Annotated in this window: 58 protein-coding genes and 1 pseudogene (2 of these 59 running past the window's edge); 32 read left to right on the top strand and 27 right to left on the bottom strand. The window is 72.4% G+C overall.

Going from position 1 to position 54,858, the window contains the following annotated elements; translation table 11 throughout:
• Both FFT21_RS00550 and FFT21_RS00545 read right to left on the bottom strand, forming a co-directional pair.
• On the bottom strand, positions 1–95 hold the 5' portion of the coding sequence (locus FFT21_RS00550; RefSeq protein WP_137811703.1) for a histidine phosphatase family protein. 664 nt of this gene lie to the left of the window's left edge; the window shows 95 of its 759 coding nt (coding positions 1–95); it begins with the start codon at positions 93–95; its stop codon lies off the left edge, out of view.
• Positions 96–156: 61 nt separating this feature from the next.
• Positions 157–1,206, bottom strand: coding sequence for an LLM class F420-dependent oxidoreductase (locus FFT21_RS00545; RefSeq protein ID WP_137811702.1), 1,050 nt, complete (start codon positions 1,204–1,206; stop codon positions 157–159).
• 123 nt (positions 1,207–1,329) lie between these two features.
• Between FFT21_RS00545 and FFT21_RS00540 the strand changes: the two genes are divergently transcribed.
• The 3 genes from FFT21_RS00540 (at position 1,330) to FFT21_RS00530 (ending at position 3,652) form a co-directional block, all read left to right on the top strand.
• Positions 1,330–2,307 (top strand): aldo/keto reductase, encoded by a 978-nt coding sequence (locus FFT21_RS00540; RefSeq protein WP_137811701.1) that lies wholly within the window; start codon positions 1,330–1,332, stop codon positions 2,305–2,307.
• Positions 2,308–2,441: 134 nt separating this feature from the next.
• Positions 2,442–3,443 (top strand): YncE family protein, encoded by a 1,002-nt coding sequence (locus FFT21_RS00535; protein WP_137811700.1) that lies wholly within the window; start codon positions 2,442–2,444, stop codon positions 3,441–3,443.
• The gene (locus tag FFT21_RS00530) at positions 3,440–3,652 is read left to right on the top strand and encodes a DUF5703 family protein (RefSeq protein WP_137811699.1); all 213 of its coding nucleotides are present in this window, start codon (positions 3,440–3,442) and stop codon (positions 3,650–3,652) included. Before FFT21_RS00535 ends, FFT21_RS00530 begins: the two co-directional genes overlap by 4 nt.
• Here the strand turns inward: FFT21_RS00530 and FFT21_RS00525 are convergent.
• The 4 genes from FFT21_RS00525 to FFT21_RS00510 all read right to left on the bottom strand — a co-directional run bounded on the left by FFT21_RS00525 (position 3,645) and on the right by FFT21_RS00510 (position 5,431).
• Positions 3,645–3,872 carry a hypothetical protein gene (locus FFT21_RS00525; RefSeq protein WP_137811698.1) on the bottom strand — a complete coding sequence of 76 codons (228 nt, stop codon included), beginning with the start codon at positions 3,870–3,872 and terminating at the stop codon, positions 3,645–3,647. The two genes, FFT21_RS00530 and FFT21_RS00525, sit on opposite strands and share 8 nt — an antisense overlap.
• A 114-nt stretch (positions 3,873–3,986) precedes the next feature.
• On the bottom strand, positions 3,987–4,727 hold the full coding sequence (locus tag FFT21_RS00520; RefSeq protein ID WP_307722886.1) for a TetR/AcrR family transcriptional regulator: 741 nt from the start codon (positions 4,725–4,727) through the stop codon (positions 3,987–3,989).
• Positions 4,728–4,749: 22 nt separating this feature from the next.
• Complete coding sequence (locus FFT21_RS00515) at positions 4,750–5,133, bottom strand: hypothetical protein (protein ID WP_137811697.1); 384 nt, start codon at positions 5,131–5,133, stop codon at positions 4,750–4,752.
• Positions 5,134–5,167: 34 nt separating this feature from the next.
• Positions 5,168–5,431, bottom strand: coding sequence for an EamA family transporter (locus tag FFT21_RS00510; RefSeq protein ID WP_192909318.1), 264 nt, complete (start codon positions 5,429–5,431; stop codon positions 5,168–5,170).
• A 53-nt stretch (positions 5,432–5,484) separates the two neighbouring features.
• Between FFT21_RS00510 and FFT21_RS00505 the strand changes: the two are divergent.
• The 3 genes and pseudogenes from FFT21_RS00505 to FFT21_RS00495 form a co-directional block, all read left to right on the top strand.
• Positions 5,485–6,171: pseudogene (locus tag FFT21_RS00505) on the top strand (AraC family ligand binding domain-containing protein); the annotation flags it as partial.
• 151 nt (positions 6,172–6,322) lie between these two features.
• A complete protein-coding gene (locus FFT21_RS00500) occupies positions 6,323–7,036 on the top strand; it encodes an RNA polymerase sigma factor (protein ID WP_225977998.1) in 714 nt (237 codons plus the stop codon).
• A complete protein-coding gene (locus FFT21_RS00495) occupies positions 7,033–7,689 on the top strand; it encodes a hypothetical protein (protein WP_137811693.1) in 657 nt (218 codons plus the stop codon). The genes FFT21_RS00500 and FFT21_RS00495 overlap by 4 nt, the downstream gene beginning before the upstream one ends.
• A gap of 223 nt (positions 7,690–7,912) precedes the next feature.
• Here the strand turns inward: FFT21_RS00495 and FFT21_RS00490 are convergent, their stop codons facing one another.
• Positions 7,913–8,623, bottom strand: a complete 711-nt coding sequence (locus tag FFT21_RS00490) for a rhomboid-like protein (protein ID WP_225977997.1) — start codon at positions 8,621–8,623, stop codon at positions 7,913–7,915.
• Between the two features lie 118 nt (positions 8,624–8,741).
• On the bottom strand, positions 8,742–9,371 hold the full coding sequence (locus tag FFT21_RS00485) for a DUF4360 domain-containing protein (protein WP_137811692.1): 630 nt from the start codon (positions 9,369–9,371) through the stop codon (positions 8,742–8,744).
• An 884-nt stretch (positions 9,372–10,255) separates the two neighbouring features.
• Between FFT21_RS00485 and glnA the strand changes: the two genes are divergently transcribed.
• Positions 10,256–11,680: a type I glutamate--ammonia ligase gene (gene glnA, locus FFT21_RS00480; RefSeq protein ID WP_137811691.1), complete on the top strand. Its 1,425-nt coding sequence runs from the start codon at positions 10,256–10,258 to the stop codon at positions 11,678–11,680.
• A 152-nt stretch (positions 11,681–11,832) separates the two neighbouring features.
• Positions 11,833–14,010, top strand: a complete 2,178-nt coding sequence (locus FFT21_RS00475) for a bifunctional diguanylate cyclase/phosphohydrolase (protein ID WP_137811690.1) — start codon at positions 11,833–11,835, stop codon at positions 14,008–14,010.
• A gap of 38 nt (positions 14,011–14,048) precedes the next feature.
• Here the strand turns inward: FFT21_RS00475 and FFT21_RS00470 are convergent, their stop codons facing one another.
• Both FFT21_RS00470 and FFT21_RS00465 read right to left on the bottom strand, forming a co-directional pair.
• Entirely contained in the window at positions 14,049–14,699 is a 651-nt protein-coding gene (locus FFT21_RS00470) for a thiaminase II/PqqC family protein (protein ID WP_137811689.1), read from the bottom strand.
• Positions 14,696–16,237, bottom strand: coding sequence for a purine-cytosine permease family protein (locus FFT21_RS00465; RefSeq protein ID WP_137811688.1), 1,542 nt, complete (start codon positions 16,235–16,237; stop codon positions 14,696–14,698). Before FFT21_RS00465 ends, FFT21_RS00470 begins: the two co-directional genes overlap by 4 nt.
• Positions 16,238–16,467: 230 nt before the next feature.
• Between FFT21_RS00465 and FFT21_RS29445 the strand changes: the two genes are divergently transcribed.
• Positions 16,468–17,259: a hypothetical protein gene (locus FFT21_RS29445; RefSeq protein WP_225978033.1), complete on the top strand. Its 792-nt coding sequence runs from the start codon at positions 16,468–16,470 to the stop codon at positions 17,257–17,259.
• 189 nt (positions 17,260–17,448) lie between these two features.
• The gene (locus FFT21_RS00455; protein WP_137811687.1) at positions 17,449–18,069 is read left to right on the top strand and encodes an L-threonylcarbamoyladenylate synthase; all 621 of its coding nucleotides are present in this window, start codon (positions 17,449–17,451) and stop codon (positions 18,067–18,069) included.
• 7 nt (positions 18,070–18,076) lie between these two features.
• Here the strand turns inward: FFT21_RS00455 and FFT21_RS00450 are convergent, their stop codons facing one another.
• Positions 18,077–19,276 carry an FAD-dependent monooxygenase gene (locus FFT21_RS00450; RefSeq protein WP_137811686.1) on the bottom strand — a complete coding sequence of 400 codons (1,200 nt, stop codon included), beginning with the start codon at positions 19,274–19,276 and terminating at the stop codon, positions 18,077–18,079.
• A 479-nt stretch (positions 19,277–19,755) separates the two neighbouring features.
• On the opposite strand from FFT21_RS00450, the gene FFT21_RS28695 reads away from it, so the two are divergent.
• Positions 19,756–19,929, top strand: a complete 174-nt coding sequence (locus tag FFT21_RS28695; protein WP_153816522.1) for a hypothetical protein — start codon at positions 19,756–19,758, stop codon at positions 19,927–19,929.
• Between the two features lie 91 nt (positions 19,930–20,020).
• On the opposite strand, the gene FFT21_RS00445 is transcribed toward FFT21_RS28695, so the two are convergent.
• The 4 genes from FFT21_RS00445 to FFT21_RS00430 form a co-directional block, all read right to left on the bottom strand.
• The gene (locus FFT21_RS00445; RefSeq protein WP_137811685.1) at positions 20,021–20,479 is read right to left on the bottom strand and encodes a hypothetical protein; all 459 of its coding nucleotides are present in this window, start codon (positions 20,477–20,479) and stop codon (positions 20,021–20,023) included.
• A 150-nt stretch (positions 20,480–20,629) separates the two neighbouring features.
• Entirely contained in the window at positions 20,630–21,490 is an 861-nt protein-coding gene (locus FFT21_RS00440; RefSeq protein ID WP_137811684.1) for an aldo/keto reductase, read from the bottom strand.
• A 143-nt stretch (positions 21,491–21,633) separates the two neighbouring features.
• Positions 21,634–22,998: a pyridoxal phosphate-dependent decarboxylase family protein gene (locus FFT21_RS00435; protein ID WP_137811683.1), complete on the bottom strand. Its 1,365-nt coding sequence runs from the start codon at positions 22,996–22,998 to the stop codon at positions 21,634–21,636.
• A gap of 231 nt (positions 22,999–23,229) precedes the next feature.
• Positions 23,230–23,799 (bottom strand): MarR family winged helix-turn-helix transcriptional regulator, encoded by a 570-nt coding sequence (locus FFT21_RS00430; RefSeq protein ID WP_192909317.1) that lies wholly within the window; start codon positions 23,797–23,799, stop codon positions 23,230–23,232.
• Positions 23,800–23,989: 190 nt separating this feature from the next.
• On the opposite strand from FFT21_RS00430, the gene FFT21_RS00425 reads away from it, so the two are divergent.
• From FFT21_RS00425 to FFT21_RS00415, 3 genes are all read left to right on the top strand, one after another.
• Positions 23,990–24,493, top strand: a complete 504-nt coding sequence (locus tag FFT21_RS00425; RefSeq protein ID WP_137811681.1) for a DUF2231 domain-containing protein — start codon at positions 23,990–23,992, stop codon at positions 24,491–24,493.
• A gap of 263 nt (positions 24,494–24,756) precedes the next feature.
• Positions 24,757–25,203: a hypothetical protein gene (locus tag FFT21_RS00420; RefSeq protein ID WP_137811680.1), complete on the top strand. Its 447-nt coding sequence runs from the start codon at positions 24,757–24,759 to the stop codon at positions 25,201–25,203.
• Positions 25,204–25,315: 112 nt separating this feature from the next.
• Complete coding sequence (locus FFT21_RS00415) at positions 25,316–26,389, top strand: DNA polymerase IV (RefSeq protein ID WP_137811679.1); 1,074 nt, start codon at positions 25,316–25,318, stop codon at positions 26,387–26,389.
• Positions 26,390–26,420: 31 nt separating this feature from the next.
• On the opposite strand, the gene FFT21_RS00410 is transcribed toward FFT21_RS00415, so the two are convergent.
• The gene (locus tag FFT21_RS00410; RefSeq protein ID WP_192909316.1) at positions 26,421–27,797 is read right to left on the bottom strand and encodes a serine/threonine-protein kinase; all 1,377 of its coding nucleotides are present in this window, start codon (positions 27,795–27,797) and stop codon (positions 26,421–26,423) included.
• A gap of 111 nt (positions 27,798–27,908) precedes the next feature.
• Complete coding sequence (locus FFT21_RS00405) at positions 27,909–29,303, bottom strand: acyl-CoA synthetase (protein WP_371856691.1); 1,395 nt, start codon at positions 29,301–29,303, stop codon at positions 27,909–27,911.
• A 180-nt stretch (positions 29,304–29,483) separates the two neighbouring features.
• Here FFT21_RS00405 and FFT21_RS00400 point away from each other — a divergent pair, with 180 nt between their 5' ends.
• Positions 29,484–31,310, top strand: a complete 1,827-nt coding sequence (locus FFT21_RS00400) for a CocE/NonD family hydrolase (RefSeq protein ID WP_137811677.1) — start codon at positions 29,484–29,486, stop codon at positions 31,308–31,310.
• A 190-nt stretch (positions 31,311–31,500) separates the two neighbouring features.
• Here the strand turns inward: FFT21_RS00400 and FFT21_RS00395 are convergent, their stop codons facing one another.
• Positions 31,501–32,484 carry a sigma-70 family RNA polymerase sigma factor gene (locus tag FFT21_RS00395; RefSeq protein WP_137811952.1) on the bottom strand — a complete coding sequence of 328 codons (984 nt, stop codon included), beginning with the start codon at positions 32,482–32,484 and terminating at the stop codon, positions 31,501–31,503.
• A gap of 159 nt (positions 32,485–32,643) precedes the next feature.
• A complete protein-coding gene (locus FFT21_RS00390) occupies positions 32,644–33,342 on the bottom strand; it encodes a DUF2267 domain-containing protein (protein WP_137811676.1) in 699 nt (232 codons plus the stop codon).
• A 508-nt stretch (positions 33,343–33,850) separates the two neighbouring features.
• On the opposite strand from FFT21_RS00390, the gene FFT21_RS00385 reads away from it, so the two are divergent.
• The 5 genes from FFT21_RS00385 (at position 33,851) to FFT21_RS00365 (ending at position 36,945) form a co-directional block, all read left to right on the top strand.
• Entirely contained in the window at positions 33,851–34,648 is a 798-nt protein-coding gene (locus FFT21_RS00385) for a helix-turn-helix domain-containing protein (protein ID WP_137811675.1), read from the top strand.
• A gap of 4 nt (positions 34,649–34,652) precedes the next feature.
• Complete coding sequence (locus tag FFT21_RS00380; RefSeq protein WP_137811674.1) at positions 34,653–35,039, top strand: VOC family protein; 387 nt, start codon at positions 34,653–34,655, stop codon at positions 35,037–35,039.
• 73 nt (positions 35,040–35,112) lie between these two features.
• The gene (locus FFT21_RS00375) at positions 35,113–36,228 is read left to right on the top strand and encodes a WD40/YVTN/BNR-like repeat-containing protein (protein WP_137811673.1); all 1,116 of its coding nucleotides are present in this window, start codon (positions 35,113–35,115) and stop codon (positions 36,226–36,228) included.
• On the top strand, positions 36,225–36,521 hold the full coding sequence (locus FFT21_RS00370; protein ID WP_137811672.1) for a MoaD/ThiS family protein: 297 nt from the start codon (positions 36,225–36,227) through the stop codon (positions 36,519–36,521). Before FFT21_RS00375 ends, FFT21_RS00370 begins: the two co-directional genes overlap by 4 nt.
• Before the next feature lie 136 nt (positions 36,522–36,657).
• Positions 36,658–36,945 (top strand): LysR substrate-binding domain-containing protein, encoded by a 288-nt coding sequence (locus FFT21_RS00365; RefSeq protein WP_225977995.1) that lies wholly within the window; start codon positions 36,658–36,660, stop codon positions 36,943–36,945.
• Positions 36,946–36,970: 25 nt separating this feature from the next.
• On the opposite strand, the gene FFT21_RS00360 is transcribed toward FFT21_RS00365, so the two are convergent.
• Positions 36,971–38,053 (bottom strand): NAD-dependent epimerase/dehydratase family protein, encoded by a 1,083-nt coding sequence (locus FFT21_RS00360; RefSeq protein WP_137811670.1) that lies wholly within the window; start codon positions 38,051–38,053, stop codon positions 36,971–36,973.
• A gap of 109 nt (positions 38,054–38,162) precedes the next feature.
• Between FFT21_RS00360 and FFT21_RS00355 the strand changes: the two genes are divergently transcribed.
• Positions 38,163–38,861 (top strand): DUF998 domain-containing protein, encoded by a 699-nt coding sequence (locus FFT21_RS00355; RefSeq protein ID WP_192909315.1) that lies wholly within the window; start codon positions 38,163–38,165, stop codon positions 38,859–38,861.
• Positions 38,862–39,016: 155 nt separating this feature from the next.
• Here the strand turns inward: FFT21_RS00355 and FFT21_RS00350 are convergent, their stop codons facing one another.
• A complete protein-coding gene (locus FFT21_RS00350) occupies positions 39,017–39,661 on the bottom strand; it encodes a LysE family translocator (RefSeq protein WP_137811668.1) in 645 nt (214 codons plus the stop codon).
• An 874-nt stretch (positions 39,662–40,535) separates the two neighbouring features.
• Here FFT21_RS00350 and FFT21_RS00345 point away from each other — a divergent pair.
• Positions 40,536–41,165, top strand: a complete 630-nt coding sequence (locus FFT21_RS00345; protein ID WP_137811667.1) for an alpha-ketoglutarate-dependent dioxygenase AlkB — start codon at positions 40,536–40,538, stop codon at positions 41,163–41,165.
• 238 nt (positions 41,166–41,403) lie between these two features.
• Here the strand turns inward: FFT21_RS00345 and FFT21_RS00340 are convergent, their stop codons facing one another.
• Positions 41,404–42,003, bottom strand: a complete 600-nt coding sequence (locus tag FFT21_RS00340) for an Rv1733c family protein (RefSeq protein WP_225977994.1) — start codon at positions 42,001–42,003, stop codon at positions 41,404–41,406.
• A 585-nt stretch (positions 42,004–42,588) separates the two neighbouring features.
• On the opposite strand from FFT21_RS00340, the gene FFT21_RS00335 reads away from it, so the two are divergent.
• Positions 42,589–43,461 carry a hypothetical protein gene (locus FFT21_RS00335; protein ID WP_137811666.1) on the top strand — a complete coding sequence of 291 codons (873 nt, stop codon included), beginning with the start codon at positions 42,589–42,591 and terminating at the stop codon, positions 43,459–43,461.
• 11 nt (positions 43,462–43,472) lie between these two features.
• Here the strand turns inward: FFT21_RS00335 and FFT21_RS00330 are convergent, their stop codons facing one another.
• Positions 43,473–43,955 (bottom strand): bifunctional nuclease family protein, encoded by a 483-nt coding sequence (locus tag FFT21_RS00330; RefSeq protein WP_137811665.1) that lies wholly within the window; start codon positions 43,953–43,955, stop codon positions 43,473–43,475.
• Positions 43,956–44,226: 271 nt separating this feature from the next.
• On the opposite strand from FFT21_RS00330, the gene FFT21_RS00325 reads away from it, so the two are divergent.
• Positions 44,227–44,637, top strand: a complete 411-nt coding sequence (locus FFT21_RS00325; RefSeq protein ID WP_137811664.1) for a VOC family protein — start codon at positions 44,227–44,229, stop codon at positions 44,635–44,637.
• 55 nt (positions 44,638–44,692) lie between these two features.
• Here FFT21_RS00325 and cynS read toward each other — a convergent pair whose 3' ends face one another.
• Together cynS and FFT21_RS00315 are read right to left on the bottom strand one after the other, a co-directional pair.
• Positions 44,693–45,136: a cyanase gene (cynS, locus tag FFT21_RS00320; protein ID WP_137811663.1), complete on the bottom strand. Its 444-nt coding sequence runs from the start codon at positions 45,134–45,136 to the stop codon at positions 44,693–44,695.
• 128 nt (positions 45,137–45,264) lie between these two features.
• Positions 45,265–46,839, bottom strand: coding sequence for a hypothetical protein (locus tag FFT21_RS00315; RefSeq protein ID WP_137811662.1), 1,575 nt, complete (start codon positions 46,837–46,839; stop codon positions 45,265–45,267).
• A gap of 504 nt (positions 46,840–47,343) precedes the next feature.
• Here FFT21_RS00315 and FFT21_RS00310 point away from each other — a divergent pair.
• From FFT21_RS00310 to FFT21_RS28690, 8 genes are all read left to right on the top strand, one after another.
• Positions 47,344–48,228 (top strand): DMT family transporter, encoded by an 885-nt coding sequence (locus FFT21_RS00310; protein WP_225977993.1) that lies wholly within the window; start codon positions 47,344–47,346, stop codon positions 48,226–48,228.
• A gap of 252 nt (positions 48,229–48,480) precedes the next feature.
• Entirely contained in the window at positions 48,481–49,527 is a 1,047-nt protein-coding gene (locus FFT21_RS00305; RefSeq protein WP_137811661.1) for an NADH-quinone oxidoreductase subunit B family protein, read from the top strand.
• A gap of 15 nt (positions 49,528–49,542) precedes the next feature.
• Positions 49,543–51,345, top strand: a complete 1,803-nt coding sequence (locus FFT21_RS00300; protein ID WP_137811660.1) for a nickel-dependent hydrogenase large subunit — start codon at positions 49,543–49,545, stop codon at positions 51,343–51,345.
• Positions 51,346–51,359: 14 nt separating this feature from the next.
• Positions 51,360–51,929 carry a NifU-related iron-sulfur-binding protein gene (locus FFT21_RS00295; RefSeq protein ID WP_137811659.1) on the top strand — a complete coding sequence of 190 codons (570 nt, stop codon included), beginning with the start codon at positions 51,360–51,362 and terminating at the stop codon, positions 51,927–51,929.
• A gap of 5 nt (positions 51,930–51,934) precedes the next feature.
• Positions 51,935–52,591, top strand: a complete 657-nt coding sequence (locus FFT21_RS00290) for a DUF5947 family protein (protein ID WP_137811658.1) — start codon at positions 51,935–51,937, stop codon at positions 52,589–52,591.
• 41 nt (positions 52,592–52,632) lie between these two features.
• On the top strand, positions 52,633–52,842 hold the full coding sequence (locus tag FFT21_RS00285) for a hypothetical protein (protein ID WP_137811657.1): 210 nt from the start codon (positions 52,633–52,635) through the stop codon (positions 52,840–52,842).
• Positions 52,839–53,513: a DUF6084 family protein gene (locus tag FFT21_RS00280; protein WP_137811656.1), complete on the top strand. Its 675-nt coding sequence runs from the start codon at positions 52,839–52,841 to the stop codon at positions 53,511–53,513. Before FFT21_RS00285 ends, FFT21_RS00280 begins: the two co-directional genes overlap by 4 nt.
• The gene (locus FFT21_RS28690) at positions 53,510–53,671 is read left to right on the top strand and encodes a DUF6893 family small protein (protein ID WP_153816521.1); all 162 of its coding nucleotides are present in this window, start codon (positions 53,510–53,512) and stop codon (positions 53,669–53,671) included. The genes FFT21_RS00280 and FFT21_RS28690 overlap by 4 nt, the downstream gene beginning before the upstream one ends.
• A 235-nt stretch (positions 53,672–53,906) precedes the next feature.
• On the opposite strand, the gene FFT21_RS00275 is transcribed toward FFT21_RS28690, so the two are convergent.
• Positions 53,907–54,263 carry an STAS domain-containing protein gene (locus tag FFT21_RS00275; protein WP_192909314.1) on the bottom strand — a complete coding sequence of 119 codons (357 nt, stop codon included), beginning with the start codon at positions 54,261–54,263 and terminating at the stop codon, positions 53,907–53,909.
• 100 nt (positions 54,264–54,363) lie between these two features.
• Positions 54,364–54,858 carry the 3' end of a glycoside hydrolase family 27 protein gene (locus FFT21_RS00270; protein ID WP_225977992.1) on the bottom strand. 786 nt of this gene lie beyond the right edge of the window, so 495 of the gene's 1,281 nt are visible here — the last part of the coding sequence; its start codon lies beyond the right edge, outside the window; its stop codon occupies positions 54,364–54,366.

Below are 54,858 nucleotides of genomic sequence, written 5' to 3'. Positions count from 1 at the left end.
GCGTCGTCCAGCCCGACGCCGGGACTGCGCCCGGCGAGCACGCCGGAGCCGTTCGCCGTCGAGCGCGCGTGCCTGACGAGGATCACCGTGGCCACGGGGCGAGCCTACGGACTCGGCCCGTGGGCCGTCGGCTCCCCCCGACCCGCTCCCGGTGGCTCAGTCGCCGACGCCGGCGGCGTCCAGTGCCTCGGCGGCGGTACGCAACGCGGCCACCCGCTCCGGCAGCCCGGTCATCATCGGGCTGACCGTGAGCGTGGTCACGCCCGCCTCGGCCAGCGCCCGCATCCGCTCCGCGATCCGCTCCTTCGGGCCGAGCAGCGAGGTGGCGTCCAGGAACTCCACCGGCAGGGCGGCCATCGCCTCGGCGTACTCCTTGGCCAGGTAGCGATCCTGCACCTCGGCCGCCTCCCGGGCGAAGCCCATCCGCACGGCGAGGTCGTTGTAGAAGTTCTTCTGCCGGCTGCCCATGCCGCCCACGTACAGCGCCGCGTACGGGCGGACCAGGTCGGCGCAGGACCGCCAGTCGTCGCCGACCACGAGCGGGAGGGTGGGCACCACGTCGAAGCCGTCCATCGACCTGCCCGCCCTGGCGCGGCCGGCGGCCACCTGCTTCAGGGACTCGGCGGAGTGCTCGGGCGAGAAGAACACCGCCAGCCAGCCGTCCGCGATCTCGCCGGCCAGTTCCAGGTTCTTCGGTCCCACCGCGGCCAGGTAGATCGGGATGTGCTCGCGGGCGGGGTGCACGGTGAGGGTGAGCGCCTTGCCGGGGCCGTCGGGCAGCGGCAGCGTGTAGTGCCTGCCCTGGTAGGTCAGCCGCTCCCGACGCAGCGCCTTGCGCACGATCTCGACGTACTCGCGGGTGCGGGCCAGTGGGTGGTCGAAACGCACGCCGTGCCAGCCCTCGGACACCTGCGGCCCGGACACGCCCAGGCCCATCCGGAACCGGCCGCCGGAGAGGGTGTCCAGGGTGGCCGCGGTCATCGCGGCCATCGCCGGGGTCCGGGCCGGAATCTGGAAGATCGCGCTACCGACGTCGATCCGCTCGGTCTGCGCGGCCACCCAGGACAGCACGGTCGGCGCGTCCGACCCGTACGCCTCGGCGGCCCAGACCACCGCGTAGCCCAGCCGGTCCGCTTCCCTGGCCAGTTCGAGGTTCTCGGCGTCGTTGCCGGCGCCCCAGTACCCGAGGTTCAACCCAAGTCGCACGGCGCGGAACCCTACCGGCCGGTAACATATTGGGGAAGTTATGTGGCTGGGGACACACTCCTGGGTGTCCTGGTCTTCCCGTTGGAGGGCCGTCCTCCGGGCGCAGCCCTTAGGCTCGTGACCGTGCAACATCGACAGCTCGGCCGCAGCGGTCTCCGGGTGTCCCGGATCGCGCTGGGCACCATGACCTGGGGCCGGGACACCTCCGCCGAGGTCGCGGCCGAGCAGTTGGCGGCGTTCGTGGAGGCCGGCGGCACGCTGCTGGACACCGCCGACGTGTACTGCGACGGCGAGAGCGAGCGCATCCTCGGGGAACTGATCGGCAAGGTGGTTCCCCGGGACGAGATCGTGGTGGCCACCAAGGCGGTGGCGCGCCGGCACGAGGGCCCGTTCGGCGGCGGCGCGTCCCGTGGTGCGCTGCTCACCGCCCTGGACGGTTCGCTGTCCCGGCTGGCCGTGGATCACATCGACCTGTGGCAGTTGCACGCCTGGGACCCGGCCGTGCCGATCGAGGAGACCCTCGCCGCGGTGGACGCGGCCCTGGCCAGCGGCAAGGCCCGCTACGTCGGGGTGTCCAACTACAGCGGCTGGCAGCTCGGCACCGCGGCCACCTGGCAGCGCGCGGCACCCGGCCGCGCCCCGATCGTGGCCAACCAGGCCGAGTACTCGTTGCTGGAACGCGGTGCGGAGCGGGAGGTGATTCCGGCCGCGCTGCACCACGGCATCGGCGTGCTGGCCTGGGCGCCGCTCGGCCGGGGCGTGCTCACCGGCAAGTACCGCAACGGCACCCCACCCGACTCCCGCGGCGCGTCCCCGCACCTCGCACCGTATGTCGAGCACCACCGCAACGAGCGGGCCGCGCGCATCGTGCAGGCCGTGGTCACCGCGGCCGAAGGCCTGGGCACCTCGCCGCTGGCCGTGGCCCTGGCCTGGGTGCGGGACCGGCCCGGCGTGGTCGCCCCGGTGGTCGGCGCGCGGGACACCGCGCAGCTCGCCGGGTCGCTGGCCACCGAGAACCTGGAACTCCCACCGGCGATCCGCGCCGCCCTGGACGACGTCAGCGCGATACCGTTCGGCTACCCGGAGCAACCCATCGGTTAGCGAGCCCGTCGCCGTGCCGACACGCGTGTGACGCCGGCGCGTGACCGTGGCCAACCGATCGGGGATGCTGGTAGGACGTCTTCAGGTGGTCGCGCCGGGGCGGCACACGCCGTCCCGGCACCGGGAGGTCCGTCTTGCGCCGTTGGGTCGTCGTCGTCATCGCCGGATCGGCGTTGCTCACCGGCTGCTCGTCGGGCCAGCAACCCAAGGACGACCTCCAGGTCGCGACCACCCTGGTCGCGGCGACCCCGGCCCCGTCACCAGCGGTGACCGCCCGCCCGGCCGGCAGCGTGGTGCCGCTGGGCGCCGGAGCCACCGCCATGGTCGCCGACCCGACCACGCACACCCTGGCGGTCGCCATGTCGCGGCCGGCCGCCGTGCTGCTCTACTCGCTGGACGACCCGGCGCAGCCGCCGCGCGCGGTGCCGCTGCCTGGCCCGGCCAACCAACTCTCGCTCGCCGGTGCCGGCGGGCCGCTGCTGGTCCCGGTGGGCATCGCCGGCCAGCTCGTGCGGATCACGCTGCCGGCCGGCACGGTCACGCCGGTGCGCCTGGACGGCGCCCCGCTCTCTGCCGCCCAGGCCGGCACCACCACCCTGGTCGGCCTGCGGGATCGGGGCGTGGCGGTGCTCGACGGTGACCGCGTGGTGCGCACCATCACCGGCACCGCCGGCGCGGACGAGCTGGTCGGTGTCGGCGGTAAGGCCGTGCTGCTGGACAAGCTGCGCACCGCCGTGTTCGACGTCGACCCGGCGGCGACCAGGATGGGCGCCGGCCTGCGCGCCGGCGACGGCGCCACCAACGAGGTCACCGACCGCTACGGGCGGGTCCTCGTCATCGACACCCGGGGCGGCGAGCTGCTCGCGTTCAGCGCGGACCCGGTGTTCATGCGCCAGCGCTACCCGGTGCCCGGCGGCGCCTACGGGATCGCGTACGACAGCACCCGCGACCTTGCGTGGGTCACGTTGACGGAGCGTAATGAGGTGGTGGGGTTCGATGTCGCCGGCGGCGAGCCCGTCGAGCGGTACCGGTTCCCCACCGTGCACCAGCCGAACGCGGTGGCGGTGGACCCCGGCACGGGCCGGGTGCTCGTCGCCTCCGCCGACGGCGGAGGGATACAGGTGATGACACCATGAACGAAGGGGTGATCGACGGGGACTGGGAGTACCGGCCGCTGCGGTTGCCGGCGGGCGTGTCCCGACGGACTGCGGCGACCCAACTCGCCATCCACGCTGAGTTCGCCGGTTGGGAGCTGTCCCGCGTGCTGCTGTACGCGGACGGCTCACGCAAGGTCTGGCTGCGGCGCCGCCGCACCGCCGCCGTGGTGCCCGGCGTGATCACCTGACATAGAGCGGAGGATTCCGCGCCGCCAGCCCCGGAGGCAGCCACAGCCCGCTGGGGGCGCCGCGGGCGGGGTGGTGTGTGCCCGGCCGCAGCAGCTCCAGCGGCGCCCGCGCGGGGTCCGCGGCCGAACCCTGGTAGCTCCACACCACCGCCTCTCGCTCCGCCCAGACGTGGCGGCGGTCGCAGTGCGTGCCCCAGCCGTACGAGCCGACGATCACCATCAGTTCGCCGTCGGTGTCCCGGAGATGCTGGAACGCGTACCCGCGGGCGACCGACGTCCGCAGCAGGTCGAAGAACTCGCCTTCCTGGACGTCGCATGGTCCGGTGGGTACCGCCTACGGTCGTGACTCGGAACTGGGCGGGATCATCTCGCTGAGGACGCGGACGGCGTCGCGGGTCAGCGACCGCATCGGGCGCAGGCGCGACAGCTCGACCAGTCGCTCGATCAGTGGCACGGTGTGTTCCACCAGCCGATGGGTCCGGGAGCAGTCCGGCGAGCGGTCGTGCACCCAGAACAGCACGATGCCCATCTGGTACAGCCACAGCAGTTCCGGAAGATCGGCGCGCAGTTCTCGGTCGATCTTGATGCGCGAGCCGTCCACCACTTCGGCGAGGATGCCGATCGCCGCCCGGCGCGGCGCCTCCGCCTCCGGTGAGAACGGGCTGAGCGGGCTGGCCGGGTCGGCCGCGTTCTTGAACAGTTGAGGGCCGAACTCGTGGTACGGCTGCGCGATGCGCAGCCAGCTCAGCAGGACGCCACGCAGTCGTGGGCCGAACTCCCGCTCGGCGGCCAGCACTTCCTTGCTGTCTTCGGCGTGTAGCTCGCTGATGCGGTGGTAGAAGCCCTGGATCAGTTCCTGCTTGGACGTGAAGTAGTAGTAGGCGTTGCCCACCGAGATGCCGGCCTCGGTGGCGATCGCGCGCATCGTGGTGCGGTCGTAGCCCCGCTCGGTGAACAGCCGCAGCGCGGTGTCCATGACGAGTGCCCGGGTGGCGGAGCCCCTGCGCCCACCCGCCCGCGAAGCGCTGCCCGCGCCGGGTGCCTCGGCCCGTTTCTCGGTGACGCCGTCTCCCACGGCGGTCACGGTAACCGGCTGGTCAGCCCGTTTGCCGCGGGGACCCGGTGAGCTGCGTGCGCAGCAGGGCGTTGTGCCGGATCCGGGCGAAGATCCACAGGTTCACCATGTGAAGTGCCCCGATGACGAGCAGCACGATGCCGAGCTTCAGCGACAACGTCTCGAACACCCCCCGGACGTCCACGACGCGCTGGTCGATGTGCAGCCACAAGGCGATGAACCCGAGGTTGACCAGGTAGAAGCCGATCACCAGCAGCTGGTTGAGGGCCGCGGCCAGCCGCTCGTCACCGCGGAAGACCTCGGCGAGGTACACCCGCCCGTGCCGGGTGAGCATGCGGCCGACCCATGCCGTGAGCAGCACGCTGAGTAAGAGGTACAGGACATAGCTGAAGACCACCGTCGTCATGGCGGATCAGCCTCCCTCCGTTGTTTGAACACGTTCAGGATGAGACGCTACTCCCCGGTTTGAACGCGTTCAAGGACTGAACGGCTGGTTCCGCAGTCCGCTCGCTGGCCGCGGCAATCCCGCGCGGTTCCTCGTGCCCGGAGCGCAGCCCGAGCACGGCGACGAGCACCACCGCACCGCCGCCGAACCGCAGGAACGCGGCAACCTCATGCGGCACATCGGCGACCGCGGCCTTGGAAGCGGCGAACGTACTGCCCCACAGGCACATCACCACCACGAGCGGCAGGTAACAGCGCATGGGCGAATGCTCACCGGTCACCGGCCACCTGGTCTTGAACGCACAGCCACGACACCTACTCGTTCGGTGCCACCGAGCTGGGCGCGCAGCGCTTCGCCTGCCGCGGCGCCGCGCACACCAGCGCGGCCGGCATGGTGATGGCATTCAACCCGGACGAACCGCACGACGGTCACGCCGCCACCGAACTGGGGTTCACCTACCGCATCGTGCACATCGGACCAGAACTGGTCACCGAGGTGCTCGGCGACGCGGCCGGCCGTTCCGCCGGCGCACCGCTGTTCGTCCATCCCGTGGTGCACGATCCGGTGCTGGCCGAAGCGTTGCGGGCGCTGCACGCGACGCTGGTCGGCCGCGGTGGCCGGCTGGCGCGGGACGAGCGGTTGGCTGCCGCGGTGGGCGCCCTGGTGCGGCGTGCCGCGCTGCGCCGGGCGGGCGCGTGGCAGCCGCGACCGGTCGACGACCCGGTGATCGCCCGCCGGGTATGTGAGCTGCTGCACGACCGCTTCGCCGAAGACGTCACCTCGGACGACCTGGCCGCGGCCGCCGGATGCAGCCGGTACGCGGTGTACCGGGCCCGGTTCCGGGGCAGCGCGGTGACCACCGCGCCACCGTCCACGGCCGTACCGTCCACAAGCGACGCCGCCACGCCCACCACCGCCTCCCCCGAGCCGAGCAGCGAATCCACGCCACCCCCGCCGAGTTCGACCATCACCGGTCGGTCCGCCGGCACGTCGCGCTGACCGACGCGGCGGCCGGGCGGTGACGGCGGAGCGTCGACCGGGCGAGGTATTGCCCTTTTTTGTCGCTGATGAGCGGTTTCGTTGCGGTGCGGCCGCCCTTTTCCGCGGCGGTCGCTTCTGGTGCGCGCGGGCGTGACCGATGATGTCCCGCGTGCGAGATGCGGCGCAGCATGGCGGGCGCCGGCGGCCCACCGATGTGGTGGCGTCGCCGGCGGAGGGCCCGGAGAGAGCACTCGACCGGCTGGCCCGGTCACGTCCGGGCGACGCCGACCTCACCGCCGCGGTGCACCGCGCCCGGGGCGGCGACGAGGACGCCTTCCGGGTGCTCTACCGCGCTGTCCAACCCGGCATGCTGCGCTACCTGCGGGTGCTCGTCGGCGACGACGCCGAGGACGTGGCGTCCGAGACGTGGTTGCAGGTCGCGAGGGACGTCGTGTCGTTCCGTGGCGACGCGGACGGGTTCCGTGGGTGGGTGGCCACCATCGCCAGGCACCGGGCCATGGACCACCTGCGCCGGGAACGCCGGCGACCGGCGGCGGAGGCGCAGGACGATCGGCTGCGTGAGATGCCGGGGCGGGAGGACACCGCGGGGGCCGCGCTGGAGGCGGTGACCACCGAGGCGGCGCTGGCGCTGATCGCCCGGCTGCCCACCGACCAGGCCGAGGCGGTGCTGCTGCGCGCGGTGGTCGGCCTGGACGCGAAGGGCGCGGCACGGGTACTGGGCAAGAGTCCCGGGGCGGTCCGCACCGCCGCCTACCGCGGGCTGCACCGGCTGGCGGAGTACCTGCGCGAGGGCGCGGCCACCCCGCCATCGCCGGCCACTGTGACACAACCGAGCGCTTCGACGCTGAAGGGCATGAGATGAGCGCGCAGCACCCCGGTTCCGACCGACTCGCCGACCTGCTCGCCGCCGCGGCCGCCCCGGCCCGCGACGGCGAACTCGCCGGCGAGCAGGCCGCCCTGGCGGCGTTCCGGAACGCGCGCTCCCCAGCCCACCAGCCCCGGAGGCGTTCCATGATCGAAACCATGCGCGGTCGGTTGCTCACCGCGAAGGCCGCCGCGATCGCCGCGGTGGCGGCCACCACCGTCGGCGGCGTCGCGCTCGCCGCCAGCGGCAGCCTGTCCGCGGAGCACAGTGCGCCGCCCACCGGCCACCCCGCCCCCGAATCCGCGGCCGATGCACCGCCGACCACCACCGGGTCCGCCGACGCGCGCACCAACGGCCCGAGCGACCGGCCATCCCCCAACCCCTCGCTGGTCGGGCTCTGCCACGCCTACACCGCGGGCGCCGGCTCCGACCACGGCAAGGCGCTGCAGAGTCCCGCGTTCCGCGTACTGATCGACACCGCGGGTGGCCCGGACCGGGTGCCCGGCTACTGCGCCGGGCTGCTCGCCGGGGCGCCGGGCGCCGACCATTCCGGCGGCAACGGCCGGCCGAGCGAAGAGCCGAACGGCCACCACGGAAGCGCGCCGAGCACCCACCCCACCGGCCGACCTACCGACCACCCCAGCCACTAGACCCCGTCCCGAGTCGCCCACGGCTCCCCGAACCGGCGACGTCGCCCCCCAACTCGCCGGTTCGGGGCGCGGCGGTCTCCCCCCGGACCGTCGCCTTTCCCGGGTGGGCGGCGGCCCCGCCCCCAGGCCGTCGCCCACCCGGGCCGACCGCGGTGACCGCCTCCCCGCGACCGCTCCCGGCGCCCGATCCGCCGGGTGCGGGCGCCCGCGCGGCGCTGCCCGGTCAGGGTTGGCGTGCCGCGACCACCACGCCCGGGCCGGATGGCGGCCAACCGCGGCGGCGCAGCCACGGACGCCAGCAGAGCATGCCGACGTGGGTGGCCACCAGGTGCCCGGCGAAGGTGACCGCCGAGGACAGTTCCGCCGGCCCGCTGACCAGGTACAGGGCCGTGATGACGGCGTAGAGCCCGGCGATCGTCCAGGAGTGCGCCTGCCGGGACAGCCCGTTGGTCAGTGCCCCGGCGGTGCAGAAGAAGCCGTAGCTCACCCCGACGTCGACCCAGCGGCCGGCGGCGCCCGGCAGCACGTGCGCGGTGATCGCCCACAGCACCGGCAACTCGGTGACCAGGGTGGCGACGACGTGCCCGCTGGCGAACACCACGGCGGTCCACCCGGCGCCGATCCGGCGTTCCAGCGGCGCGATCGCCACCGCGAAGATCAGCACGTAGGGCAGCCAGTGCGTGTCTCCCAGCCAGAGCGCACTGGCGACCAGCGACAGCAGCGGATGGCGCTGAAGGTTGTGCGCGTCGGTGCTGGCGGCGGCGAGCAGCCGGCGGGCCACCGGCGCGGTCACCGACCGCAGCACCACGGTGGTCGCCAGCAGGGTGAGCAGGTACCAGAAGGTGAACGGCGTCGTGGTCGGCAGCGGCACCCACCGGGTGAGGCCGCCCCGGAACCTCAACCGGGGCCACCACCCCCGGACCTGTCGCAGCACGGGACCAGTGTCGCCAACCAACCTGGGAGAAAGCTGTACGCCGGCCGACGGATCGCTGATGCCGCGGCGGCCGATGCTCCGGGTCCGTGACCGACGTCACGGACCCGGAGCGCCTCGATCAGGCGGGGCAGGACTTCCAGGCGAAGTGATAGGTGGTGCTGATGCTGCCGTCCGTCGAGTCCATCGTGATGAAGCTGGTCGTCGTCTTGGGATCGGACGTGCCGGCACTGACCCGCAACTCGGCGTTGATGTTGAAGTTGCGCTCCTCGCCGCAGGGCTGGTAGACGAGTTGGGCGACGTCGGTCCGGTCGGTGGTCTGCCAGTCGTTGTCGGCCGGGCCGGAGAAGGAATGGTTGACGTAGGCGGTCGGCGAGTTGCCCTGGAAGTAGTAGTTGGCTCGCTCGAGCGCGCTCGCGCCCTTTTCCAGGTGCGCGAAACCGCGGTAGTCGGCCTGCGCGATCGCGTAGGTGAAGCCCTGCGGGACGTGTACGCGGAGGCTGAGCTGGCAGTTCTTCCGGAAGTCCGTCGGCGCGGCGCCGACGCCGACCTGGGCGAGGAACTTGCTGTAGGTCACGGTGAAGGCGGTGTTGTCGGCGGAGACGGCGACGGCGGCGGTGCCTGCCGGGCAGCCGGAGCCGTTCACGGTGACCACGTCGATCACGATCTTGTCCGGCGGCGGCGGCGTGGAAAAGGCCGGTGACACAATGAGTGACAGCGCCAAACCGGCGGCGGAGAGCGCACCGAGCATCGCGGGCCTCCCAAAGAATTCGGGGGAAAGTGGCGGCCTACGGTAGCGCCGTACCCGCTTTCGTCATGCCCGCTGAACGGAGCAACAGCGGCGGCCGGCATTGACTTAACAACGCGGGATCCCGGAAACCATGCGGCCGTGATACGAACGGCGCTTTTTTGTGCCACCCGATGGTGGTCGCGGACGACTCCACCCGGACTCATCGACGCATTCACCGGCGCGGAAACCCTGGTCGCGGCGGACAGTATTCGGTAATGCGTTGGACAGCAGCGCCGGCCGGTGGGTTCGTGGTCACTCCCGGCCCGCGCCGGAGCTGTCAGTTCAGCGCGACGTGCAGGATCTGGTCGTCGCTGTTGTTGCGGGGTGCTGTGCTTGTCGCCGCTGCCGGTGGTGAGCCACAGGCCGGCGTCCGGCTCGCCTCCACGGTCCGTAGCTGGCCGGCGGCGGCCGGTGCTTGCACGCGTCCGCAGTGGTCTGCACCAGCATCACCTCGGCATCCAGGCGAGCTCGGATGCCTCGCCCGTGGTTGCCTGGGCGGCTGGACGTGACGTGCCGTCGTCCGGGGCGGTAGCGCATGCCTGGAGTCACTCGTTGGGGTGGTTTTCCCGGTCACCCGCCCGCCGGATGGTTGTCCCTTCGAGGAATCGGGCCCGCGGCGTGCGCATGACCGGCCGTGGCCCGGCGCGGTGACCCGGCCCGGCGTATGGTTCGGATGTCGGCGACGAAACCCGCTGCGGCCTCGCCTGGAAAAGAATCATCCGCCCAAAATCGTTTCCCATCCGATCGGGGCGGTGCCGACCCTTTCCACCGAACACGGCACCGCACCCGGCATCAGCACGGGGGACCAACCATCCCGCCACGTCCGACCGAAGGAGTCGACAGGGATGTTCACCAGCACCGACGACCTGCTGAGCTTCATCGCCGACGAGGGCGTGGAGTTCATCGACGTCCGGTTCTGCGACGTACCGGGAATCATGCAGCACTTCACCGTCCCCGCGACGTCCTTCGGCCGAGCCCAGATCGACGGCGGGCTGGCGTTCGACGGTTCCTCGGTGCGCGGATTCCAGTCCATCCACGAGTCGGACATGCTTCTGCTGCCTGATCCGCCGACGGCGTACCTCGACCCCTTCCGCGCGGCGCGGACGTTGAACATGAACTTCTTCGTGCACGATGCGGTCACCGTCGAGCCGTACAGCCGGGACCCGCGCAACGTCGCCCTGAAGGCGGAGGAGTACCTGACCGCGTCCGGCATCGCCGACGAGGCGTTCTTCGGCCCGGAGGCGGAGTTCTACATCTTCGACTCGATCACCTTCGACACCGCCGAGAACCACTCGTTCCACGCCATCGACTCGATCGAGGGCTGGTGGAACACCGGCGAGCCGGAGAACGGCGGAAACCTCGGCTACAAGGTGCCCTACAAGCGCGGCTACTTCCCGGTGGAACCCACCGACCACTACTCGGACCTGCGCGCGGCCATGGTCACCAACATGATCAACGCCGGGTTCCAGGTGGAGAAGCTGCACCACGAGGTCGGCACGGCGGGCCAGGCGGAGATCAACTACCGGTACAACAGCCTGCTGCACGCCGCCGACGACCACCAGCTCTACAAGTACCTGGTGAAGAACACCGCCTGGGCGGCAGGCAAGACGGTGACCTTCATGCCCAAGCCGCTGTTCGGCGACAACGGCAACGGCATGCACTGCCACCAGTCGCTGTGGAAGAACGGCCAGCCGCTGTTCTACGACGACGCCGGCTACGCCGGGCTGTCCGATCTGGCCCGCTACTACATCGGGGGCCTGCTGCACCACGCGCCGAGCCTGCTGGCGTTCACCAACCCGACGGTGAACTCCTACCGCCGGATGGTGCCCGGCTTCGAGGCACCGGTGAACCTGGTCTACTCGCAGCGCAACCGCTCCGCGTGCGTGCGCATCCCGGTCACCGGGAGCAATCCGCGGGCCAAGCGGATCGAGTTCCGCTGCCCGGACTCCTCCGGCAACCCGTACCTGTCCTTCGCCGCGATGATGATGGCTGGCCTGGACGGCATCCGGAACAAGATGGAGCCGTCGCCGCCGATCGACAAGGACCTCTACGAACTGCCGCCGGAGGAGGCGGACCGCGTCCCCCAGGTCCCCGGCAACCTCGACGCGGTGATCGACCGGCTTGAGGAGGACCACGACTACCTGCTGGAAGGCGGCGTGTTCACCGAGGACCTGATCGAGACGTGGATCGAGCTGAAGCGCACCGAGGAGATCGCTCCGATGCGGCTGCGCCCCCACCCCTACGAGTTCGCCCTGTACTACGACGTCTAGCTGGGCCGACCGGGGGAAGTCACCGGCGTCCGCGGGAACCATGGCTCCGTGACGGGTTGCCACCTGGTGATCATCCGTTAGTCTCGTCGGCGCAACATGGCCACCGAACGGCTGGCTTCCGGTGCCAGCGCGCCGACTGCGGAGAGGACGCCATGGCCGCGACCGGCACCCGCGCCACCTCCAGGCGGGACTGGCTCGGCTGCGTTTCCTGCTACCTGATGGTCGGTACGGCGCTGGTGGTGGGCTACTACCAGGTGCCGCCATCGGGCTCCGGGCGGGTGGTCCGGGTGGTGGTGTACTGCGCGGCCAGCGCCTCCGCGGCGGCCGCGGTGCTGTACGGGATGATCAAGAACCGCCCGGAGCCGCGGTTACCGTGGCTGCTGCTGGCGGCCAGCCAGGTGGTGTACGCGGCCGCGGACACCACCTTCTACGTCTCCCACTACCTGCTCGGCAGCACCGCGTACCCGTCCTTCGCCGATCCGCTCTACATCGCGCACTACCCGCTGGTGGTGGCGGCGCTGACGCTGCTGATCCGGCGCCGCACGCCCGGCCGGGACCTGCCCAGCCTGCTGGACGCGGCGGTGCTCGGTGTGGTCGGCGCGATGCTGTCCTGGCTGTACCTGATCGGTCCGCAGGCCCGCGCCGACTCGCCGCTGCTGGTCAAGCTGACGTCGCTGACCTATCCGGTGATGGACCTGGCCATGCTGGCGGTGGCGTTGCGGCTGATCCTCGGCGGCGGCCGCCGGCCCGCCGCCTTCTTCCTGCTGAGCACCAACCTGCTGGCCATCCTCACCGCGGACACCGTCTACGTCTGGCAGCAGCTTGTCGGCAGCTACCAGGCCGGCAACTTCCTCGACGCGATCTGGCTCGGCGGCAACATGGCGCTCGGCGCGGCCGCGCTGCACCCGACCGTGGCGCAACTCGGCGACCGCTGCCCACCCCGCGACGCCAGCCTCGGCCCGGCCCGGATCGCCGCGCTCACCGCGGCCGCGCTGATCGCGCCGGCCACGCTGATCGTCCAGCACCTGCGCGGAGCGGCGGCGGACGTACCGGCCATCGCGGTCGCCTGCGCGGTGCTGTTCGTGCTGACCATCACCCGGCTGGCCGTCCTGGTGGCGGACCAGCGGCAGGTGGCCATCACCGACGCGCTGACCGGGCTGCGCACCCGCAGGTTCTTCCAGGCCCAGTTACCCGTGGAGGTGGCCAGGGCGCGGCGCAACGGCCGGCCGATGGCGGTATTCATCATCGACGTCGACCACTTCAAGTCGATCAACGACCGGCACGGCCATCCGGCGGGCGACCAGGCACTGATCGAGATCGCCAGCCGGCTCAGGGCTGCCGCGCGCGCCGGTGACCTGCTGGCCCGCTACGGCGGCGAGGAGTTTGCGCTGCTGGTCCGCGACGCCGGCCCGGGCGAGTTGCCCGGCATCGCGGAACGGCTGCGGCAGCGGGTGGCCAGGGGGCCGATCACGGTGTGCGCCGGCACCCGGGTGGCCGTCACGGTGTCGGTCGGCACCGCGAGCTTCCCGGTGCACGCCGAGGATCCGAACGAGCTGATCGCCGCGGCCGACCGGGCGCTGTACGCCGCCAAGGCCAGGGGCCGGGACAGCGTGGTGGTCGGCGAGGGGCCTGGCCTGGCCCTCGACGGGGTCGGCGAGCAGATCCCGGCCGCGGTCGACTATCTGTGCCACCTGGCGGACATCGTGGACGCCAGGATGTCCCCGCACGAGCACAGCCGCGCGGTCGGCCGGTGGGCGATGCTGGTGGCCGCCGAGATCGGCGTGGACGCGCACGTCGCCCGCTCGGTCGGGCTGGCCGGTCGGTTGCACGACATCGGCAAGATCCTCGTCCCCGAGGCGGTGCTGGCCAAGCCGGGCCGGCCGGACGAGGAGGAGTGGCGGCTGCTGCGGCAGCATCCCGACCACGGGCACCGGCTGGTGGCCGCGGTGCCCGGCATGGCGGCGGTGGCGGAGATCATCCGGCAGCACCACGAACGCTTCGACGGCTCCGGCTACCCGCGCGGGCTGCGCGGCACCGACATTCGGCTCGAGGCGCGGATCCTCGCGGTGTGCGACTCGTGGGCCGCGATGCTCGCCGACCGCGCGTACCAGCCGGCCATGAGCGTCGCCGAGGCACGCGGCCAGTTGATCGCCGCCCGAGCCGGCCAGTTCGACCCGTGCGTGGTGGACGCCTTCCTCGGCATGGTCGACGGGGGTCGCATCGACCGGCCGCACCGCGCCGCCGGCCCGACCCGCGAGGGCTGGGTGGACGGGGCCGCGGTCGACCTCGGTTCGGTGGTTCCGCTGCCGCACTCCGGCGAGGGTCGCTGAGCCACGCCACGACCCGACCGGGGTGGCAGCCGGGCCCGCTACCCGGCCAGCGTGTTCCAGAACATCAACTCGTAGTCCTGGACCAGCCGCCCGTAGCCGAGCGCCGTCGCACTGTCCCAGCCGGCGTCCAGCGCGGTCTGCACCGCCGCCAGCGCCTGCTGCTCCACTTCGGGCGCGGGCGAGGCGAAGAAGTCGAAGAAGGCGCACCCGTTGTCGTCGAAGCCGTAGTGCTCGCGCAGACCGCGGGCCACCGCACCGCAGTACTCGCCCCACGCCGCGAAGTTCGCCACCAGCGCGAGCACCGCGTCCCGGGGATCGGCGTTGAGCGCGAGCCAGGCCACGTAGGCCGGGTACGCCTGGCAGCCGGCCCGCGGTCGGTACTCGCGCAGCGCGGCCTCGTCCATGCCGCAGGCGGCGGCGAAGGTCACCAGCTTCGGCAGCACCAGACCCTCGCCGTGGGCGAGCCCGGCGAAGAACTCGCGGGTCGGGCCGTCACCGCCCCGGGCGGCGAGGGTGAGGAAGCTGCGCCAGTCGCTGTTGATGATCCGGTACTGCTCGCCGGCGAGTGCCCCGAGCACCTCGCGGCCCGCCTTGCCCGCCGCGACCAGCGGGACCAGCCGGTTGTCGTCCGGGCCGGGTGCCAGTTCCCGCCGCGCCGTCTCCAGCAGGTCACGTGCCGGGATGGTCATCGCCTCTCCTTCTCTCCCCGAGTGCGCGCATGGCGCCCTCGGCGCACGCCATGGTGTCTCCGCCCGGCCCGGACGCGATCACTCGGAACCTCTTCGGGATCGCCCGCACCGCGCAGGTGCGCGCCGAAGCCGAGCAGGCCGGTGCTGCCCGGCGCCCGGGCCACGACGGCGGCCAGGCCAGCGTAGATCACTCCGGTGAGCAGCCACGCCTCGACCGGGATCACGCCCCACGACGGTGCGCCCGCCTGCCCGGGAACCAGCCCCAGGCCCCACGCCCCGAACAGCACACCGGCCAGCACGGCGACGATGCCCGGCACGTTGCCGAGGCCGGCGCTCCGCCAGGACGGAATGCGGGCCACCGGCCGGGTGAGCCGCAGCAGCCGGGGCAGCACGAACTGGTCGACGCACATCACGACCGTGGTGCACGGCAGCGCGATCGCCGACCACCCGGCCACGGCGAAGAACCCGTCCTGCACGGCGGGGAACCGCCAGGCGAACACCGCGGCGACGGCGGCCATCACCAGGCAGGTGTACCAGCGGCGCCAGCCGGGTGCGTGGCCGGCGAGGTTCTGCCCGGCGTTGACCATCTCGTAGTAGTTGCCGTCGTTGACGGCGATCTGCAGCAGGGTGGCGACGGCCGCGCCCAGCCACAGCGAGCCGAACAGCGAGTAGCCGACCGTGTAGCGGAACGCCGGGCCGAACTCGCCCGCCCCGGACCGGGACAGTTCGGCCATCATCCAGCCGCCGGCGACGAACAGCACCAGGCCCACCGCCACGGCGACCACCAGGGCCGGTGCCGGCCAGAGGAACCGTGGTCGGCCGTAGCGCCAGGTGTCCGGCTCGTTGCCCCACATCACCGAGCCGATCGCCACGCCGATGCCGGCGGTGAACGGCAGTGTGGCCGAGGGCGCCGTGCCGGCGGCGAGCGTCGCCGCCGGCACGCCCACCAGCCCCTTGACCACCAGGTACAGCACCCACGCGATGATCAGCGGGGCGACCAGGTAGCGGGCGAACGCGCTGATCCCGGTGAAGCCGAACAGGTTGTTCGTGATGCCGACCACGGCCAGCAGCACGCTGACCAGGACCACGTGGCCCCAGCCGAACAACCCGTCGTAGAGGGTGGCGAGCAGGTTGAACGCGAACGCCGTCCACCCCGCGGCCACGCCGATCAGCAGCAGCGACACCACGGCCGAGCCGACTCGGCCGAGGATCGACCGGGTGAGCAGGGCGTGTGTCTGGCCGGTCGCCGACCCCAGGTAGGCCGCGGGTAACGCGTAGCCGAGGTAGGCGACACCGCCCAACGCGCCGGCGGCGACCGCTCTGGCCAGCGAGTAGCCGGCGTCGTGGTACTGGAAGCCGAGGAACAGGTAGGTGAACCCGGCGGCGAAGGTCACCCACAGCGCGAGGAAGTGATAGCGGGACCGCCGCTCGCCGAGCGGGACCGCCCCGCTCGCGCTGGTCGAGTAGTCGTGCCGGATGTCGGTGGCCGGCGTTGGCCGGGCCGGTGCGCCGGCGGCACCGGAGGGCAGCGCGCTCATGGTTCTCCCCACTCTCGTCCGGCAGGGAGTCTGGCGTGCGGGCCGGCCGGTTGAGTATCCGCCGCCGGCGTTACCCGGTGCGCCCCGGCGGTTGACGCCGCTGATCAGTCCACTGTGGAGCACGGTGGGCGGGTGTCCGCGCTACCGACGGTGGTTGTGGTGCCGGTCATGGGTGGGTGGCGGCGAGGGGGGCTGTCGTTCCGTGAAGCGGATCGTCAGAATGCCGGGGCATGAGTTACCGCCCCCAGCAAGGTCCCGCACCCGGCGGTCCCCCGCCCCCCGGCGGTCTGCCGGGTGCCCGGCCGCCTGCCGGCCACCCGCAGTCACCGGCGGGGCCACCGCCGGCCGGGCCGCCGCCGGCGCCGCCCCACCCGCCGGCCCGGCCACCGAACCAGGCCCCGAACCAGCCGCCATTCGGCTACCCACCGGGCCCGCACGCCCCCGGCCCGTACCAGCAGCCGGGCCCACCACCCGCGCCCAACCCGCAGAGCCCCGCGACTCCCCCGTCCCCGGCCGACCAGCCGCAGCCGTCGCGGCACCAGCCCACCCGGCAGTACGAGCCGGCGCCCGCCCCGGACGCGTATCCGGACGACCCGTTCCGGCACGAGCGCCAGCAGCCGCCCTACCGGGAGCCGGCGGCCGACCCGTACGAGTACGGAGCGAGCCCGCGGGACGAGCAGCGTGCCCCGTACCGGCCGCCCGAGGAGTCCCCGCTGGCCTACCAGCGCGAGCGTGACCGCAGGGCGGACAGGGCGAACGCCATCGCGAACACCATCCACATCGTCACCGCGCTCATCGCGCTGGTCTTCGTGCTGCACATCGTGTTCACGCTGTTCGGCGCGAACCAGAGCAGCGGGTTCGTCTCCTTCGTCTACGGCACGGCGAAGGTCTTCGTGCTGGGCTTCGGGGACGTCTTCACCCCGTCCGACGGGAAACTCGGCGTGGTGCTCAACTACGGCCTTGCCGCGATCATCTACGTGGTCGTCGGCCGGCTGCTCGCCCGCACGCTGCGGCACCGCTGAGCGGCCGCCCTTCCCCTCTCCGGCCGCACGTTGGCGGTGTGGCGGGCCGCCGAGCCGAGCCGTACCGAGGTTCGGTTGGGACGCACGGCCGCGTGCCCCGTCCCAACCGGACGCCCGGTCCGGGACACGGCCAGCCGGTGGCCGGGCGCCGCACGGCGTGCGGTGGCGGCGCCACCGTAGGCTCGGTGCATGGCGAGGTACTTCGACGTGCATCCGGACAACCCGCAGCGGCGCGCCATCGGCCAGATCGTCGACATCGTGCGGGCCGGCGGCCTGATCGCCTACCCCACCGACTCGTGCTTCGCGCTGGGCTGCCAGCCGGGTAACGCGGACGGGGTCGCCCGGATCCGGTCGATTCGCCACCTCGACGACCGGCACCACTTCACCCTGGTGTGCCGAGACTTCGCCCAGTTAGGACAGTTCGTCCACATCGACAACAGGGTGTTCCGGGCGATCAAGGCGGCCACGCCCGGCCGCTACACGTTCATCCTGCCGGCCACCAAGGAGGTGCCCCGCCGGCTGCTGCATCCGAAGAAGAAGACCGTCGGCGTGCGCATCCCCGACCACGTGGTCACGCAGGCTCTGCTGGCCGAACTCGGCGATCCGCTGCTGTCCAGCACGCTGCTGCTACCCGACCAGGAGGAGCCGCTGACGCAGGGCTGGGAGATCAAGGAGCGGCTCGATCACGTGGTCGACGCCGTGATCGACTCCGGCGACTGCGGCACCGAGCCCACCACGGTGGTCGACTTCTCCGGCGGCGAGCCGGAGATCGTGCGTACGGGCGCGGGCGACGTGTCGCGGTTCGAGTAGCGAACGATCAGAGCCGAGGGATTACCGGTTCGCCGCGGCGGCGGGCGAGGAACCACCGCCGCCCGGTGGCGAGCCCGCGCTGCAGGCGTCGCACCGCCGGCACCTGGGTGGCCCGGTACACCTGGTAGCTCCACGGCGCGTGCTGCCCGCACCGGCTGGACATGGCGAAGGCGAACGCGACGGCGTCCCGGTCCAGGTAGTGGTCGGCACGCTCGAACCACGCCATGCTGGTCCGGGACGCGGCCTGGATCCGGCGCAGGTCACCGCGGCCGCGGCGGTCGTAGTCGCCGAGCGCCTCGGCCAGGTCGGCGTGATCGAAGAGGCTCTGCGCCAGCATGGTGGAGTCGATCATTGCCAGCCTGGTGCCCGAGCCAAGGGTGAAGTGGGTGGTGTGCGCGGCGTCGCCGACCAGCACCACGTTGCCGTGGCACCATTTCTGGTTGCGCACCTCGGCGAACCGCAGCCACTGCGCCGGCCTGCCCCGGGACTGGCTGATCAGCGAGTGGCCGGCGAGTGGCCGGGCGAAGATGTTCTCCAGCAGCCGGAGGCCGTCGACGTTGCTCAGCGTGTCGAACCCGAGTCCTCGCCAGGTCGCCTCGGTGCACTCGACGATGCAGGTGCTGGTGCCGGCGCTGGACGGGTAGGCGTGGAACCAGATCCAGCCGGCGGGGGTTTCCTCGAAGGCGAAGGTGAACCGGTCGAACACCCGGTCCGTGCCCAGCCAGATGTAGGGGTTGCGGCCGAAGTCCACGCGGGTGCCGAAGTGATCGGCATGGGTCTGCCGGACCTGGCTGTTCGCTCCGTCGGCGGCGACCACCAGGTCGGCGGTGAGGTCGGCCTCCCCGGCGAACTCGCGGCGGTGCCGCACGTCCACCCCGAGTTCCCTGGCCCGCTCGGTGAGGATGTCCAGCAGGGCGGCACGGGTGACGCTGAAGCCGTAGCCGCCGAAAAAGGCGGACTGCTCGCCGCGGAGACTGATCTCCTGTTCGTGCCACACCACGGAGGCGGCGCGCACCTTTCGCGCGGTCTCCGCGTCGTTGCGGTAGAGCATGTCCAGCAGGTTGTCCCAGTAGACGACGCCCCAGCCGTAGGTGGCTCCGGGTGGATCGCGCTCGATCACGGTGATGTCATGGCCCGCGTCGCGCAACTTCATCGAGATGGCGAAGTACAGTCCGGCGGGTCCGCCCCCAACACAGGTGATTCGCATGCCCCGGCCCACCTCGCCCGAAATCGACGACGACCCGAAGCTCACGCCCCGAAACGTCCTGCGGCGCCCTTCATACCACCGGACGGTGGCCTGAGTGCCGACGTCCCAGCCGGGTTCGGCTGTTCTACCCGCACGGCTCGGGTCGAAGGAAAGGCCCAGGTCGGGACTGAAGTCCTTGCTTTTCACCGGGTTCGACGGCGCACCGCTGGAGTGCTCTAGGGATCGTCTCGGCCGCGATCGCGAACATGTCGATCACGCTCGTGTTCCGCGTTCTTGTCGTCGCTGCGGGAAATACCAGTTTGGTGCGCTGAATCGGTCAGTAGGTGTGCTCGTCAGCGACCCGACAAGCGGTCTCCGAACCGGCTCGCCGCGGAATTCGGAGGACGGCTCGACGGTTCCTTGACAGGTCTTGGCCATTAGGTAGTTTGAATTTGCGTTGTCGATAAGTGACAACACGCAGATACGTGAGGGGAAGAATCATGATCAAGAACTTCTTCCGGCTCAGCGGCCCGACCCGGCAGGACGACGGCTGGGGCTGGGGTTGGGGCGGCTGGTCGGGCCGCTGGGACGGCTGGTGGGACGGCTGGTGGGACGGCTGGTGGGGGCACCGTCGCCACCACCGGGGTCACTGGGGCCGCTGGGGTGGCTGGTGATTCTCGACAACCCGAGCCCGTAGCGAAGAAACGCGGATCGACGGCGGCCCGTGAGGGCCGCCGTCGATCTGTGCGTGGCTGCCGCGGTGGGCTACCGCTCCGCCGCCTGGTCGGTACCGGCGGCCGCGGGGCCGGCACGGGGCGCGGTGGACACCACACCGTCCAGGATGGACACGAGGCAGGCCACGTCGCGGTGGAACTCGCGCAGCCGGGCGCCGGTCGGTGCGGGATGGCAGGACCAGTTCTGCACGAAGGACCGGCACACGCCGACCAGCCAGCGCGCCACCGCCGGTGCGGTACCCGGATACACCGGTTCCCAGGGCGGAAGCAGCGCGAGGCTCACCTTGTCGGCCAACCGATCGATCTGCCGCACCGTGCGCGGCACGCACACCCGGTCGGTCTCCCGCGGGGCCTCCGCCCCGCCGGACTCGGGCGCCACGGTCATCGCGGGGCTGTCGACGAGCACGGCCCGCAGGCGCAGCCATAAGTCGCGATCACTGGCCGTCGCCGCGCGATTATCGTCCGTCCTCGGGTCGTACCCCGTCGTCATGGCGACTTAGATTAATCCGTGCACCGGTATCCACGGAAGGCATTCCCCGGCGCGTCAAGGTCCCACGCGACGTCCACCCGTTGGGCCAATCGGCCCCCGAGCCGGCGACCTGCTGGTCCACCCGGCGTGCGGCGCGGGAACCACCGGCCACTACGCCGCATCGAGGCGAGCCACCTCCTCGGCGGACAGCTCCAGCTCCACAGCGGCGGCCGAGTCGCGGATCGTCTGCGGCCGCGAGGCACCCGGAATCGGGATGACCACCGGCGCCTTGGCCAGCATCCAGGCCAGGCACACCCGCTGGGGGCTGATCCCGTGCGCGCGGGCGACCTCGGCGAACACCGCGAACCGGGAGCCCATCTCGGCGGCTCGGCTGATACCGCCCAGCGGGCTCCACGGGAGGAAGGCGATGCCCAGCTCCGCGCACAGCCGCAGCTCCGGCTCGCTGGACCGGAACGCGGGCGAGAACTGGTTCTGCACGCTGGCCAGCCGGCCACCGAGAATCTCGTTGGCCTGGCGGATCTGGTCCGGGTTGGCGTTGGAGATGCCCGCGAACCGGATCTTGCCCTCGTCCAGCAGATCGCGCAGCGCGCCGACCGACTCCGCGTAGGGCACCCGCGGGTCCGGCCGGTGGAACTGGTACAGCCCGATGGCGTCCACGCCGAGCCGCTTCAGCGAGCCCTCGCACGCCCGCCTGAGGTGCTCCGGTGAGCCGTCCAGCGTCCACGAACCGTCCCCGTGGCGCAGATGCCCGCCCTTGGTGGCGACCAGCACGTTGGAGGTGTCGCCGCCGTAGCTGGCCAGGGCGCGGGCGATCAGCGCCTCGTTGTGGCCGACCTCCCCCGGGTCACGGTGGTAGGCGTCGGCGGTGTCGATCAGCGTCACGCCGGCGTCCAGCGCGGCGTGGATGGTGGCCAGTGACCGCTGCTGGTCGGGCCGACCCTCGAGCGACATCGGCATGGCGCCGAGGCCGATCGCGCTCACCGGTGCGTCGCCGATGTGGCGAACCTGCATGCGTGTCCCTCCTGACGGTGACGGCTTGCTGCCGAACGTCAGCCTGCTCCCCCGCGAGGAGGCTGTCCAACAGGCGGCCGGATAGCGCGCCGTCAGCGTCCGGCGGTCGGCGGAGCCGGCAGGGAGCGGCCGTGCCGTACCGGTCAGCCTCGGGCCAGCTCGACCAGGCGCTCGTGCAGGTGGTCGACGTAGTCCTCGCACTCCGGCTTCATCAGCACGCTGCGCAGGATGCGGGCGGCGCCGATGTCGGGGGTGATGTCCGGGTGGCGGCGGGCCAGGCTGGCGGCGTCGACGCGGAGGGTGCTGAGGAACACCGGGTCCTTCTCGGCGGTCATGCCCTCGGCCAGCATACGGGCGCTGGCGGTGTCGATGCCGGACATCGTCTCTTCCGCGGTGGTCGGGAAGTAGCTGACGATGTCCAGTTCCGGGGGCTGGTAGAGGCGCAGCTCGTCGGACCGGTCGATCAGCTCCGCCCAGTGCAGCGCGGCCCGGCGGGTGGCGGCGAGCACCCGGCCGAGCCCGTCCCGGGTGGGCGGCAGCAGCCGGAAGGTCAACCACAGCGCGGCGGCGGCCGCACCGGCCCTCGAGCATTCCAGGCTGATCTCACCGAGGTGCATCTCGCCGGAGGTGAAGTAGGTATACGGGGAGTCGTGCAGGTAGAAGCGGCCGACGGCCGGGTCGGCGAACAGCACGGCGCCGCAGCCGTAGGGCTGCAACCCGTGCTTGTGCGGGTCGACCACGACGGAGTCACAGGCCGCGATCGCCCGCCACGGCGCCGCGGGCAGCCCCTCCGGGCCGTCGGCGCCCGCCAGCAGGGTGAAGAACCCGCCGTAGGCGGCGTCCACGTGCAGGCGCACCCCGTACCGCTCGCGCAGCGCCAGTGCCTGGTCGATCGGCTCGACCGCGCCGAGCCCGGTGGTGCCGGCGGTGAGCACCACGGTGCCCACCTGGCCGGTGCGCAGCAGGTCCTCCAGCGCGTCCAGATCCATCCGGCCGCGGTCGTCCACCGGTACCTCGTGCCCGTCCATACCCAGCACCCGGCACATCCGCTCGTGCGTGTAATGCGCCTCGGCGCCGTAGGCGACGCCCCGCCCCGGGTGCGACTCCCTGGCCACGAACAGTGCCTCCAGGTTGGCGATGGTGCCGCTGGTGGTGAGGTGGCCGAGGTGGGTTTCCATGCCGAACATGGCGGCGAGTTGCGCCACCGCCTCGCGTTCCATGGCGGCGGTGGCCGGGCCGCCGTCCAGCGCGTGGTTGTTCGGGTTGACCAGCATCGCGGCCAGGTAGCCGACCGTCGCGGCCGGGTGCGGCGGCTTGAGCATCTGGCCGGCGTAGCGCGGGTGGAAGAAGGGGTAGTTGTCCGCGAGCCGCGCGGTGAACTCCTCGAACGCCGCCGTGAACCGGGTGTCGTCGATCTGCAGCGACGGGTGCGGCCGGACCGGGTCGAACCCGGCCGACCAGGCCTCGTTGGCGGTCACCGCGGCATCCAGCCAGCGTCGCAGGTCCATGGTCGCTCCCGTCGACGCGCCCGGGACAGCGGGAGGTCGGTGCCGCCCTGGCGCGTGGCCGCCCCCGGAGCGCCCCGTCGCCGCCGAGGCGGGTGGACCGCACCTCGTCCGAGGTGGACGGTGCGCACCGGCACCGGTGCTTCGACGATACGGTTCGTCGGCACAGCCGGCAATTAGTTTGACTCCAAATAAATTAGCGTGGACCGGCGGCGTTGGTCAAGCACGGGCGGCTCAGCCCCGGCGCCGCCGGCCGCTGCGGCGCGGTGGGAAGCCGCCGGCGTGCAGTTCGGCGCGGCGCCGCTCGCCCTGCTCCTCGAGGTGGGTGATGATCGTGCGCAGCGAGTCGGCGAGCCGGGTGCACTCCGCCACGCTGAGCTGGTCGGTGACGAACGCCTCCTCCGCGTTGAAGGCGGGGAACAGGGTGTGCATCAGCGTCTCGCCCTGCTCGGTGAGAGCCAGCAGCACCAGCCGCCCGTCCTCGGGATGCCGGCTGCGGGTGAGCAGGCCACGCGATTCGAGGGTCTTCACCACCCCGGTCAGCGTGCCCTTGGTGATGCCGGCCTCCGCCGCGACATGGTGGGTCTCCTTCCGCCCCCAGATCCACACCACCCACAGCACCACGAACGCGGTCCAGGTGAGGTCGGCGGCGCGCAGCACCGAGTTCTCGAAGTGCTGCCGGACCGCCATCGCGGCGCGGTGCAGGTTGGAGATGGCATCCATCCGCTGCCACTGCAGCGGGATGTCGCCGAGCTTGTCGCGGACGGCCTGCTCCGTCTCGGCCAGCGTGTGATACCCGGTCAACCGACCCCCACCGTCAGCGCGTCCACGCCAGGCGGCGACGCGGAACTCGTATGCGGCGCACAGTATTCCACTCGGCCGGCTGCGCATCGGGTGTCGCGCCGTGTCCCGCCGCGGAGCGACACCGGCCGCGGTCAGCGGCGGCCGGAATGCCGCCTCGGCGGTGTCACATGTGCGGTGCTGTGATAGAGGCATGGCTACCGACCCCTCCGGCGGGCGGGCCGCGGGTGGCGCGAACGCGGTGCCGCGGCGCCGCCGCCCGCCGCTGCACCCGCTGCTGGTGACCGTGCCGATCGGCTGCTGGGCGGCGACGCTGGTGTTCGACATCGCCTCCCGGTACGCCGCCGTGCCCGCCACCTTCACCCGGGGCGCCATCTGGCTGCTGGGCATCGGCTTGGCCAGCGCCGTGGTGGCGGCGCTACCCGGGTTCGTCGACGCGATGCCGATCGGCTCGGGCACGCCGGCCCATCGGCTCACCCTCGCCCATATGGGCCTGGCGATCGGCGCCGTGGTGCTCTACGCCGTCGCCTACGTCCTGCAGGTGTCCGCGCCGGCCGGCCGCCCGGTGCCCGTGGCACTGGTCGTGTTCGCCGCCGCGAACCTGGTGGTGCTCGCCGCCGCCGGGTACGCCGGCGGGGTGCTGGCCCACCGGCACGGTGTCGCGATGACCGGATCATCACCCGTTGGGGAGCGCTGACGTGGAAACGTCGGCGGTGTCCGCCACGATGGACACCATGGGCGGCGCCGGCGGGGAGGTCGGGTTATCCCGCGTCGACGGCGGGTAAGTAGGGCTCGGGCGGCCATCGCGCCCCGCAGCGGACCGCACGGGGCGACGAGTCCCGGCGGTCCACCCGTCAGGGCACGGACGGCCGAAGCGTCGGATGGCGTGAGAAGATCGACACCGCGACGCGGACGGACACACGCCAGATCGGTTTCGGCACGACGTGGGAAGGACAGCACATGCGAGTCCGTCGAGCACTGCGAGGGATCGTCCTGCTGGCCGCGGCGGCGCTGGGGGCGGCCGTCCCCTCCGCCTCGGCGGCGAGTCCGGCCACGTCGACTGCTCCGGCAGCGGCGGGAACGGTCCTGGTCAACTGTGAGCACCGGGCCGAGGTCCGGCCGGCCAACTTCCTGCTGGCCTGCGCGGACGGCACCCTGCGGCTGGACGGCATGCGCTGGACCCAGTGGGGTCCGCGCGCCGCCGTGGGTACCGGACAGCAGGTGGTCAACGACTGCGACCCCTACTGCGCGGCGGGGCACTACCACTCCTACCCGGTGCGGGTGACGCTGGACACCCCACGGCCGTGGCCCGGTCACCCAGGGTTGACCCACTACACCCAGTTGAACGTGGTCTACCTCGCCGGCCGACCCGCGATCGACGTGTCGCACACGGACCTGTGGGACTGACTCTCGGAGCGTGACGTGGTCCGCGCCGGAGGATGGCGGGGACCACGTCACGCTCGAGGTGTCTACCGTTCCGGCTCGGTCGCCGCCGCGCGGGCTGCCACATACTGAACGTGTGTCCGGTACGGCCTGGGTACTGCACGTCGACCTGGACGAGTTCATCGCCGCGGTCGAGATGGCCCGCCGGCCGGAGTTGCGGGGCCGGCCGGTGGTGGTCGGCGGCGCCGGCGATCCGACCCAGCGCGGCGTCGTGGCCACCGCCAACTACCGGGCCCGGGAGTTCGGCATCCAGTCCGGTATGCCGCTGCGCACCGCGGCCAAACGTTGCCCGGACGCGGTGTTCCTGCCCTCCGACCCGCCCGCCTACGAGGCCGTCTCCGCCCGCGTGATGGCCACTCTGCGCACCTTGCCGGTGATCGTCGAGGTGCTCGGCTGGGACGAGGCGTTCCTCGGCGCCACCACCGGCGACCCCGAGGGGCTGGCCGCCGACGTGCGGCGCGCGGTGACCGCGGAGACCGGGCTGTCCTGCTCGGTGGGCATCGGCGACAACAAGCTGCGCGCCAAGCTGGCCACCGGCTTCGCCAAACCGGCCGGGATCTACCGGCTCACCCGGGACAACTGGGTGGCGGTGATGGCGGACAAGCCCACCGACGCGCTGTGGGGCATCGGCCGCCGCACCGCGGCGAAGCTGGCCGATCTCGGCATCACCACGGTCGCCGACCTGGCCAGGGCCGACCCGGCCGCGCTGGCCGAGCGGTTCGGCCCGGCGATGGGGCCGTACTACCGGCTGCTCGCCCTCGGTGCCGGCGACACCGAGGTGGTGAGCACCCCGTACGTGCCGCGCTCCCGCAGCCGGGAGGTCACCTTCCAGCGGAACCTGACCGACCGGGCGGAGATCGACGCCCAGGTCGTGGCGCTGGCCCGGCGGGTCACCGAGGATGTGGTCGCGGAGGGCCGCCCGGCGGTGCGGGTGGCGGTGAAGGTGCGGTTCGCGCCGTTCGTCACCGAGACGCACGGCGTCACCCTGGACGGGCCGAGCAGCGACGCGGGCGTGATCGAGCGGGCGGCGCTCGCCGCGCTGGACCGCTTCGAGATCAACCGCCCGGTGCGCCTGCTCGGCGTGCGCGCCGAGTTCCCACCGACCGAGTCCGCCCAGCCCGCCGAAGCGGCGGAAGCCGCTGATCCCTGAGCATCACCGACTGGCTTGGCCACCGTCACGATCAGCCCAGCATCGAGGCGAGCACGAGCAGATCGGTCTGCAGGATGGTGGCGCGCTGGGCGGTGATGGCGCCGGACTCGCGGAGCCGCACGTGGATGCGCCGGATCAGGTCGTTGATCCGGTTTGTCGCATCGGTGCGCCGCCCGTCCGCCAGCTTGCCCTGCAGGTCGTCCACCCCGTTGCCGAGGTCCACGCTCACGTCCGAACGGATCTGGCCGGTCGCCGCACCCTCCTCCAGGGCCCGGCGCAGCGTGGCCAGCGCGGCGGCCGCGTTGCTCGGCACGGTGGCCGGGGGCCGTGGCTGCGGCGCCGCCGAACTGGTCGGCACCTGGGTGCGGGTGGCGATGGTGGGCGGCGGCGCGGCCACCACGGGCGCGGACCCGGGCGAGCCGGCGAGCAGCACCGCGGCGCCCGCGGCCAGCACCGCCACCGCCCCGGCCGTGGCGAGCAGCCACCGCTGGTGACGCACCGGCGGCCGGATCCGGCTCGGCACCGGCTGCCACAGGGTGGGCTCCTCCAGGCGGTCCACGGTGGGCGGGCTGCTCGGATCGGGCTGCCCCGCCATGGCCCGGCGGACCTCGGCGGCGAACGCGGCCGCGGACCGCGGCCGGTGCTCCGGGTTCTTCGCCAGCGCGTGCAGGCAGGCGTCGGCCAGGCCGGCGGGCACCCCGGCAGGCAGCGGGTCCGGCTTCCCGGTGGCGTAGGCGTGCAGCAGCGCGAGCGGGTTGCTGGCCCGGTACGGCGGCCGCCCGGCGAGCATCTCGTAGAGCACCACGCCCAGGGCGTACACGTCGCTGGCCGGGGTGCCGGGCCCGCCGGCGGCCCGCTCCGGGCTGAGGTAGGCCAGCGTGCCGACCAGCACGCCGGTGGTGGTCAGCCGGGCCTCCCAGGCGGTGGCGGCGATACCGAAGTCGAACACCTTCGGCCCGGTGCCGGTGAGCATGATGTTGGCCGGCTTGACGTCCCGGTGCACGATGCCGGCCTTGTGCGCCGCGTGCAGGCCGTCCGCGGCGCAGGCGATGATCTCGGCCGCCTCGGCGGGCGGGATCCGGCTCTCCCGCTGTAACCGGCGGCTGAGGGTCTGCCCGACCAGCAGCTCCATCACGATGAAGACCGAGTCGTCGCTCTCCGCGAAGTCCTGCACCCGCGCGATCCGCGGGTGGGCCAGCCGGGCCAGCGCCTGCGCCTCCCGGCGGAACCGCTGCCGCATGTCCTCCTTGGCCAGCAGCCCGTGGGCGAGCATCTTCACCGCCACGTCGCGGCCGAGGACCTCGTCGGTGGCCCGCCACACCTCACCCATACCGCCCTCGCCGATCCGGTCGCGCAGGCGGTAGCGGCCCGCGAGCAGCGTGCCCGCGTCCGGGTCCGTCATGGTCATGCCCAACCTCCGCTCGGTGGCGCCACGCACATCATCGCGGCGACCAGCGCCGAGCGCCAGCATGCGCAGGACCGCTGATCAGGCCGCTGACCTGCGTGAACCCGCCTGCGGTCAGGCCGTGCCGGAGGCGAGCGCCTTCTTCTGCACCTTGCCCATGGCGTTGCGCGGCAGGGACTCCACGATGCGCACCTCGCGGGGCCGCTTGTGCGCCGACAGTTGGCTGGCGACAAAGTCGATCACCGCGGCCGGGTCCAGGCCGGGGTCGCCGACCAGGTAGGCGACGATGCGCTGGCCGAGGTCGGCGTCCGGCGCGCCGACCACGGCGGCCTCGGCCACACCGGGATAGCTCAGCAGCGCCGCCTCCACCTCCCCGGCGCCGACCTTGTACCCGCCGGTCTTGATGATGTCCACCGACTGGCGGCCCACGATCCGGTGCCAGCCGTCCGCGTCGACCACGGCGGCGTCGCCGGTGCGGAACCACCCGTCGCCGGTGAAGCACTCCGCGGTCGCCTCCGGCCGGCCGAGGTAGCCCTGGAAGAGGGTGGCGCCGCGCACGTGCAGCTCGCCGACGCTCTGTCCGTCGGCGGGCACCGGCTCGCCCCGCTCGCCGCGCAGGCAGGTCTCCACCCCGGCGATCGGGGTGCCGACCCAGCCCACCCGGCGCTCCCCCTCGGCGCGCATCGCCACGGTGATCAGCGTCTCGGTCATGCCGTACCGCTCCACCGGCGCCTGACCGGTCAATGCCCGCAGTCGCTCGGCGTCCGGCACCGGCAACGGCGCGCTGCCGGAAACCAGCAGCCGCGCGCCCCGCAGCGCCTCGGCGCTGGCCGCGTCCTGGCCGATCCGCGACCAGATGGTGGGTACACCGAAGAACAACGTGCCGCCGGCGGCGGCCGCGGCGGCGTAGTTCTCCGGCCTGGGCCGCACGGTGTGGATCAGCGGGCTGCCCACCCGCAACGCGCCGAGCACGCCGAGGATCAGCCCGTGCACGTGGAACAGCGGCAGCCCGTGCACCAGCACGTCCTCCGGCGTCCACCGCCACGCGTCGGCGAGGCCGTCCAGCCCGGCGGCCAGTGCCCGGCGGGAGTGCACCGCGCCCTTGGGCGCGCCGGTGGTGCCGGAGGTGTACATCACCAGCGCCGTGCTGTCCGGGTCCGGCTCGGGGTGGCTCGCCGACGACCGCCCGCCCAGGTCGATCGGCACCACCGGGAGGTCGACGGCGTCGACCGGCTCGCCCAGCCACAGCCGCGCCCCGGAGTCGGTGAGGACGTGGTGTCGCTCGTGGGAGCCGGCGTCCGCCGGGACGGGCACCACCGGCACCCCGGCGATCAGGCAGCCGACCATGCCGACCACGGTGGCCGGGCTCGCCGTGGCGTGCAGGGCCACCATGCCGGCGCCGGCGACCTCGTCGGCGACCGCGGTGGCCGCGCCCCACAACGCCTCCCGGGACAGCCGGACGTCCCCGAACTGAATGGCCGGCCTCGACTGCGCCTGCGGCTCGGGCAGCAACACCGCGCTGTTCCTCCTCGTGACCTCGCCGCCCGCCGCGGGGCGGCCACGATCGGGCGTCTCGCCCCGATCCTCGCACCTCGGGCCACCCCCGGTCGCGGACCGGCGTAACCGCGCCGCGCCCGGCGCGTTGAACGGAACGCCCGCTTCGGGACCGCCTCACCGCAGGGAGGCCGGATGCGACCGCTGACCCGCCGCACCGCGCTGCTCGGGGCGCTCGCGTTACTGGCCACCCCGCCCGGCACGGCCGCGGCGGCGACCACGGCGATCACCCCCGACCCGGGCTACACGGTCCGCACCCTGCACTTCGCCGTGACGGTGGGGCCCGGCGGGGCGCAGCGCTGCGACATCGTCGGCGACCTCTACACCCCCGGCGGCGCCAGCGCCGCGCACCCCGTGCCGGCCGTCCTCACCACCAACGGTTTCGGCGGGTCCAAGGACGACCAGGCCGGCATCGCCGATTACCTCGCCGGCCACGGCTACGCGGTGCTGTCCTACTCCGGGCTGGGCTTCGGCGGCTCCGGCTGCAAGATCACCCTGGACGACCCGGACTGGGACGGCCGGGCCGCCAGCCAACTGGTCAGCTTCCTCGGCGGCGACACCGGCATCGGCTACGCCGACGCCGCGCACACCCAGCCGGTGCCCGCCCTGGACGTCGTGCGGCACGACCCGGTGGACCACGCCGGCCGGCACGACCGCGACGACCCGCGCGTGGGCATGATCGGCGGCTCCTACGGCGGCGAGGTGCAGTTCGCCGCCGCCTCGGTGGACCCCCGCATCGACACCCTCGTCCCCCTGATCACCTGGAACGACCTGTCCTACTCGCTCACCCCGAACAACACCGACCTGGCCGCCGGGGTCACCAGCGCCACGCCCGGCGTCACCAAGCTGACCTGGCCGCTGCTGTTCTTCTTCGAGGGCGCGGTGCTGGACAGCGCCCAGGGCTTCAGCAACGACCCGTCCCGCGTGATCGGCTGCCCCAACTTCACCGACGCGGTGTGCACCTCGCTGGCCGGGTCCGGCACTCTCGGCTACCCCACCCCGGACACGCTCGCCCTGCTGCGACACGCCTCGGTGGCCACCTACGCCGACCGCATCCCCATCCCGGTGCTGCTGGTGCAGGGTGAGAACGACACCCTGTTCAACCTCAACGAGGCGGTGGCCACCTACCGGACGCTCGCCGCGCGCGGCGTCCCGGTGAAGATGATCTGGCAGTCCTGGGGCCATTCCGGCGCCACCCCCGCCCCGGGGGAGGTGGACCTCAACCACCCCGACCCGGCCACCCAGTACGAGACCGCCCGGGTCGCCGCGTGGTTCGGCCACTACCTGGCCGGCGGCCCGGCGGACACCTCCCCGACGTTCGCCTACTTCCGCGACTGGGTGCCCTACACCGGCATCGCCACTCCCGCCTACGGCACCGCGGCCGGCTACCCGGTCGGCGCGGCACGCGGCTTCTACCTATCCGCGGACGGCCAACTGGTCACCGACCCGGCCCGGGTCCGGCCCGGGGCACAGCGTTTCGTCACGCCACCGGCCGGGTTCCCCACCAGTTCCTCGGGGATCGACGCGTTCTCCCCGAACGTGCCGCCGGATGTCAACCTGCCCGGCAGCTACGCGCAGTGGACCAGCGCGCCGCTGGCGCAGCCGATGGACGTGGTCGGCCAACCGGCGCTGAACGTGCTGGTGCAGGCGCCCACCGCGGCGCCGGCCGCACAGCTCGGCCCCGGCGGCGAACTCGTGCTGTTCACCAAGGTCTACGACGTGGCCCCGGACGGCACGGCGGCCCTGGTGCACAACCTGGTGGCGCCGGTGCGGATCGCCGACCCGACCCGGCGGGTGCGGATCACGCTGCCCGCGATCGCCCACGAGTTCGCCGCCGGGCACGCCGTCCGGGTGGTGCTGGCCAGCGGCGACCTCAACTACCGGGCCGGTCTCGCCGCCACCCCGGTCACCGTGGCCACCGGGGACACCGGGCAGGTGCTCACCCTGCCGGTGGTGGGCTGAACCCCGGTCACGCGCCGCTGCATCGGCCCGGCCACGTGTTCCCGCACGGTCCGCCACGCCTGAGCCACCTCGTCGCGGTGCTCCGGTTCCACCGGTGCACGGATCCCCCCGCTTTCGCCGGTCGTCGCGATGGCCACGCACGCCAGCCGGGCGGACGTTTCGGGAGTAGCCGAGACCGAGCCCGCCGTGCTCAGCTCGCCCAGGCCAGCAACCGCTGGCTGCGCCCGGGATCGCGCAACTGCGCCATCGCACGCCTTTCCAGTTGGCGTACCCCTTCCCGGGTCAGGCCAATGCGCCTGGCGACCTCCTGCAGCGTGCACGGCTCGCCGCCGTGCAGGCCGTAGCGCAGGCTCACCACCAGCGCCTCCCGCGGCGGCAACGTGTCGACCAGCGCCCGAACCTGCTCGCCGAGCGCCTGGAACTCCACCTCGTCGGCCGCCTGCAGCGCCTCGACGTCCTCGATGAGGTCGGCCAGCCGGGTCTCGCCGTCCTCGCCGACCTCGGTGTCCAGGCTCAGCGCCTCCCGGGCGATCCGGTGCAACTCGACCACCCGATCGACCGGAACACCCAACTCGGCGGCGGTTTCCTCGGCGGTCGGTTCGCGGTCCAGCCGGCGCTGGATCTGCTGCTCGACCCGGCGCAGCTTCATCACCTCGTCCACCACGTGCACCGGCAGCCGGATCGTGCGCTCCTGCATGGCCAGGCCCCGCTCGATCGACTGGCGAATCCACCACGTGGCGTAGGTGGAGAACTTGTAGCCCTTGGCGTAGTCGAACTTCTCCACCGCGCGGATCAGACCCAGGTTGCCCTCCTGGATCACGTCGAGCAGCGGTAATCCGCGGTGCGAGTACTTCTTCGCCACCGAGACCACCAGCCGCAGATTGGCCCGGACCATGTGGTCCTTGGCCCGCAAGCCCTCCCGGGCCACCTGCTCGAGGTCCCGCCGGTACCGGGGGGACAGGCGCCGCTCACCGGCCTCGGCCTGGCGCAGCAACTCGTCGGCGTACACCCCGGCCTCGATCCGCTTGGCCAGGTCGACCTCTTCCGCCGCCGACAGCAGTGCTGTCCTGCCCACCTCGTCCAGGTAGTGCCGCACCAGGTCGGGTTCGTTGTCGGACTGCCACGCTTCGGTTTGCCGCGCCCGCGGAGCCATCTTCTGGACCACCACCGTCATCGTTCCTGCCTGCCACGCCCGACCGTGCCCCGCGCCCGAGGTGATCCAGCCGGCGAGCAGGTCCGGCACCCTCGGGCACCGGGCCCGCCGCCGGGGCGCTCCGGCGAGGTGTTCAACGCTGCCACGTTGGACAACAACGCCGGAACCGACGACGGCGGTTCAGGCCATGCCCGCGCCGGCTTCCTGAATCGCGTCGTCCACCTGGTGCGCCAGGTCCACGTCGAGCCCGGTGACCCCGCCGACAGCCCGGGTACGAACGGTGAGCACCGCGGTGTCACCGTCCCGCCGGACCTCCGGGCCGCGGCCCCGGGCGCGGCGCAACGCGTCCAGCCGGTTCAGCACCCGGTCCAGGTTCTCCGGCGGCAGGGCCAGCGTCCGGGACAGCCCGCCGCTGTCGCCGGACCAGTCCGGCAGGCGGGACAGCTCCCGCCGCACCTCGTCGTCGGTCAGCCGCGCGGTGTGCCCGGTCGGGCCGGTGATGCCGCCCCCGGCGCCGGCGTCCCGCACGAGGTCACGCAGGTCGTCCGGAACGTGCAGCCGGTCCAGCAGCTCCGGCTCCTGCTCCACCAGCGCGGTGAGCACGGCCTGCGCCCGGTAGCGGGCCTGCTCCGGCGGGCGCCGTTCCAGCAGGGCCACCCGGCGGACGAAGTCGGTCTGCTCGCCCGGGCGGTGCACGCCCTCGATCGGGAAGTCGTCCCGCAGCTCGGTGGGCACCGCGTCCAGCAGGACTTTCCGTGTGTCGTCGTCCAGCGAGTGGGCCAGCGTGGTGATGGTCGCCTCGGCCGCGGCCCGCGCCTCCCCGGTGCCCAGACCGGTCATCCGGGACACTGTCGCGAGCAGTCGCTGATACTCCACCATCGGCACGCACCTCCACCCGCTCGCGTTCCCCTGATCCCCAGGGGACAAACGGCCGGCGAACGCCGGGGCGCGCCGGTTGACCTCGGCGATCGGCCGGGTGGGTGCGCAGCCGAACGCGAGGCGCCGCTCAGCGGTCCGGGACCTGCCCGAGGCCGCCACACCGGCCGCACGGCGATCCGTCCCTGGCCATGCCCGAGCCGTGGCACCGCGGGCATTCCTTCATCTTCACGTGCGGTCCGACCACTGGCCTACCCCTCCCCCGGCCGTCGTGAGACCAGGGTGGCCGGCCGACCGCCGGCGTGGTAGTGCCCGGTGGCGTGGTGTTGCGGTCGGTCGAATGGCCGCCGCCCGGCCGGCGCAGCGCATCATCCCCACCGCGACCGCGACCGCGACCACGTCCCCTGGCCTGGTCCGCCCTGGACACGCCGGGAACGCCGCGTTGTGTGGCGCCCGCCGCGGGGGCACGATGAGCGATGCCGCTTGCGCCGTTCGGGTGGGGGGTGTTGACGTGCGGGACGCCGTGATCGAGGCGGCACGCTTCCTCGCCGACCACACCGACCAGCCCATCACCCTCGGTGACGTCGCCGATCATGTCGGCTACAGCCCCTTCCACCTCGCCCGGTCCTTCGAGCGGCGGCTGGGCGTACCGCCCGGCCAGTTCCTCGCCGCGCACCGCTTCCAGCACGCCAAACGGCTGCTGCTGGCTGGCGACGACCGGGTCATCGACATCTGCCACGCCGTCGGGTTCACCTCGGTGGGCACCTTCACCGCCCGGTTCGCCGCCGCGGTCGGCGCCAGCCCGGTGGCCTTCCGGCGGCTGCCCGACGCGCTCGCGGACGCCCCACCGCGCCCGGTGCTCGTCCCGGGCAGCGCGCCGGGCGGCGGCGCCGTCGGCGGGTCGGTGCGACTCAGCCCGGCCGCGGCCGCGCTGCTCGGCGCGGGCGCCTCCGTGTACGTGGGCCTGTTCCCGCGCCGCGCCGCCCGCGGCTTCCCGGTCAGCGGGTCGCTGCTCGCCGGGGCCGGCGACTTCCTGCTCACCGACGTCCCGCCCGGCACCTACTGGGTGCTGGCCACCGCGCTGCCCGCCCGCGCCGACCTGCCCGCCCAACTGGTGCCGGCGACCAGCGTGGTCGGCGCCGCCCCCCGGCCGGTGCGGGTCACCGCGGCCGGCCAGTGCCACCACCGCGACGTGCACCTGGACGTGGCGCAGACCTGGCAGCCGCCGGTGCTGGTCGCGCTGCCGCCGCTGGCGTCGCCGCATGCGCAAGATTGGAGAAGACGGCGGCCGGAGCGGATTCTAGGGTGATCGCATGATGAGCCACCTGCACTCGACCACGATCATTGTCGGCGACCAGGAGGAAGCCCTCCGCTTCTACGTCGACACGCTCGGTTGGGAAAAGCGGGAGGACAACCAGATGGGACCCGTCATGCGGTTCCTGACCGTGGTCCCACCGGGTGAGAAAACCGGAATCGTGCTCGGCCAGCCCGAGGTGTACGGCCAGCAGCCGCCGTCCCGGGTCGGCGCGGAAGGCAACACCGGCATCTCGCTGATCACCTCGGACATCGCCGCCACCTACGCCGAACTGTCCGCCAGGGGCGTGACGTTCAAGAACCCGCCGGAGACGATGCCCTGGGGCGCGAAGGTCACCTGGTTCAGCGACCCGTTCGGCAACGAGTTCTTCCTCGTCGAGGAATGAACGGGCGGCAGGCACGGCGCGATTCGGCGACATTCGGCACAGCGAGGCGGGAAGAGCAGCGGGAGGAAACGGTATGAGCGGCGTGCGGGTACTGGTCGGCACCCGGAAGGGCGCGTTCGTGCTGAGCGCGGACGGCAGCCGAAGACAGTGGGACGTCAGCGGACCCCATTTCGGCGGATGGGAGATCTACCACCTGAAGGGCTCGTCGGCGGATCCGGACCGGATCTACGCGTCCCAGTCCAACGCCTGGTTCGGCCAGCTCATCCAGCGCTCGGACGACGGCGGCCGGACCTGGCACCCGGTGGGCAACGAGTTCGCCTACGACGGGGTGCCCGGCACCCACCAGTGGTACGACGGCACGCCGCACCCGTGGGAGTTCGCCCGTGTGTGGCACCTGGAACCGTCGCCGACCGACCCGGACACCGTCTACGCCGGGGTGGAGGACGCGGCCCTGTTCCGCTCCGCCGACGGCGGGCAGACCTGGCAGGAGCTACCCGGGCTGCGCGGCCACGACTCCGGATCGGCCTGGCAGCCCGGCGCCGGCGGCATGTGCCTGCACACCATCGTGCTCGACCCGAAGGAACCGGGCCGGATGTTCGTGGCGATCTCCGCCGCCGGGGCGTTCCGCAGCGACGACGCGGGCAAAACGTGGCGGCCGATCAACCGCGGCCTGCACTCCCAGGGCATCCCCGACCCGGACGCCGAGGTCGGTCACTGTGTGCACCGCATAGCCATGCACCGCTCCCGCCCCGAGGTGCTGTTCATGCAGAAGCACTGGGACGTGATGCGCAGCGACGACGCCGGCGAGACGTGGCGGGAGGTCAGCGGCAACCTGCCCACCGACTTCGGCTTCCCGATCGACGTGCACGCGCACGAGCCGGACACCGTCTACGTGGTGCCGATCAAGAGCGACTCCGAGCACTACCCGCCGGAGGGCAGGCTGCGGGTGTACCGCAGCCGCAACGGCGGGGACGAGTGGCAGCCGCTGACCAACGGCCTGCCGCAACGCGACTGCTACGTCAACGTGCTGCGGGACGCCATGGCCGTCGACACGCTGGACGAGTGCGGAGTCTACTTCGGCACCACCGGCGGCCAGGTGTACGCCTCCGCCGACGCCGGAGACAGCTGGGCACCGATCGTCGAGCACCTGCCGCCGGTGCTGTCCGTGGAGGTGCAGACCCTGCCATGATCCGCGTCGTGCTTCCCGCGCACCTGCGCACGCTGGCCCACGTCGACGGCGAGGTGCGGCTGGAGGTTTCCGGACCAGCCACGCAGCGGTTGGTGATCGACACCCTGGAGGCCCGCTACCCGATGCTGCGCGGCACCATGCGCGACCCGGCCACCGGGCGGCGGCGGGCGTTTGTGCGGTTCTTCGCCTGCGAGCAGGACCTGTCCCACGAACCACCGGACGCGCCGCTGCCGGACGCGGTGGCCTCCGGGGCCGAACCATTCCTGGTCGTGGGAGCGATGGCGGGGGGATGACGCCCGCGCTTCGGGGTGCGCGGGCACGTCACCGATGCCGGTGCGAGCGCGGAGGGCCGCTCGTGCCGGCATCGCCTGTCCGCACACGGTCCCTGCCGACCAGACCCGATGGTCTGGGCCACCCACCGGTCGGTGGATGGCCCAGACCATCCGTCACGCCGGGGTCTCCGGCCGGTCCATGATCCGCAGCCAGCCGCCGTCCGGCTGCCGGCGGGCCACCGACCAGCCGATCGTCGTCGCGGCCGCCCCGGACCACGAACTCACCATGCACCGGGTGATCTCCCTGGATACCCTGCGCGGCCGCCCACTGATCAGCCTGCCCCACGGCACCGGCCCGCGCGCCCGGCTCGACGAGGGCTGCGCGGCCGGCTGGCGTTCGCCTGGCGCGCCGAGGGCCCGATCAGCCCGGCCGCACGGGCGCTGATCGAGCGGGCCCGGCTGACCACCCGTCAGGGCCGGCTACCCACCCCGGTGCGCAGCTCCTCCAGGCGACCACCGGGCAGCCGAGGCGCCAGCGGCGGCGTGGCCATGCCCGCGCCCTCCCGCAAACCGGTCAGGAACTCACCGATCGCGTCGGTGGCCCGGTACCGGGGCGTCCAGCCCAACTCCTCCCCCGCCCGGTCGGCGCTCATCAGCGGCAGCCGCAGCACCGCGTCGAACAGGCCCGGGGACGCCGGCACCGCGTGCATCCGCCAGGCCGCGGCCAGCGCGGCGCGGGCCACCCACGCCGGCATGCGCACCGTGCGCGCCCCCAGCAACTCGGCCAGCACCGGCGCGTCCAGCACCGGCTCGGCGGCGAGATTGAACGCGCCGCGCGCGTCGCCGAGCGCGGCCAACCGGTACGCCGCCGCGGCGTCCTCGGTGTGCAGAGCCTGCACCCGCAGCCCGGGCACATCGGGCACCAGCGGGATCAGTTCGCGGCGGGCCAGCCCACCGGGCAGCAACGGCCCCGCGAACAGCCGCCGCTGCTGCGTCGCGGACTCCCGCTTGAACAGGAACCCCGGTCGCATCCGCACCACCCGCACGCCCGGATGCCGCGGTTCGAAACCGTCGAGGTAGCGCTCCAGGTAGGCCTTCTCCCGGGGGTAGGCGGCGCCGGGCCAGCCGTGAGTGGGCCAGTCCTCACCGACCAGCCGGTGCTTCGGCCCCGGCGAGTACGCCCCCACCGAGGACGCGTACACCAGCGCCGGCACCCCCGTCCGCGCCACGGCCTCGAACACCCGGATGCTGCCCAGCACGTTGACCCGCCAGGTGGTGACCGGATCGTGCGTGGGCTGGAACAGCCAGGCCAGGTGGATCACCACATCCGCCCCGGTGACCAGCGGGTCCAGGTCGTCCTCGGCGACGTCCACGCACGCCCAGTCCAGCTTCGGGCAGGACCACTCCGGCCGGCGCCGGGCCGCCCCCACGATCGCCGCCACCCTCGGGTCCTCGCTGAGCGCCCGCACCACGCTGGTGCCCACGTTGCCGCTGGCCCCGGTGACCACCATGCGGACACTCCGCTCGTCAGGCGTGTTGCCGGCCCGGCTCATCGCTTGCCTCCCGCCGTGGTCGATCCGAGTCGCCCGGGGCGTACCCGCCGGGTCGGCGGCTCAACCCCGGACGCGGTTAGCGGCCCGGCGGGCGGGGCACACTGCTGGTGTGCTGCCACGCCAGCGGGAACCGGCACGGCCGGTAGCCACCGACGCCGCGCGCCGGGCCGGTGGCGTGGCACTCATCCTGGCGGGGACACTCGACGCCGGGTGGACCGTACTGGCCGGGTGGCGGAGCGGTCCGGCATGGCCGTGGTTGCTGTTCAGCGAGGTCGAGGTGGCCGGCCGGCCGTGGGCGTGGCTGTTCCGCGGCGGCTTCGTCGCCGCGGACCTCCTGGTCACGGCCGCTGCCGTGGCGCTGGCCGCGGTCGAGCCGGCGCGGTACCCGGGACCGTCCCGCGCGGCGGCGCGGATGCGCCTGGCATGGCTGGCGCTCGCGCTGTACGGGGCGGCTTCCACAGTGGACGAACTGGCCGGGATGAGCTGCGTGCCGCATGTCGACGCGGGCTGCGAGTTGCCGGTGGTGTCGCTGAGGGCGCCGTGGGTGGACCAGGCCCACGGGCTGGTCAGTGTGCTCGCCGTGCTGGGCCTGCTGGGATCGATGCTCGCGGTGAGCCTGGCCGGGCGGGAACATCCCCGTGGCGCGGCGCTGCGGTGGGCGCCCGGTTGGCTGGCGGCCGAGTTGACGGCCACGGTGGCGCTCGGCGCCTGCCTGCTGGCCGGTGGACCCACCGGCATGCCGCAGACGGCGGAGATGCTCGTCGAGGCCACCTGGCTGGCGCTGCTGGGTCGGCACGCCGTTACCTGAAAGCTGAGTGAACGTGAGTCCACTGTGCTCACAGCCAGCAGACGCGTCACCGCGCCGACGTTGACCCGAAGTTCCTTCCCGTGGCAGTACCCTCGGCGACGCGGCCCCATGAGAGGGCGGGTGCGTCACCCGCGGCGGCAACGCCCCGCACCCGGTCAGTGGATCGCGACGCGCACGCCCAAGCCGATCAGCGCGGCGCCCAGCATGGTTTCCTGCGCCCGCCGCATACGCGGCGAGCCGAGCAGGTGCCGGGCCCGGTTCACCGCGACCGCGGTCACGCTCAGCCAGGCCAGGCTGCACAGCAGCGTGATGGTGGCCAGTGCCAGCGCGATCGGTACCGCCGCCGACGGCCGGCCCAGCGGAATGAACTGCGGCAGGGTTGCCACGAAGAACAGGGTCGCCTTCGGGTTGGTCAGGTCGGTGAGCAGGCCCTGCACGAACGGCTTGCCGCGGCGGACCGCGACGTCACCCAGCGGCGCCTCGGCCGCGATCTCGTGCTGCGGGGTCTCGCCACCGCGCCACCAGGTCAACCACAGCGACCGGGCACCCAGCACGATCAGCAGCACCGCGCCGGCCAGTCTCATCGCCTGGTACGCGGCCGCGCTACGCAACAGCAGTTCGGCGACACCCACCGCGACCGCGGTCGCGTGCACCAGCAGACCTGCCGCGCATCCCACCGCCGTGAACAGCCCGGCCCGGGTGCCGCCGTGCAACGCGCTGCGCACCACCACCGCGGTGTCCAGCCCGGGAGTCAGCGCTATCAACACGCACAGACCGACGTAAGGCAATAACTGGCTCATCGGCGGATCGTCACCCTTCCGTGTGGGCACAAAAGGCGTTCGCGTACATGCCCATGGCGGTATGTCCGGTTTCGAGATGTACGCCGCCGAAGGGAGTCGTCGTGGTTCCGCTTGCCCCCATTGAACGTCAGCGTGCCTGGACGTCGTATCCGCCAACCGACTAGAAAGGTCGCGGCCGAATTGCTCCGGTCGGGCTGGGCGACGGAAACAAAATTCAACCCGGAATCGAGATCACCGACCCGGTCGGCCTAGTCCCGACGCCCGATGGCCTGCCGCTCGTCGCCCGAACGGCCTGATCAGCGCCCTGTGCGGGAACTTGGCGTCCGGTGGGACAGACCCACGGAAACACGCACCACACTGCGCCGAACGGGTTCTTCCCGCCGCCGAGGGCGCCGATGATTATTCGGATCACACCACGGTGGGAACACCGGGGACGTCGCACCCGACCGCATTACCGTCCCGGTCTCGACCGCCCACCGCGGACCCGTTTTCCTGTCTCGCCGATTGCCGGTCCGCGCGGTCGGAAAGATTCGCACCGGTCCCTCGTGGGGGAACGGTGCCGTGGGCCGGGGCCTGGCGGTGCGCGAATGACGGGGACGGCGCACCGCCAGGCCCCGGGTCGTGCGCCGACGCCTTGCGCTCGGGAAACGCCGGTGATCCGCGCGGTGCCGTTGCAGTTCGGCGCGTTCCGTGTTCTGGGTAGGCGCCCCGCGCCGGGTGCGGAGCACGTCGGGGGGACATAGCGCGGCCCACCCGACGCGGGGCTTGCCTTGTATACGAGCGTGCCCGCCGTTCGGTTCACCGCCGCGGTGCGCGCGAGCGCGAAAAACCGGAGCGTTAGAACATCAGTTCGAACCGGGGTACGCTCGCGGACATGCCCACTGGGTGGCAGGCCTCACTGTTCGACGCCGCGGAGGCGGTCGGCCTTCGACCGTTGACCGCGGCGCGGCGCACGGTGCTCGACCACGGCGCCTGGATCGAGCTGCTGCCGGGCTGGCTGACCGGCGCCGACACGCTGTTCGAGCGGTTGGCTGAGCAGGTGCCATGGCAGGCGGAACGCCGCCACATGTACGACCGCGAGGTCGACGTGCCCCGCCTGCTGTGCTTCTACGGCGAGGACGACGACCTGCCCGATCCCCTCCTGGACGAGGCACGCACGGCGCTGAGCGACCATTACGGCGCCGAACTCGGCGAGCCGTTCCGCACCGTCGGCCTGTGCTACTACCGCGACGGCCGGGACAGCGTCACCTGGCACGGGGACAGGATCGGCCGAGGCAGCACCGAGGACACCATGGTCGCGATCCTCTCCGTCGGCGCCGCGCGGCCGCTGCTGCTACGCCCGAGGGACCACCACGGCCGGACAATCCGGCACGCCCTCGGCCACGGTGATCTGATCGTCATGGGCGGCTCGTGCCAGCGCACCTGGGAGCACGCCGTACCCAAGACGAACCGTCCGGTGGGACCGCGGATCAGTATCCAGTTCCGGCCTCGCGGCGTGCGGTGAGCCCTGCCCCTCGATGCTTGGTGTTGGCCGCCGATGGTAGGTGATGCTGGTGCGACATGATTTTAGTCAACACTGAAGACATCGACAAATTTGACATAGAGAGGTGTGTGCGACCCGGTCTCCACCGCGGCGGGATCACATCGTCGAGGTCAACAACTGCCGCCCCACGAAGCCCACACTCCCCCAGAGCACCCCTGTCCAGGAACGATGCGGGGCGGCAGCAAGCAGAGGTGCCAGCTCAGGACCGGGTCCAGTGGCCGCTGATCAGCGCCCACTCACGATCCCACTGCGCGGCACGCTGACGGTCAAGGCACCATCGCCCGGCCCAGTAGAGGCCGGTCAGCAGAAGCACGGCGGCCAACCATACGAAGACGCCGGTGAGAACACCGTTCATGGCCGCATCGGCGGAACTGATCGGCGACGCGGCAAGGTCGCCAGAGCTGGTCAGCCAGATTGGCACCGTGCTCCCGGCCCGGTCTCCGGGGTGGGCGGCGACGTTGCCGTGCCGCTCGACACCGTTGACGGTCCAGCGCGCCGGCACATTCGCCGCGCTGGTGTCGACCGGCTGACCCTCGCCCGTCACCACCGGCGGCGGCGCGTCAGCCAGCAGGGTCGCGGTCGCCGGACGCCGGTCGGCCCTCTGGTGCGCGGCGACTGCCAGTTCGCCCGCGTACGCGCTGGAACCGATGACCGCCGCCAGCGGGAACGCGAGCAGCACGGCCAGCACCACGCCGATCAGCATCGCCGCCTCGATGCGGTCCCATGGGCGGGCCACCGGATTGCGGCCGGGGTGAACACGGCGCCAGAATCGAGCCAGCAGACCGTACGATCCCTTCACCGCGCCTGTCCCCCTTCGCATTGGCAGTCCATGTTCTCCTTCCCCAATACCCGGTGAAGACGAGTGTCGATACCACTGTGGCCGGACGGCGCCCGAATGGCCGCTCGATGAGACCAAGGCCGCTGTGAGTTGCCCCTCACCGGCCACACGTCGTGGCCCGTGTGGTGTACAGGGACACGAAAACGCCGAGCCGAGGTTCACCTGTTGGCGATCACGGACAGATCACCGCAGTCCCGACGAAACGCCCGACGGACGGCCGCATGGCCGGTTACTGTCGCGCGATAGTGGATCGCCCCGGGAAGGCGGCCACACATTGCTTCCAGTGCGCCGGGTCGGGTCGCCTGACCGCTTTGCCTCCCCGCCCCCGCTCCGTGCCTGTGTCTTTTTTGACGGCTTGCCGGAGCGGTGAACTGGATAAGATCATTTTGATCTGGACTGAAGATATCGACTTTACAAGACGGACAAGGCATACTTCGATCTACACTGAAATCATCGGCACAAACGAGGTATCGCGAGAAGCATGGCGGCGCGCGGCGGGCCGCATATGCCGGCTGCTCGGCCATGTGCGGTGGTGTAGTGGGGGTGATGGCGAGGAATTCCGATCCGGTGGACGTCGACGCGGTCGCCGACGAGCTGTACGCGCTGCCCCGGGAGAAGTTCACCGCGGCCAGGGACGCGCACGCGCGGGACGCCCGCGCGGCCGGGGCGGCGAAGGCCGCCGATGCCATCGGCAGGCTGCGCAAGCCGACGATGGCCGCGTGGCTGGCCAACCTGCTCAGCCGGGAACATCCGGACGAGGTGCGCGGCCTGGTGCACCTGGGCGAGTCGCTGCGGGAGGCGCATCGCGAGGTCGCCGGCGACACGCTGCGGCAGCTCAGCCAGCAGCGGCACGAGCTGGTGCACGCCTTGGTGCAGCAGGCCAAGGCCCTCGGCCACGCGCACGGGCACCGGGTCAGTGACGCGGTCGCCGACGAGCTGCGCGCGATCATCACCGCGGCCCTGGCCGACCCGGAGGCCGCCCGGGCGCTGGCCGCCGGCCGGCTCACCTCCGCGCACGACGTGCCGGCGGACACCGAATGGACCTGGCCGGCCACCACCGAGCAGCCATCGGCGCCCCGTGCGAAGGCCCCGCGCCGGACGGCGACCACCACCGCCGAGGAGCGCCGCACCGCCCGGGCGGAGCGGCTACGCCGGGATCTCGCGGAGGCCCGGCGTGACGCGGAGCAGGCGGACGCCGAGCGGGAGCGGGCCGAGCAGGCGCTGGCGGACGCCAACCGGCGGGCGGACCAGGCGGACGAGGCAGTACGGGAGCTGCGGGAACGGCTGGACGCGGCGGAGCGGGACGCCATCGACAGCCGCCGGCAGGTGCGGACCGCCCGGCGCGAGTACGACACCGCCGACCATCGGGCCCGCGCTGCCGCGCGGCGAGTCCACGACCTGGAGAAAGAACTGGACTGAGCGCCGGCGGGTCAGCGCGACTCGCCGCCCCCGAAGTCCTCCGGCGACACCGAGTCGAGGAAGTTCCGGAACCTCTCGACCTCGTCCTCGTCGTCCTGCTCCTCGGGGAGCAGCACGCCGGCCTCGGCCAGCACGGACTCCTCGGCGTGGATCGGCACCCCGGCGCGGAGCGCGAGCGCGACCGAGTCGCTCGGGCGGGCGGACACCCGCACGTCGCCGTCGAAGATCAGCTCGGCGTAGAAGGTGCCCTCGTGCAGGGCGGTGATGCGGACCTGCTCCAGAGTGCGACCGAGGGCCAGGATGACGTCCTTGAGCAGGTCGTGGGTCATCGGCCGGGGCGAGCGGACGCCCTGCTGTTGCAATGCGATCGCGGTGGCCTCCGCCGAGCCGATCCACAGCGGCAGGCACCGTGCACCGTGGAGCTCGCGCAGCAGCAGTACGGGTTGGTTGCCGGGCAGCTCCAACCGGACACCCAGGACGCGCATCTCGGTCACGAGCGGTCCTCCCTCGGTGAGCGGTGCCGTTGTCGTTCCCTGTTCGAGGGTCCCCCACCCGGCGGGCGCCCGCCAGTCCCCGGACCTCGACCGGACCGCCGTCGGACGGCCCATCACCAGCTTAGAGGTCGAAACGGCGGCGCGGCGCGCCCGCTGACCAAGCGATGCGCAGCGGCGGCTGCCCGCCCGATCCGGTGGCCAGCCGTCAACCGGGTAGGGAGTTCCCAAACGGACAAGCCAGGCGGGCCGCGCCGGACGGAGACTTGCGGGTATGACGGACACCACTCCACTACCCCAGGTCTGGCCCACGCTGCGGGCCCGTGACGCGCGGGGCCTGATCCGCTTCCTGGTCGACACGTTCGGCTTCGAGGAGACCGCGGTCTACGGCGACGGGGACCGGGTCGAGCACGCCCAGCTGTCCTGGCCGCCGGGCGGCGGCGTGATGCTCGGCTCGGTGCGGGACACCCCGGAGGACCCCTGGCCGGTGCCGCCGGGCAGCTTCGGCGCGTACGTGGTCACCGACGAGCCGGACGCGCTGTACGCCAGGGCGAAGGCCACCGGCGCGGAGATCATTCAGGACCTGCACGACACCGACTATGGCTCCCGGGGCTTCGCCGTCCGCGATCCGGAGGGCAACCGGTGGTCCTTCGGCACCTACCGCGGCGAGCCCCGCAAGGGATAGCCGCCCGCACCCGGGTGGGGCACCCGCCCCGACACGGCGGCCACCCCACCCGGTGCTACCACTGGTACGGCAGGAACTTCCCGTCGAGCGTGACCACCACCCGGTCCCCCGCCGGATCCGGGACGCGCTGCACGTCCAGCCGGAAGTTGATCGCGCTCATGATTCCGTCGCCGAACTTCTCGTGGATCAGTTCCTTGATCGTCGGCCCGTAGACCTGGAGCACCTCGTAGAACCGGTACATCGTGGGGTCCACCGGGACGGCCGCGCCCAGGGCGCCCCGGGTGGGTTGCAGCAGCAGCGCCTGCACCACGTCGTCGCCGAGTTCGAGGACGTCCGCGGCCGCCCTGGCCTCCGGCTCGGACATCGGGTGCTGGCCCAGCAGCGCGGCGGTGGTCCAGGCGACCGGCCTGCCTACCGCCTCGCCCAGCTGTGCCCAGCTCACCCCGAGTCGCGCCTTGGCAGCGCGCACCGCGGCGGCGGCTTCCTGCTTGGTCAACACGGCTCGCTCCCTTCCCGGTATGGCGGTGTGGCAGTGGCCGTCCGGCTGACACCGGGGACGGCTCCGTCCAGCATGTCGCCGCCGATGGTGTGCCGCCGTCTCCGCGACGGCTCCCGCCGTCGGGGTGGTCACCGGGTGGCGGCCGCCGGAAGCAGGTCGAGATGGTTCGGCGTGGCCCAGCGGGACGAACCGGTGAACGTGGGGTCCTGGCCGGGGCCGTCCACCCGGCGGAGCTGGTAGACCAGCGGCACCGGCCGGAGGTTCCGATCGAGATGCCGGTAGTTCAGCTCCAGCAGGAACCGGCCGACCGGGCCAACCTGCGCCTCCCGCTCGGCGAGCGCCGCGGGCAGGTAGCCGCGGTCGGAGAAGCCGTCCATGATCTCGCAGCCGCAGAAGAAGGCCAGGGTGCCGATCTCGTCCGGGCTGCCGACGGCCGCCGACCCCACCCGCTCCCGCAGGGCCGATCCCATCCGCGCGTAGTCGGCCGGGGTGAACCCGTTGGACATGATCGGTGCCTGCGTCCACGGCAGGCCGTTCGCGCCAGCAAAACCGCACTGGGCGGCGACTAACAGGGCCGCCGCCGCGGTGGCCGTCACGGCACCCACCCGGGCCGGCGGGCGTGCCGCCGAGGTCGACGCGAGCCCGACCGCCATGGCCAGGAAGATGGTCAGCGCGGTCACCGTGGGCGCGTAGTACCAGTGGTACGGCGCGACGCCCAGTCCCACGTAGATCGCGTAGTACGCGACGCCGCCGACAGCGAGCAACGCCGGGACGTCCAACCGGCGCGGACCGGGCCGCCGGAACCGGATCGCGCGGATGACCGCCCAGCCCGCCAGGGCGGGCAGCGCCAGCGCGGGCGCGAGCAGCGCCAGCACCGTGGCGGCCGGGTACTTCCCCAGATAGAGCTGGATGCCGTTGCCGAAGAACCAAGTCCCCCAGCCACGCAGGAGCTGCTTGATGACCAGGGTGTCCGGGATGGCCGAGCCCAGCGCGTACCAGCTCCAGGCGTACCACGGCAGGGCTACCACGGCCGTGGTGAGCACGATCTTCCACCAGCCGCGCCACAGGCCGGGCCGGCCGAGCAGCAGCACCACGACGAACACCATCATGTCCAGCCGGGCCAGCGCGAGCAGCCCGGCGACCACGCCGAACAGCGCGGCGTGCCGCCGGACCGTGGCCAGCACCAGCAGGCCCAGCAGCGCCGCGAACACGTCCACGCTCATCCCCAGCGCGGACAGCAGCAACGGGTTGAGCACCAGCAGCAGCGTGCCGAGCAGGCCGGACCACGGCGGCAGGCCGAGGTGCCGGGCGGTGGCCCGCAGCGCGTGGACGAGCACGGCCGAGCAGGCCACGAATACCACGCCGACGGCGACCACCGGTGAGCCGGTCACCCGCGTCACCGCCGCCAGCAGAGCCACGTACAGCGGCGTGGTGGCCGTGTTGTTCGGATGCCCGGGAATCATGCCCCACTCGCCGTGCCAGGCGAGCGTTCGCGCGTAGTCCAGGGTGATGTACGCGTCGTCGATCAGGCTGCGGTGGACCAGCACGAACACCAGCCCGGTGAGCACGGCCACCGCGGCGACCGGCGCCGCGCCGAGCAGCCGGTGCCATAACCCGCGGGCGCGATCGGCGGGACCCGCGGCCCCGACCGCGGTCGCCACCCCGTTCCCACCGGAACCGACCAGGTCCATGCCGACGTCCACCGGGCGCCGCCCCCTCCGAAAAGACCGTCCCGCGAGGCCGACGCCGCCGGGGATACTCGGGAAGCCACGGTCGCTGTGTGCCCGCGGGGAACCGTGGCCACACACCGCCGCCGCGCCCTGGTCCCCGTCTGCTCCCGCGGCTGACCGGCGCGGCTTCCCGGTCTGCATATCGAAACGGGCCGGCGAGAATTACACGATCGGCACAGTGCGCCGCGGCACAGTTCGGCAGAAATCGCCGCGCGGCACCACCGCGAGCCACGTGGCGCTGTGGTGACGGCCCACCGCCTAGCGTGCTCGATGTCGGACCTCCCGTGTGTCCGATCGAAGCCGTCCCGGCGGGCGTAGTGGGGAGCCGCCTCGCCGGGGCGGTTTCGTACGCACGGCAAGGTCACCTCCGCCGACCGGCCACCCGGTAACACCTGGTGTCATCCGGCGCGACCCGGGGAAACACCGCAACATGGGCCGGCGCACGGCCTCGGAAGGCTCGGCAGGACGGTGACCGGCGTGGTGGTACTCAGCGTGGTTCTCGCGGTGCTCGCCTCCGCCGCCAACGCGACGGCGTCGGTCCTGCAACGCAAGGGCGCGCGCCGGGAACCGGCCAGCCGCAGCGTTGGCATCCCCATGCTCTGGGACCTGCTGCACCAGCCCGCCTGGGTCGGTGGCGTGGTCGCCATCGCCGCGGGTTTCCTGTTGCAGGCGGCCGCGCTGGGCACCGGACCGATCGCCCTGGTCCAGCCGATCCTGGTGTTCGAGTTGGGCATCACCCTGCTGCTGTCCGGCGTCGTGTTCCACAGCCGGCTGCACGTCAGAGAGTGGGCCGCGGTGGTCGGCATGAGCGTCGGGTTGGCGCTGCTGCTCTACGCGCTGGATCCCGGCGGTGGCGACCCGAGCCGTGCCCCCGTGGCGGCATGGGTGCTGGGCTGCGCGGTCAGCGTCGCGGTCGTCGCGGCGCTGACGATCGTCGCCCACCGGAACCAGCATGGCCGCCGCGCCGCATACCTCGGCGTGGCCACCGGCGTCTCGTTCGGGTTCACCGCCGCCCTGGTCACCGGGATGACGGCGGCATACGCCGGCGGCATGGCCGGGGTGCTGACCGCCTGGCAGACATACGGCGTGCTTGTCGTCGGGCCGGCGGGATTCCTGCTGTTGCAGGACGCGCTACGGGCGGGTCGGCTGGTCGCCTCGCAACCGGGGCTGACGCTGGCCAACCCGCTGGTCGCGATCGGCTGGGGCGTCGCGGTGTTCGACGAGCACGTCCGCGGCGGCGGGTGGATCACCGCCGAGGTCGGTGGCGCGGGCCTGATCGTGGCGTGCACGCTGCTGCTGGCGCGCTCGCCGTTGCTGCAGGGTCCCGGAAGCGAACGGGAGGAGGACACCGCTCCGCGCTGAACCGGCTGGGCGGTATTTCAGCCGCAAATGGCGCGTGAAATCGCTCCGGCGGCATGTTCGGTTCACTTCCGCGCCCGCCGAACAGCGCGGACAAGAACGGTACGACAGCATCCCGAAGACCACAACTCGATCGATCTGTTCCATCCTCGTGACCCGTTCCGGGGACTTTCTCGAAAAGCGGACTCGGCCCAGAATGGGCGGGGTACCGAGCCGCTGGAGCCAGACACGGCTCGGCTGGGGGGAGGCACGCCGATGAGCGTCCAATCGATGACGCCGGGCTTCGAGGAGATCCATATCCTGTGGACCTCGGAGGGCATGAGCTGTGACGGCGACACGATCTCCATGACGAACGCGTCGCTACCGAGCATCGAGGACGTCGTGCTCGGCGCGGTACCCGGGCTGCCCAAGGTCCACCTGCACAACAAGGTGCTCGCCTACGAGAACGGCGCCGAGTTCATGGAGGCGTTCCACCGGGCGGCGAATGGTCAACTCGACGCGCCGTTCATTTTCGTGGTCGAGGGATCGATCCCGAACGAGAAGATCAACGGCGAGGGCTACTGGACCTCGATGGGCAACGACCCGCGCACCGGCAAGCCGAGAACGTTGAACGAGTGGATCGACCTGCTGGCGCCGAAGGCGTGGGCGGTGGTGGCGGCCGGTACCTGCGCCACCTATGGCGGGATTCACGCGATGGCTGGCAACCCCACCGGCTGCATGGGGCTGGCGGACTACCTCGGCTGGGGGTTCCGCTCCGCGGGTGGCCTGCCGATCGTCAACGTGCCGGGCTGCCCGGTGCAGCCGGACAACTTCATGGAGACCCTGCTGTGGGTGCTCTACCAGGCCGCGGGCGCGGCCCCGCCGATCCCGCTGGACGACAAACTCCGCCCCACCTGGCTGTTCGGCAAGACGGTGCACGAGGGCTGCGACCGGGCGGCGTACTACGAGCAGGGTGACTTCGCCCGCGACTACAACTCACCGAAATGTCAGGTGAAGGTAGGTTGCTGGGGCCCGGTGGTAAACTGCAACGTCACCAAGCGTGGTTGGATGGACGGAATCGGCGGGTGCCCCAACGTCGGCGGAATCTGCATCGGCTGCACCATGCCCGGTTTTCCGGACAAGTTCATGCCGTTCATGGACGAACCCCCTGGCGGGACGCTGTCTTCGGCGCTCATGAAGGTGTACGGGCCGTTCATCCGAGTGATGCGCGGAATCACCAACCGGGGCGCCAACACCGAACCGAAATGGCATCACAATCGGGACAAGCTCACCAGCGGCTACCAGCCGCGGTGGCCGCACTAGGGGCGGGAGCAGAACATGGTGACAGGGAAGACCACCCCCGGAAGGGCACGCGCCGGCGAGCGGCGCAACCTGGTGGACGTCGAGTTCGACCCGATCACCCGGATCGTGGGCAACCTCGGCATCTACACCAAGGTGGACTTCGCCAACCGGGAGGTGGTCGAGTGCAAGAGCACGTCGTCTGTCTTCCGCGGTTACAGCGTCTTCATGAAGGGCAAGGACCCGCGCGACGCCCACTTCATCACCAGCCGCATCTGCGGAATCTGCGGCGACAACCACGCCACCTGCTCGGTGTACGCCCAGAACATGGCCTACGGGATCAAGACCCCACCGCTCGGCGAGTGGATCATCAACCTGGGCGAGGCCGCGGAGTTCATGTTCGACCACATGATCTTCCAGGACAACCTGGTGTTCGTGGACTTCTGCGAGCGGATGGTGGCGGAGACCAACCCCAGCCTGCTCGCCGGCGCCCAGCGCACCGAGGCGCCGCGCGCCGGCATCCACGGCTACCGCACCATCGCCGACATCATGCGCGCCTTCAACCCGTTCGAGGGCGAGGTCTACAAGGCGGCGCTGCGGATGAGCCGGCTGACCCGGGAGATGTGCTGCCTGATGGAGGGCCGGCACGTGCACCCGTCCACGCTGTACCCGGGCGGCGTGGGCACCGTGGCCACCCCGCAGCTGTTCACCGACTACCTGGTCCGGCTGACCCGCTGCCTGGACTTCGTCAAGAAGGCGGTGGCGCTCAACGACGACGTGTTCGACTTCTTCTACCAGGCGCTGCCCGGGTACGAGGAGGTGGGCCGGCGCCGCACCCTGCTAGGCTGTTGGGGCTGCTTCCAGAACCCCGAGTCGGTGGACTACGACTACCGCAACATGACCCAGTGGGGCCGGGACATGTTCGTCACCCCGGGGATCATCGTCGACGGCCAGCTGGTGACCACCAGCCTGGTGGACATCAACGTCGGCATGCGGATCCTGCTCGGCAGCTCCTACTACGAGGACTGGGTCAACGAGGAGACCTTCGTCACCCACGACCCGCTGGGCAACCCGATCGACCAGCGGCACCCGTGGAACCAGACCACGCTGCCCGCGCCGCAGGCCCGCAACCTCGACGGAGGCAACTACAGCTGGGTGATGAGCCCCCGCTGGTACGACCCGCGCAGCGGGGACCATCTCGCGCTGGACACCGGCGGCGGCCCGCTGGCCCGGCTGTGGGCCACCGCGCTGGCCGGCCTGGTCAACACGCCATACGTGCGCTCCACCGGGACCAGCGTGCAGATCGACCTGCCGCGCACCCCGGAGACGCCGGAGATGCGGCTGGAGTGGAAGCCACCGGCCTTCCCCAACACCATCGAGCGCGACCGGGCCCGCATCTACTTCGTCGCCTACTCCGCCGCCATGGCGCTGCACTTCGTGGACAGGGCGCTGGAGGAGGTGCGGGCCGGCAGAACGAAGGTGTTCACCGACTTCGACGTGCCGGACGAGGCCATCGGCGTCGGCTTCCACGAGGCGGTGCGCGGCGTGCTGTCGCACCACGTGGTGATCCGGGACCGGAAGATCGCGAACTATCACCCGTACCCGCCGACCCCGTGGAACGCCAGCCCCCGCGACGTCTACGGCACCCCCGGGCCCTACGAGGACGCGGTCCAGGGACAGCCGATCTTCGAGGAGAACGGCCCGGAGAACTTCAAGGGCATCGACATCATGCGCACCGTGCGCAGTTTCGACCCGTGCCTGCCGTGCGGCGTGCACATGTACCTCGGCGGCGGGCGGGTGCTGCGCGAGGTGCACACGCCGACCTTCGGCCGGACGGAATAGCGCCGGGGACCGCGATGTGGGAGCAGCGCGAGGTCCACGACCGCGTCGGGCACGCCGAGGCGGCACTGGCCGACCTGGAGTCCTGGCAGGACTCCCCCGGCGGCGCCGCCGGGCTGGCCGCGGTGCGGGAACTGGTCGCGCTGTACGGCGAGGCGCTCGACCGGATCGTGCGCCACCTCACCCGGGCCAACCCGGAGCTGCCCCACGAACTGGCCGCGGACGAGCTGGTCGGCCACCTGCTGCTGGTTCACGACCTGCACCCGGTGGACGTGGCGAGCCGGGTGCGCCAGGCGCTGGACCGGTTGCCCGCCCCGCACACCACCGCGGAACTGCTCGCCGTGGAGGACGATCTGGTCCGGGTCCGGGTGACCGCCGCCGGCTGCGGCTCCTCCGCGGACGGGCTGCGTGAGGCGGTGGACGTGGCGGTGCGCGCCGCGGCTCCGGAGATCGAGACGGTGGACGTGACCGTCACCGCGCCGGCGACGACCGCGTTCGTCCCGCTGGACGCGCTCACCGCCGGTGCCGGGCGGGGACGCGACGGCGGCGACCCCGGCCAGGTCGAGCCCGCCCCGAGGGCGTGGTGAGCGCGATGGGTCCCGCCCCGTCCTTCCACGCGCACCGGCTGCGGCGGATCGCCCGCCGGCCCGGTGCCGCCGGCGCGCCCGCGGGCACCGAGGGCTGCGAGATGTGCGCCGAGCCGGTGCCCTCGACACACCGGCACCTGCTGGAGATCGGCGCGGACGGCGGGCACCGGGTGCTGTGCGCGTGCCAGGCGTGCGCGCTGCTGTTCGACCACCGTGCCGCGGGCGGTGGCCACTACCGGCTGGTCCCGCAGCGCCGCGTCCCGCTTCCTGATTTCCGGATGGACGACCTGCTGTGGGCGGGACTCGGCGTGCCGGTGGACATGGCGTTCTTCGTCCGCCACGCCGACGGCGCGGTGACCGCGCGGTATCCCGGCCCGCTGGGCACGGTGCGCGCCGCGGTGGTGCCCGAGACGTGGCGGCGGATCGAGGAGCTCAACCCGGAGCTGTCCGGCATGGACACCGACGTGGAGGCGCTGCTGGTGCGCCGCAGCCGGGACAGCCGCGAGCACTGGCTGGTCGGCGTGGACGACTGCTACCGGCTCGCGGCGCTGGTCCGCACCTGCTGGACGGGCATCTCCGGCGGCTCGCAGGTGTGGACCCGGCTCGAGGAGTTCTTCGCCGGACTGCGCGGCGAGGCGCCGCACCGGCGGGAAGGCCCGTGACCGTGTCAGGCCGCGCGCACGCGGCGGAAGGAGGAGGGATGATGGCCAGCATCAGGGTCGGCAAGCCGCACGTGAAGGCGGACACCCCCGCGCACACCAGGGGCGTGACCGAGGGCAACAGCCGGGGCCACTACGACAGGCAGCCGGGCCACCTGCCGGACGGCCGGTCCACCGCCCGCCGCTCCACCGGGATTCACCCGAAGGCCAGGAACCCCATCCTGCCGGGCATGCCGAACCTGTCGCCGGCATGACCACCGCGGCCACACCGCGCACCGGCCCGCCCCGGCTGGCCTGGCATGTCGCCGACGTCAGCGAGCAGCACCTCGCCGTGGTGCCCACGCTGGACTTCCACCTCGCCATCGACTGCGCCGACGGGGTCGCGGTGCACACCATCGCGCTGTCCACCTCGGTGCGGCTGGCCGTGCCGGTGCGGGGCTACGACGAGCCGACCCGCCGCCGGCTGCATGCCGTGTTCGGTGCCCCCGAGCAGTGGGCGAGTAGCCTGCGCGACCTCACCTGGGCCCAGGTCACGGTGATCGTGCCGGCGTTCACCGGGCACACCGAGGTGCGGCTGCCGGTGCCGTGCGGCTCGGACATGGATCTCGCCGCGGTGAGCTACCTGCACGCGCTGCGGGACGGCGACCTGCCGCTGCGCTTCCTGTTCAGCGGCACGGTGTTCTACCACGCCGACGGGCGGCTGCGCGCCGCCCAGGTGCCGTGGGACGCCGAGGCCGCCTTCGCGCTGCCCGCCGAGCGCTGGCACCGGCTGCGCGCCCGCTACTTCGGCGACCGCCGCTGGCTACCGCTGCCGCTGGACAGCTTCGACAGGCTGCACGCCTACCGCGCCGAGCACGCCTACCCATCGTGGGACGCCACGATCGACGCGCTGCTGAACCACGCCACGACCGGGAGGAACGGATGAAGAAGCGGCAGCACTCCTACCTGAGCACCCGACGCGGGGTGTACCTCTCCCCCACCGTGCTGCGGGTCGCGGCCGGTTTCGCCGGCGCGGCCGCGGTCGCCGTGCTGCTGGTGAACCTGCCGGACATGCGCCGCTACGCGAAGTTTGAGCGGATGTAGCCCGGGCTGGGCGACCACGGGCCCAGACATAGGCCTGCCCGGGGGCACTTTCCCGCCTTTCGGCGGTGGGTCCAAAGCGACCCTTCACGGTCGCTCGACCTCTTTTCGTGCCCTCGGGCTCGGTCGCCGGGTTTCCCCAGCGCCGACTAGTGTCCCTCCGCCACGTGACGGGCCGCCATGGGACTTTCGCCCCGAACCGCCGGGACCCAGGACCCGGATTTGCCGCGCCTCGGGCTCAGTTCGAGGACGACAGCGCCTCCTCCAGCGAGGCGGACAGGCCGACCGACTCGGCCACGCCGGTCAGCCGGAACACCCGCACCACGCTGCGTCGATTGGCCACCACCCGGAGCGAACCACCGGCGTCGCGGGCCAGTTCGGCGAGGCGCACCAGCCCGGACAGGCCGGCGGAGTCCAGGAACGGCACCCCCCTGAGGTCGATCACCACCGGCCTGCCGTTCTTCACGTGCGGCTCGATCTCCGCCTGCAACACCGGTACGGCGGCAAGGTCGATCTCGCCACCCACCGTGGCCACCACCGCGTTGCCTTCCTGTCGGCACTGCACCCACGCATCGGACGGGGTCAGGCCCGGCATGATCATCTCCCTCCGCCAGACGCAGAGCGTGACATCCAACGTAGTCCCGATCAACCCGCCCGGACCAGGCCGCTCGGCCACTAGGTGCCGGCGCGGCCGCTCAGGGCAGCGGCCGGACGACGAGCAGCGCCGTGTCATGGGCACCCACCGCCGCGGTGAGCGCGCCGGTGGACGTCCACTGCCGGCCGCTCCACGCGTCGCGCACCAGGTAGCCACGGGCCGGTGGCAGGCCGACCTCTGCCGTCGTGGCGGCCATGTCCGCGGTCGCGTCGCCCCGGTTGTACACCGCCACCGCGACCCCCTCGACCAGCGGCCTGACCCAGACCTGCACGTCCGTGCCGCGGATCCGCCGCCCCTGCCGGCCGAGCCGGTCCTGGTCGACCGCGATGACGTCGCGGTTGGTGAGCAGGTCACGGGTGGCGGCGTCCATGGACCGCACGTCGTTCCCGGCGATCAGCGGCGCCGCCATCATCGCCCACATGCCGAGGTGGGTCCGCGCCTCGGCGGGGGTCAGGCCGGGCAGCCCTTCCGTGCCGGGCACGCCGATCTCCAGCATGTCCGGGTCGTTCCAGTGCCCCGGTCCGGCCCGCGCCGC

Origin of the sequence: Gandjariella thermophila, from assembly GCF_005405885.1 — a bacterium.
Classification (GTDB): Bacteria; Actinomycetota; Actinomycetes; order Mycobacteriales; family Pseudonocardiaceae; genus Gandjariella; species Gandjariella thermophila.
This window is presented reverse-complemented; position numbering and strand designations above follow the sequence as displayed.

What these genes read in the sequence shown, in the direction of transcription:
- FFT21_RS00530 (WP_137811699.1), top strand. Translation starts at nt 3,440, where the DNA reads ATGAACGAAGGGGTGATCGACGGGGACTGGGAGTACCGGCCGCTGCGG.
- FFT21_RS00525 (WP_137811698.1), bottom strand. Translation starts at nt 3,872, where the DNA reads ATGGTGATCGTCGGCTCGTACGGCTGGGGCACGCACTGCGACCGCCGC.
- FFT21_RS00515 (WP_137811697.1), bottom strand. Translation starts at nt 5,133, where the DNA reads ATGACGACGGTGGTCTTCAGCTATGTCCTGTACCTCTTACTCAGCGTG.
- FFT21_RS00510 (WP_192909318.1), bottom strand. Translation starts at nt 5,431, where the DNA reads ATGCGCTGTTACCTGCCGCTCGTGGTGGTGATGTGCCTGTGGGGCAGT.
- FFT21_RS00495 (WP_137811693.1), top strand. Translation starts at nt 7,033, where the DNA reads ATGAGCGCGCAGCACCCCGGTTCCGACCGACTCGCCGACCTGCTCGCC.
- FFT21_RS00485 (WP_137811692.1), bottom strand. Translation starts at nt 9,371, where the DNA reads ATGCTCGGTGCGCTCTCCGCCGCCGGTTTGGCGCTGTCACTCATTGTG.
- glnA (WP_137811691.1), top strand. Translation starts at nt 10,256, where the DNA reads ATGTTCACCAGCACCGACGACCTGCTGAGCTTCATCGCCGACGAGGGC.
- FFT21_RS00475 (WP_137811690.1), top strand. Translation starts at nt 11,833, where the DNA reads ATGGCCGCGACCGGCACCCGCGCCACCTCCAGGCGGGACTGGCTCGGC.
- FFT21_RS00470 (WP_137811689.1), bottom strand. Translation starts at nt 14,699, where the DNA reads ATGACCATCCCGGCACGTGACCTGCTGGAGACGGCGCGGCGGGAACTG.
- FFT21_RS00465 (WP_137811688.1), bottom strand. Translation starts at nt 16,237, where the DNA reads ATGAGCGCGCTGCCCTCCGGTGCCGCCGGCGCACCGGCCCGGCCAACG.
- FFT21_RS29445 (WP_225978033.1), top strand. Translation starts at nt 16,468, where the DNA reads ATGAGTTACCGCCCCCAGCAAGGTCCCGCACCCGGCGGTCCCCCGCCC.
- FFT21_RS00455 (WP_137811687.1), top strand. Translation starts at nt 17,449, where the DNA reads ATGGCGAGGTACTTCGACGTGCATCCGGACAACCCGCAGCGGCGCGCC.
- FFT21_RS00450 (WP_137811686.1), bottom strand. Translation starts at nt 19,276, where the DNA reads ATGCGAATCACCTGTGTTGGGGGCGGACCCGCCGGACTGTACTTCGCC.
- FFT21_RS28695 (WP_153816522.1), top strand. Translation starts at nt 19,756, where the DNA reads ATGATCAAGAACTTCTTCCGGCTCAGCGGCCCGACCCGGCAGGACGAC.
- FFT21_RS00445 (WP_137811685.1), bottom strand. Translation starts at nt 20,479, where the DNA reads ATGACGACGGGGTACGACCCGAGGACGGACGATAATCGCGCGGCGACG.
- FFT21_RS00440 (WP_137811684.1), bottom strand. Translation starts at nt 21,490, where the DNA reads ATGCAGGTTCGCCACATCGGCGACGCACCGGTGAGCGCGATCGGCCTC.
- FFT21_RS00435 (WP_137811683.1), bottom strand. Translation starts at nt 22,998, where the DNA reads ATGGACCTGCGACGCTGGCTGGATGCCGCGGTGACCGCCAACGAGGCC.
- FFT21_RS00425 (WP_137811681.1), top strand. Translation starts at nt 23,990, where the DNA reads ATGGCTACCGACCCCTCCGGCGGGCGGGCCGCGGGTGGCGCGAACGCG.
- FFT21_RS00420 (WP_137811680.1), top strand. Translation starts at nt 24,757, where the DNA reads ATGCGAGTCCGTCGAGCACTGCGAGGGATCGTCCTGCTGGCCGCGGCG.
- FFT21_RS00410 (WP_192909316.1), bottom strand. Translation starts at nt 27,797, where the DNA reads ATGACCATGACGGACCCGGACGCGGGCACGCTGCTCGCGGGCCGCTAC.
- FFT21_RS00400 (WP_137811677.1), top strand. Translation starts at nt 29,484, where the DNA reads ATGCGACCGCTGACCCGCCGCACCGCGCTGCTCGGGGCGCTCGCGTTA.
- FFT21_RS00395 (WP_137811952.1), bottom strand. Translation starts at nt 32,484, where the DNA reads ATGACGGTGGTGGTCCAGAAGATGGCTCCGCGGGCGCGGCAAACCGAA.
- FFT21_RS00390 (WP_137811676.1), bottom strand. Translation starts at nt 33,342, where the DNA reads ATGGTGGAGTATCAGCGACTGCTCGCGACAGTGTCCCGGATGACCGGT.
- FFT21_RS00380 (WP_137811674.1), top strand. Translation starts at nt 34,653, where the DNA reads ATGATGAGCCACCTGCACTCGACCACGATCATTGTCGGCGACCAGGAG.
- FFT21_RS00375 (WP_137811673.1), top strand. Translation starts at nt 35,113, where the DNA reads ATGAGCGGCGTGCGGGTACTGGTCGGCACCCGGAAGGGCGCGTTCGTG.
- FFT21_RS00370 (WP_137811672.1), top strand. Translation starts at nt 36,225, where the DNA reads ATGATCCGCGTCGTGCTTCCCGCGCACCTGCGCACGCTGGCCCACGTC.
- FFT21_RS00365 (WP_225977995.1), top strand. Translation starts at nt 36,658, where the DNA reads ATGGCCCAGACCATCCGTCACGCCGGGGTCTCCGGCCGGTCCATGATC.
- FFT21_RS00360 (WP_137811670.1), bottom strand. Translation starts at nt 38,053, where the DNA reads ATGAGCCGGGCCGGCAACACGCCTGACGAGCGGAGTGTCCGCATGGTG.
- FFT21_RS00350 (WP_137811668.1), bottom strand. Translation starts at nt 39,661, where the DNA reads ATGAGCCAGTTATTGCCTTACGTCGGTCTGTGCGTGTTGATAGCGCTG.
- FFT21_RS00345 (WP_137811667.1), top strand. Translation starts at nt 40,536, where the DNA reads ATGCCCACTGGGTGGCAGGCCTCACTGTTCGACGCCGCGGAGGCGGTC.
- FFT21_RS00335 (WP_137811666.1), top strand. Translation starts at nt 42,589, where the DNA reads ATGGCGAGGAATTCCGATCCGGTGGACGTCGACGCGGTCGCCGACGAG.
- FFT21_RS00325 (WP_137811664.1), top strand. Translation starts at nt 44,227, where the DNA reads ATGACGGACACCACTCCACTACCCCAGGTCTGGCCCACGCTGCGGGCC.
- FFT21_RS00305 (WP_137811661.1), top strand. Translation starts at nt 48,481, where the DNA reads ATGAGCGTCCAATCGATGACGCCGGGCTTCGAGGAGATCCATATCCTG.
- FFT21_RS00300 (WP_137811660.1), top strand. Translation starts at nt 49,543, where the DNA reads ATGGTGACAGGGAAGACCACCCCCGGAAGGGCACGCGCCGGCGAGCGG.
- FFT21_RS00295 (WP_137811659.1), top strand. Translation starts at nt 51,360, where the DNA reads ATGTGGGAGCAGCGCGAGGTCCACGACCGCGTCGGGCACGCCGAGGCG.
- FFT21_RS00290 (WP_137811658.1), top strand. Translation starts at nt 51,935, where the DNA reads ATGGGTCCCGCCCCGTCCTTCCACGCGCACCGGCTGCGGCGGATCGCC.
- FFT21_RS00285 (WP_137811657.1), top strand. Translation starts at nt 52,633, where the DNA reads ATGGCCAGCATCAGGGTCGGCAAGCCGCACGTGAAGGCGGACACCCCC.
- FFT21_RS00280 (WP_137811656.1), top strand. Translation starts at nt 52,839, where the DNA reads ATGACCACCGCGGCCACACCGCGCACCGGCCCGCCCCGGCTGGCCTGG.
- FFT21_RS28690 (WP_153816521.1), top strand. Translation starts at nt 53,510, where the DNA reads ATGAAGAAGCGGCAGCACTCCTACCTGAGCACCCGACGCGGGGTGTAC.
- FFT21_RS00275 (WP_192909314.1), bottom strand. Translation starts at nt 54,263, where the DNA reads ATGCCGGGCCTGACCCCGTCCGATGCGTGGGTGCAGTGCCGACAGGAA.